Genomic DNA, 57671 nt, shown 5'->3' with positions numbered 1-57671 from the left:
TAAAGAGCGTGCCGCAATTTTTTCAGCTGCTTGCAAGGTTTGTTCAAGTAATTCTTCTTTGCTAAACACACGTGCAACTAAACCACTTTGCTCTGCTTCTACAGCGCCCATTTGACGAGCGGTAAAACACATTTCCATTGCTTTGGCCTTACCAATGGCATGGGTTAAGCGTTGTGTGCCACCAATACCTGGAATTACACCCAAGGTCACTTCAGGCAAACCAAACTTGGCGTTGTCAGCACAATAAATAAAATCACACATCAGCGCCAATTCACAGCCACCACCTAACGCATAGCCGCTCACCGCTGCAATTAGAGGTTTACGGCGCTGTGCGATACGGTCTGCAAGATGAAAAAAGTCATCAAAATAAATATCTGGAAATACTAAATCAGCCATTTCTTTAATGTCTGCACCTGCGGCAAAAGCTTTTTCAGAACCTGCCAATACGATGCAACCAATTTCGCGGTCTTTTTCGAGCTGATCTAATGCCTGATTAATTTCACTAATTAATTCGCTGTTTAAAGCATTGAGCGCTTGAGGGCGATTTAATGTAATCAGTCCAACCCCATTACGCTTTTCTAATAAAATACTTTGCCACTGCATTATTTATTCCTTGTTCTGATTTTATAGACTACGTGCAATCACTAACCGCTGGATATCACTTGTGCCTTCGTAAATTTGACAAATACGCGCATCACGATAAATGCGTTCAATTGGGAAATCTCTGAGATAGCCATAGCCACCAAACACTTGTAGCGCACTCGAGCACACACGCTCAGTCATTTCTGAAGCAAATAACTTAGCCATTGAAGCTTCGTTGAGACACGGTTGACCTGCTTCTTTTAAACGCGCAGCGTAGTGAACCAGTTGTCTCGCTGCTTCAATTTCAGTTGCCATGCTAGCAAGGCGAAAAGCGATGGTTTGATGCTCAAAAATTGGTTTTCCAAAAGTAATACGCTCTTTGGCATAACGAGTCGCTTCTTCGAGTGCCGCACGTGCTAGACCGACTGCTTGCGCCGCAATACCAATACGGCCACCTTCTAAATTGGCAAGAGCGATTTTTAAGCCTTCGCCCTCTTTGCCTAGCATGAGACTTTTGTGAATGCGTACATCGGTCAGTGCAATCTGGCAAGTATCTGAAGCATGCAGACCAAGTTTTTCTTCAACACGAATTACTTCATAACCCGGTGTCTCGCGTGGGACTAAAAATGCACTAATGCCCTTTTTGCCAGCGCTCGGATCGGTCACTGCAAACACAATAATGACCCCTGCATTATCACCCGAGGTAATAAACTGCTTGGCACCATTTAAAATGTAATCATCGCCATCTTTCACCGCTCGGGTTTTAAGAGCTGCCGCATCTGAGCCAGTATGTGGTTCGGTTAAAGCAAAAGCACCGATCATTTCACCTTGTGCCAAAGGTTTTAAAAAACGCTCTTTTTGCTCATCAGTACCAAATTTTAAAATAGGCACACAGCCAACCGAGTTGTGTACGCTCATAATGGTTGAGGTTGCGCCATCTGCTGCCGCAACTTCTTCGAGGGCTAGTACATAGGCTAAGTTACCCGTGTCAGAACCACCCCATTGCTCTGAAACAAGCATCCCCATAAAACCGAGTTGTCCCATTTGAGCTAAGGTATCTTTCGGGAATGTCCCGTCTCGATCCCAATCGCTGGCATTAGGCTTAATTTGTTCTTGGGCGAAACTTTTCGCCATATCACGAATGAGTAATTGTTCTTCGGTAAATTGCATTGTTATTTCCTTTACCCTGCTTTAGCTTGTTGTTTAGCAATTTCTTGATTACGCAATAAAAAGCGCTGAATTTTACCACTTGGAGTTTTAGGTAATTCACTCACAAATTCAACTAAACGTGGGTACGCATGTGCAGAAAGTCGTCTTTTAACAAATTGGCTGAGTTGTTCAGCAAGTGCATCTGAAGGTTGAGCATCTCCAGCTAAAATTACAAATGCCTTAACCACTTCGGTACGGTCGGGGTCAGGCACACCAATCACTGCGGCCTCAACTACTGCATCATGTTCAAGCAAAGCACTTTCTACATCGAATGGCCCAATCCGATAGCCCGATGTGGTGATCACATCATCACTGCGTCCAACAAAGCTCATGCTGCCATCAGCATGAAGCTCGGCAGTGTCGCCAGTTAAATAGTAATGACCAACAAAAGGTGATTTTCGACTTTCTTTATAGCCGCCGAACCACATCATTGGAGACTGGCTAATATCGACCGCTAAAATTCCTGGTGTGTCTGGCGGAAGCTCTTCACCTTGTTCATTGACAATGGCAACACGGTAGCCCGGACTTGGGAAACCTGCTGAACCAGCATGAATTTCATGTTTTAAACCATGATGATTACACACCACCATGCCCACTTCGGTTTGCCCATAGTGGTCATAAATCGGAGCATCAAGCACTTGTTTAAACCAGCGAATTACTTCTGGGTTGAGTGGCTCGCCTGCACTACTCACCACACGGAACTGACCTTTTAACGGCGCCATTTGTGCTGGGTCAGCTGCCATCATCATGCGGTAAGCTGTTGGCGCACCTGCCAAGTTGTTAATTTTATAATCTTTCACAATTTGGCATAGGCTATCTGTGCTGAAACCACCTTCATAGAACAAGGTAGCGTGACCCAAGAATAACGGCCCAGTAATCGCATAGTACAAACCATACGCCCAACCCGGATCGGCAATATTCCAAAACGAATCTTTTTCGGTTAAACCAATGGCATCTTGCATATATCGACCAAAGGCAATCAGTGCTTTTAAAGGCACTTCTAAGGGTTTAGCAGGACCTGTAGTGCCTGAAGTAAACATGAGCAAGAAAGGATCTTGGATGCTACGCATCACCAAATCACATTGGTCGGACTGCTGCTTCACCTCATTCCAGAAATTAAAATCACCTGCTTTAAGTGGAGTACCTTGTGCGTCGGCCACCGTCACAATTGCAGGGCAATTTTCAATTTCATCAAGCTTGCTACGGTTGCCCATGTCGGTCACTACTAGCTTACTTTGTGCAAGCTGAATACGGTGCTCAATCGCCTTTGGACCAAACGCAGTAAAGAGTGGTTGATAAACTGCACCAATTCGCCAAGCTGCAAAAATAGTCACGATCAATTCAGGTGTTCTTGGTAATAGCCCTGAAATACGGTCGCCTGCTTTTACACCTTGTGATTTTAAAAAGTTGGCAAACTGACTTGACCATTCTTTTAGTTCACGGAAGGTATATTGCTCTTTTCGTCCGTCTTTTCCTTGCCAATACAGTGCAATTTTGTCGCCATCTGCGTGTCGATCACAGCATTCATAACAAGCATTTAAGGCATCAAGTGAACCTGATAACATGTGTTTTGCAGTGCTTTCCAAATCGAAAGTCTGTGCAGCATTTTGATAATCCATCATATCTTTTCCCTCAGTCCGGATTTGTTGTTATTCACGACAGGGTTTAATGTGTTTAAAGCCATCCTTTGGCTTTACCGTTACGCCTCTTGTGGCAGGTATTGCTGAATAATGCTCGAAAAGTCGAGATTGGCATTCCCGCGCATGCACATTTGCTGATAGAGCTGCTGTACCATACCACCTAATACAACTGGCTGTTTGACTTGGCCCGCGGCCTCTACAGCGAGTCCTAAATCTTTCAGCATTAGCTGAGTCGCAAAGCCGTCTTGGTAACCTCGAGATGCTGGCGCATTTTCATTAATATGTGGCCATGGGTTACACACATCCGAGCTCCAGCAACGACCGCTTGAGGTGTTAATGACGCCTGCCAATGCTTGTGGGTCGATACCGAGTTTCACACCGAGTGCCATACCTTCAGCAACAGCAGCCATTGAAATACCTAAAATCAGGTTGTTACAGATTTTAGCAATTTGACCTGCACCGACATCACCACAGTGAACAATGTTTTTGCCCATGTGGCTAAGTACAGGTTTCACTTCGTTAAAGGTGTGCTCATCGGCACCTACCATGAAGGTTAGAGTTCCTGCTTGAGCTCCAATGGTTCCGCCAGAGACGGGCGCATCACAGATTTTAATATTTTTGCTCTCTGCAACAGCGGCAATGTCTTTAATAGTTTGTGGGTCAATGGTACTGCTATCAATGCATAAGCTACCTGCTTTTAGCACTTCCAATACACCATTTTCACCCAAGTAAACTTCTTTAACGTGCTTGGCTGCAGGCAGCATGCTAATAACCACATCAGCTTGTTTTGCTGCTGCCTGTGGGCTGTCACATACCACACCACCTGCCTCGGCAAAGTGCTGAATCGCGACTTCACTGAGGTCATATCCATAAACATTGAGTCCGGCTTTGAGTAGGTTATGGGCCATTCTGCCGCCCATATTGCCTAGACCGATAAAGGCGATATTCATCCGTGATCCCCTTAACGTAAACTAATGGTTGTATTTACACTGCCAACTTCATGGCTATCTTCAAACCAGCGACTGGTAATGGTTTTAGTTTGTGTATAGAACTGCACAGCTTGTTTGCCGTATGGTCCCAAATCACCAAGTTTTGAGCCTCTTGAACCGGTAAAACTAAAGAAAGGCACTGGCACAGGAATTGGAATGTTGATACCAACTTGACCTACATCAATTAAGTTTTGGAAAGTACGTGCAATCGCGCCACTTTGTGTGAATAGACCTACACCGTTACCAAATGGGTTGCCATTGATAAGAGCAATCGCTTCATCAAGGGTGTCTACACAAATAATGGAAAGTACAGGGCCAAAGACTTCTTCTTTATAAATACGCATGTCGGTATTTACGCCGCTAAAAATCGTTGCACCTACAAAGTTGCCCGATTCATAGCCTTGGACTTGAACATCACGGCCATCGAGTAGCAACTCTGCCCCTTGCTCAACACCGCTATTAATTAAATCAAGCACACGCGCTTTAGCACGTTTTGAAATGACTGGGCCAATGTCAGTATTTGGCTCATGGCCTGCGTTTACTTTTAAGGTTTTCGCTTTTTCAACTAACTCTTGAATCCACTGTTTACTTTCACCCACCATGACCGCAACCGACAATGCCATACAGCGTTGTCCCGCTGCACCAAATGCTGCACCGACCAAGGCATTTAAGGTTTGCTCTTTATTGGCATCTGGCATAACAGCCACATGGTTTTTTGCACCCATCATCGACTGCACACGTTTGCCATGTTGCCCTGCAAGGTTATAAACATGCGTTCCAACAGCAGTTGAACCCACAAATGAAATCGCTTTAATATCTTTATGGGTACACAAACGGTCAACCACTTCTTTACCGCCATGCACAACGTTCAGCACACCTGCCGGAATACCTGCTTGAATCGCAAGCTCAACCAGCATCATGGTTGATAACGGATCTTGTTCTGATGGTTTTAAAACAAATGTATTGCCACACACGATTGCCATTGGGAACATCCAAAGTGGAATCATGGCAGGGAAGTTAAACGGCGTAATACCCGCACAAACACCCAAAGGTTGTTGCAAGGTATAAGTGTCTACACCACGCGCAACACCTTCAACATATTCACCCATTTGCAAAGTGCCGATCGAACAAGCATGTTCAACCACTTCTAAACCACGTTGAATATCGCCTTCCGCGTCGGCCAAGGTTTTGCCTTGTTCAGCCGTTAGTACTTGTGCAATTTCTTTCATGTTGGCACGGATTAAGTCTTGTAACTTAAGCATGATGCGCATACGTGCCTGAATTGGGGTCTGACGCCAAGAAGCAAAAGCATCTTGTGCAGCCTGAATAGCAGCGTCAACTTCTTGAACCGTTGCAAATGGTACACGACCAATTACTTCCTGAGTTGCAGGGTTAATAATGTCTTGCCATTCCTGTGTGTCGGATTCGATAAAATTTCCGTTAATGAGTAGTTTAGCGGTTTCCAATTCGATTTTTTGGATTGTGTTCATAACCTCTCCGTAGGCCATATTTTTATTGTGTTCAATTATTAGAAAATACTTTTTGATCGTATTTTCTTTATTCCAGTTTCAATTGAGACTAACAAAGAAAACTTTGACCACCAACGGAAATTCATGCACGATTGTTGTGCAAATATGCACAAGGATTACAACAAAAATGAAAGTGGATTGGGATCATCTACATTTTTTTCTGGTTTTAGCGCGGACTAAAACCTTGACCAACGCTGCGCGGATTATTGGTGTCGAACACAGTACAGTGGCTAGACGGATTCAAGCCCTAGAACTTGCTTTGGGTACCACGCTGTTTAAGCGTGAAGCGACTGGTTATGAGTTGACACTTGAAGGGATGGCACTTGTTCCTCGAGTTGAGCAAATGGAACAAGCTTTCTTACAAATTGAGAAACCACATCAACCTTTGCAAGGTCGTGTGCGAATTGGCACACCTGAAGGTTTTGGCACTGCATTTTTAGCCCGTTTATTGGCTGAGTTCTCTATTCAATATCCACTGCTCACCATCGACCTGATTCCAGTACCGAAAATGATTAAGCTCTCCCACCGTGAAGCAGACATTGTGGTGTCGATTGATCGTCCAACATCTGGACCCTACATCATTACGCGGTTATCAGACTACTGCTTAAAAATTTATGGCAGCCAAAACTATCTGGCGCAGAACCCACCCATTCGTGGTTTAGAAGATTTAACCCAACACCGCTTTGTGAACTATATTGATGATCTGGTTTATAGCCCGGAGTTGTACTGTTTAGAACGATTACCCTTAAAGCTTAACGCGAACTTCCGTAGCAGCAGTATTTTAGCCCAACAAATTGCTGTGAGTGCTGGTGCAGGACTTGCGATTTTGCCCAAGTTTTTAGCAGATGATAAACCAGAACTTGGGGTCGTTTTAGAGCAGCAAGTTCGCTTTACTCATACCTTCTGGATGCTGACTTTTGTTGATTTACAACATGAACCACGCATTAAGTTAGTTTGGGACTATTTGCGTAAGCAAGCCGATAAATATCAGCATTTGTTAGTTGATTAAAGAGTGTAAATAAAAAAGCCAATCACGGATGATTGGCTTTTTTGAAATTAATAATAATTAATCAAAAGTTTCTTGGCCTAGTTTTTTCATGCGTGGTTTATAAAACACATGATAGCTAACGCCTAAAACAACTAGCCATAATGGACTAACATAGAGTGCTTTTAATGTATCTGGCTCTAGTGCCAAAATCACTAAAGTGAACAAGAAAAATGCAATGACCACATACGCCATTAACACGCCACCCGGCATTTTAAAGGTCGATTTAGCATGTAACTCTGGACTCAACTTACGGTAACGTAAATAGCATGCCATGATCAAAAGCCATACACTAATAAAGAGAATCACACAGAGTGAACTTGCCAAAGTAAATGCTTCCATGGTGTTTGGAACAAAGTACTGAAGCACTGCCCCACCCATAATGAAAATACATGAGAAGATTAAACCATTTGAAGGTACGGCACGTTTTGATAAACGCCCCAATGCACTTGGCGCCTGACCATCTTTCGATAAACCAAACAGCATACGACTGGTTGAAAACACACCGCTGTTCATTGAAGACATCACTGAAGAAAGTACGACCAAGTTCATAATGATGGCTGAAACAGGAATACCCGCATTTAAGAACAACTCAACAAACGGACTTTTGTCTGCACGAATATGATCCCAAGGTGTTACTGACATCACAATAAACAGTGCCAACACATAGAACAAAATAATACGTACAGGAATCGCGTTAATTGCCTTCGGTAGATTTTTCTCTGGATCTTTCGTTTCAGCGGCTGTTGTACCAATCAATTCAACGCCAATAAAAGCAAACACAGCAATCTGGAAACCTGCCAAAAATCCGCTTACGCCTTTTGGAAATATGCCGCCATGCGACCACACATTACTTACACTCACAACCTCACCATGCGGAGCTTGAAAATGAGTGAGGATCATGTAACCACCGACTCCAATCAAGCCAATAATGGCCAAAATCTTAATGAGTGCAAACCAGAATTCAACTTCACCAAACAACTTCACCGTAAGCAGGTTAAGCCCTAAAATGAATAGTACACAGCCTGCACTAATCATGGCCTGTTGCATTGGTGAGAAACTGGCGCCTTCGGGCAGCCAGAAACTTAAATAGTTAATGACCGCAGACAAATCAGCAATACCGACCAGTACCCAGCCTAACCAATAAGTCCAGCCCAAATAATAACCAGCCCATGGTCCGATCAAGTCATAAGCCATATCGACAAATGACTTGTAATGTAAGTTAGCGAGTAGTAATTCACCTAATGCACGCATCAGAAAAAAGAACATCCCACCAATTAACATGTAAATCACGAGAATTGAAGGACCAGCGAGGGAGATGGTTTTGCCCGAGCCCATAAATAAGCCGGTTCCAATTGCACCGCCAATTGCAATCATTTGTAGATGACGATTATTTAATTTCCGTTGTAAATGATCAGGGGAGCTTGCCTCATCTGGATGATGAACCATTGTCATATTAGAAGTCCTTTTTATATTTTGCTTAACTTAAAATCAGCAACCTATAGGGAGAAAAACGAACCGTATATCGTGGGTTGCTGAGTCTATACCTCAGGACAAGATGTTCAAGTATATTTTTTCCTTAATTGATAAATCGTTTGTCCTGTTTTTTTTAAGTCACATTATTTATGTACTGCCTTCACGGCAATTTTAATTAATCGATCTGGGTACTCCAGATTAGCCGAAGTTTAGCATGTGATAATGCTATATGTACTTTGCCAACAGCCTCCAATTTGCACTGATGATTTAAAAATAAACAATATTATTCCGATAAAAAATCCAATAAAAATAAAAAAAGCCAATCATGATTGATTGGCTTTTTAATAAAACTTAATGATCGTTGACGAGTTCACGTCCTAGTTTTTTCATGCGTGGTTTATACAACACATGATAGGTAACACCTAAGATAACTAACCATACTGGACTGACATAGAGTGCTTTTAATGTATCCGGCTCAAGTGCCAAGATGACTAAAGTGAAAAGCATAAATGCCAAAACGATATAACTCATCCAAATGCCACCCGGCATTTTGAAAGTAGATTTTTCATGTAATTCAGGACGTAATTTACGATAGCGTAAATAGCACACCATAATGAGACTCCACACACTAATGAATAGAATCACACAGAGTGAACTTGCCAAAGTAAATGCTTCCATGGTGTTTGGAACAAAGTACTGAAGGACTGCCCCGCCCATAATGAAAATACATGAGAAAATCAAACCATTTGAAGGTACGGCACGTTTTGATAAACGACCAAATGCACCCGGAGCCTGACCGTCTTTAGATAAACCAAACAGCATACGGCTAGTTGAAAACACACCGCTGTTCATTGAAGACATCACCGAAGATAGCACCACCAAGTTCATGATGATGGCTGAGACAGGAATACCCGCATTTAAGAACAACTCAACAAATGGACTTTTGTCTGCACGAATATGGTCCCAAGGTGTTACTGACATCACAATAAAAAGTGCCAACACATAGAACAAAATAATACGTACAGGAATCGCATTAATTGCTTTCGGTAAATTCTTCTCTGGATCTTTGGTTTCAGCAGCCGTTGTACCAACCAGTTCAACCCCAACAAAGGCAAATACGGCAATCTGGAATCCTGCCAAGAAGCCTTCTGTACCTTTCGGGAATAAACCGCCATGCGACCAAACATTACTAATGCTTGCAACAGCGCCTTGCGGAGCTTGGAAATGGCTGAAAATCATGTAGCCCCCCACTCCGATCAAGCCAATAATTGCCAAAATCTTAATGAGTGCAAACCAGAATTCAATTTCACCAAATAGGCGTACTGTCAGTAGGTTAAGACCCATCACAAACAACACACAGCCTGCGCTAATCATGGCCTGCTGTATTGGTGAGAAGCTTGTCCCATCTGGCAACCAGAAGCTCAAATAGTTAATGACCGCTGAAAGGTCCGCAATACCCACCAGCACCCAGCCTAACCAATAAGTCCAGCCCAAATAATAACCAGCCCAAGGACCGATCAGGTCATGAGCCATATCAACAAAAGATTTGTAATGCAGATTTGCAAGAAGCAACTCGCCCATTGCACGCATTAAGAAAAAGAACATTCCTCCAATAATCATATAGATTAAAAGAATTGAAGGACCTGCGAGGGAGATGGTTTTGCCCGAACCCATAAATAGGCCGGTTCCAATTGCACCGCCAATTGCAATCAGTTGTAAATGACGGTTAGACAGTTTTCGTTGCAGATGATCAGGAGAATTTTCCGTATCTGAATGACGAGCCGTTGTCATATTAAAATTCCTTTTTGAATTCCTTTGTTAAGATCAGCAACCTATGGCGAAAATCGAACCGTATGCCATAGGTCACTGAATCTGTTCACCAAAAATGACTGGATAAACCGTATCTATCTTCCTTCTGTTAGATACATCATCATTTTTGGAGTAAAAACGAATTACTTTTGTGCTGCCGTCACGGCAATTTCAATTAACCAATCTGGATTGACCAAATCGGCCTGAATTGTGGCACGCGATGGAGCAACACACCCTTTTAACCAGTCAACCCAAATTGCATTTACGGTTGAAAAGTCAGAAAGATTTTTCAAATAGAGCTGTGCAGAGAGCAAGCGAGATTTGTCGGTATTGGCTAATGCCAAAAGTTCATCAATCGTTGCAAGGATTTCACGAGTTTGGCCTGCCACGTCTTGCTCGGTATTTTTAGGTACCTGACCTGACAGATAAACCACTTTGTTAAAAACAGTCACGGCGCTCATGACTTCGTTAGTGTTAATCTTTTGTATATCTGAATTAGACATTCGGATTTCCTTATACCTGATTAATAAATTGAACACGGGCGGTGACAGCACACATCAGTTCATAGCCCACCGTACCGGATGAAACTGCGACATCATCAATAGGTAAAACGACCCCTGTACTTGATTGGCCCCAAAGCACCACTTCACTGCCGACTTTGGCACTTTCAATACCTGTTAAATCGACTGCCAACATATCCATGCTAACGCGGCCAATTGTACGAGTGAGGACAGAGTCCACTAAAACCGGAGTACCTGTTGGTGAAATACGCTGATAACCATCGGCATAGCCACAAGCGACAATCCCAATCGTTATGGGCTGCTCTGCGACAAAGTTTGAGCCATAACCTACGCTTTCATTCGGTTCTAAATGCTGAACTGAAATAATTTCACTGCGTAAGCTCATGGTCGGTTGTAAGCCCCAGTCCGCAATATTGTGCGTCGGGTAGTCTGGCGAGCTGCCATAGAGCATGATGCCGCTACGTGCATAATCTGATTTGAGCTGGTCTTGATAGCGCAGAATTGCTGCGCTATTACTTACCGACCTTTCACCCGGTAAATCTTTAATAATTTCTTCAAATGCAGTAATTTGATAATCGATACCTTGCTGGCCGAAACGATCACCATCTGCATCTGAAAAATGCATCATGTGCGTAATCTTGGACACATTTGCCAAGTTATTTAAACGTTCCCATGCCTGAACATAGCGTTGTGGTTTAAAACCAAGACGGTTCATACCACTGTTCATTTTTAGGCAAACATCAAATTGGGCCGCATAAGGATGCTTTTCTACCCACTCAATTTGCGCTTCACTATGAATAGTGAAACTGAGTTGATACTGAACACAATCAAATAAATCTTGTGGAGAGAAAATCCCTTCGAGCAACAAAATTGGACCTGTCCAACCTAGAGCACGAATTCGTTTTGCTTCATCAAGATCAAGTAAGGCAAAGCCATCTGCTGCTTTAAATGCTTCATAGACACGTTCAATTCCGTGTCCATAAGCATTGGCTTTTACAACGGCAAAGACCTTACTGTTTGGCATAGCCTTGCGTACCACCGCCAAGTTATTTTGTAAGGCTTGACGGTGGATCACTGCGGTAATAGGACGAGGCATGATTATTTTCCTAACGTCCGTTATGCAGCATGCGCGTGTGAATAACGCTGAATTGAAAGACCATCTGTACTGATTTCAGTCTTATGATTCAATACGATATCACTGATTAATTTTCCTGAACCACATGCCATGGTCCAACCTAAAGTACCGTGACCTGTATTCAAGAACAGATTTTTAAAGCGAGTCGCGCCAATAATTGGAGTACTGTCTGGTGTCATTGGACGTAGACCCGTCCAGAAAGACGCCTGTGCCATATCGCCGCCCGGGAACAAGTCCTGAGTCACCATTTGCAAGGTTGCACGGCGGTCTTCGTTCAGACCTAAATTGAAACCGCTTAGCTCTGCCATTCCACCTACACGAATACGTTGGTCGAAACGAGTAATCGCAATTTTGTAGGTTTCATCAAGCACTGTAGATTGCGGAGCAAAAGCAGGGTCAACAATTGGAATCGTCAACGAATAACCTTTCACAGGATATACAGGCAACTGTAGATCAAGTGGTTTCAAGAAATCACGTGAATAACTACCAAATGCTAAGACATAACGGTCAGCAGTTAAAACTTTACCATTGACCTGAACGCCCTTAATTTCATCGCCTTCTACAATCAATTTTTCTACGTTTTGGTTGAACTGGAAGTTAACACCCAATTCTTTGGCAATTTGAGCTAAAGCATTGGTAAATAAATAACAGTCACCTGTCTCGTCATTTGGTAAGTGTAAACCACCAACCAGTTTATCTTGCGCATTTGCCAAAGCTGGTTCTACACGACCAAGTTCATTGCCATTTAATAATTCGTAGCTTACGCCGCACTCTTGTAGCACGCTAATGTCGCGTTGAACCGCTTCCATTTGTGCTTCTTTACGAAATAGCTGCAAAGTACCTTTAGCACGGTTTTCGTAATTAATGCCTGTATCTTTTCTAAGTTCACGTAAGCAATCACGGCTGTATTCAGCCACACGCATCATACGTTCTTTGTTCACAGCATAACTTTGTGGATTACAGTTTTTTAGCATTTGCGCCATCCACTGTAACTGCCACATGCTGCCATCTAAATTAATCGCAAGCGGTGCGTGATGTTGGAACATCCACTTCACAGCTTTAAAAGGAATTCCTGGTGCTGCCCAAGGGGTCGAATACCCTGGCGAAATTTGACCTGCATTACCAAAGCTTGTTTCTTCAGCAGGGCCTGCCTGACGGTCAAGAACAGTGACCTCAGCTCCTTGTTGAGCTAGATAATAGGCACTTGCCACTCCGATAACGCCGCTACCTAATACAATTACGCGCATTTCCATTCCCTCACGCACACCAGTTTATTTAACTAGTATATTTCTGCTTCAATAGTTTATTTCACTGTTTTTCAGGGTATAATCTAGGTAAATTTATGTTTTTCTCGCGAGAATTTTAAAAAAAGAGGAAATATCTATGCGCCCCTTAGATCGTATAGATCGCATGATTCTGGACATTTTGCAGCGCGAAGGACGAATTGCGATTAGTGAATTGGCATCGAGAGTCAACCTCTCTACCACCCCCTGTTCAGAGCGTGTAAAACGCCTTGAGCGCGATGGCATTATCATGGGTTATTACGCCCGTCTAAACCCAGCTTACGTAGACCGTAATCTTCTCGTCTTTTTAGAAATTAAGTTATCTGCCAAATCAGGCGATGTATTTGATCAAGTCGCTAGAGACTTAGTTGAGATTCCTGAAGTACTTGAATGTCACCTTATTTCAGGTGAATTTGACTACCTTGTAAAAGCGCGTTTAAAAGAAATGAGCGCATACCGCCGCTTATTAGGAGATCTATTAAAGAAACTCCCCGCTTCGGCATCGTCACACAGCTATGTGGTCATGGAAGAAGTAAAAGAAACTCTATATCTAGATGTAAGCAAGTAAAGCGAGCATTATTGAACTCGCTTTACTCACATTTTGAACATTAGAAATATTTTAAAATCGAAATATGTTTGTTTTGATGTTTGAACTTCGAGAACCACTTAACCGCTGGATAGAGTGCAAAAGACAGCACAATTGTGATTAACCACAGCATCCACACATGGCTCACCGACAAATAATTTCCATAATTTGCTCCCCATAGACTGAGTGCAAACACATAGATCAGTTTCAGCACATATAAATGCAATAAATAGAAGAACATCGGCACCGAGCCAAATACCACCAATGGTTTTAAAAATGAGTATTGCTGGATACGATCAAAAGCAACGAGCACAAGTAAGCCAATTCCCACATTCAGCAAAATAAATAGTAAAGATGGTGGATACTTAGTGAGGTTAAAAAAGCTCATGAGACTCAGTTGTAATGACTCAAAATGTTGCCACGGCTGGTCGCCATAGATATTGATAAGGCGTAGTAAAACAAACAACCCAATACTTGCCAAACCGATACTGAGTAAAGCGCGTCTTCTTTGCTTTGCAGTATATTTTGAACTAAAGAACTGACCTAAAACGTAGCCTAATAAAATCACCCCTATCCAAGGTAAAATAGGATAGCTTGTACGAAGCTTGATACCCGCAAATTCAAGCCAGCCACGTTCATGTAAAACGAACCATATATTCTGTAGGATGCCTTGTGAGAAGTGCACAGAATCTAATAAGTTGTGTCCAAAAATAATGACCAACGCTATACCTGCAAGAATTGGCAACGGTAAACTCACACAGCAAGCCAACACCACCATGCTAATACCAATCGCCCAAATTACTTGTAAATAAATGACTTCGGGTGGAAAAGTCGCTGTCCAAGCAAAGTTCACAAGCGTAAGTTCTAGCACAATCAAAAATAAGCCACGTTTTAATAGAAAAGCACGCGTTTGCTGTAAATCTTGTTTTTTTGATTGAAATAAAAAAGTGGAAATTCCTGTTAAAAGTACAAAAACCGGAGCGCAAATATGTGCCAATAATCGACTGCCAAATACTGCTGGTTCTGTTACTGTTACGTCCATTGGATCGGTAACCTGTTTATGTAAATAGAAAGTTTCTCTTACATGGTCGAGCAACATAATGATGATCACCAAACCACGCAATGCATCAATCGACTGTAAACGTTCAATATTCTTTTCTAAAGACATAGCAGTAATCAATAAAATAATGTAACGTTATACTATTACATTATAGTTCTTTTGTCTTTCATGGCTGATTATTTATGCAACACAAATTAGGATTGTTGTCTTCGTTGGGTCTATCATTTATATCGACATTCACTTGGGCAGAAGAAACGTCAACGGTACTTGAGACCATACGCGTTCAGGCTGAAAGCACCCAAGAAGGTGTGAGTCAAAATAGCTCGGCGACTAAATTTTCTCACGATGTTTTAGACGTTCCTTTTAATCGTGCTTATGTTTCAAAACAAATGATAGAACAACAAGACGTTCAACGGATTGATGACGCATTAAGCTTGGTGAGCGGGGTTTTTCATCAAAACAGTTTTGGTGGCGGCTTTTGGGATAACTACTCTTTCCGTGGTTTTAGTACCGATCCCAATTTAGGTGCCTCTATGATCCGTAACGGTTTGAGTGTCAACCGAGGGATTAATGCTCCAAAAGATGTCGTAAATATTGAATCTTTAGAGTTTTTAAAAGGACCGATGGCTGCGCTATATGGTCGCGGCGAAACAGGTGGTTTGCTGAACCTCAACAGTAAAAAACCACAGTGGGAAAGCGAAAGTGAACTTAACCTGCGTGCCGATACCCAAGAACAATATCGAATTAGTCTGGAGCATACCGCGCCTATTAACGATGAACTGGCTTATCGTGTAGCAGTGGCTCACGAAGATAATCAAAGCTTCCGTGATCATGTCAGTAGTGAACGCTGGTTCTTTTCACCACAGCTCACATGGAAAATTTCAGACCAAACGCAACTCGACTTTGACAGTGAATTTACTGAGCACAAAGGAACCTTTGACCGTGGTGTAAGCACCGTCAATCATGAGTTTGTGATGGACCCGAAAACCTTTACAGGTGAACCTGACGACGGCGATTTGAAAATAAAAGATTACTTTTACCAATTACGTCTGAGTCACGAATTTAACCCTGACTGGAAGCTAAATAGTGCTGTCAGTTATAAAGACGCCAAAATGGTCGGCTTTGCAACCGAACCTCGTCGTATGCAAGCCGATGGACGTACTTTAGAGCGTCAACGTCGCTATCGTGACTATACGAGTGAAGATGTTCTGGCTCAGACAGAGTTACTTGGCAAGGTTGATACGTCGTGGGCTCGTCATGAAATTTTACTTTCAACCGAGCTTGGTCAACTCGACTATAAACAAAACCAGCTTCGTCGCAACCATAGCACAGGCTCACCAAACACAATTGATATTTACCAACCTGAATATGGTAAATATTTACCAAACTTAGCACCGTTTACCAACACCAAAGAACAGCAGCGTTACTTTGCACTTAATCTACAAGATCAGATCTTTTTCAATGATCAGTGGAGTGTGCTTTTCGGCAACCGTTTTGATCAGGTCGAACAAGATTTTAAGAATCACCTGACCCAGACTGAAAGCAACCAGACCCTTCATCAAAATAGTCCGCGTTTCGGAGTAAATTTTAAAGCTTCTGAGCAATGGGCGTTTTATACCAATTATGGCCGCTCATTTGCCATGAATAGTGGTATGAACCGAAATGGCCAGACTTTTGCTCCTGAAAAAGGCGAAAGCTACGAGGTCGGTACCAAATATAAAATGAATGACCAAAGTGTGCTTAGTCTCGCTTTGTTTAAAATGAAAAAACGAAATGTACTGACAACAGACCCAATCGACAGTAACTTTCAAACCGCAGCAGGTGAAGTGAACAGTAAAGGAATTGAGTTTGACTTAAATAGTCAGATCAATGACCGCTGGTTCGTCAATGCTAACTATAGTTATACCGATGCTCAAATTGAGAAAGACCAAGACTTGGCAAAAGGTGCACGTCTAAGCAATGTTCCAAAACATCAAGGTGCTGTAAGTACTAATTATGAATTTCTACAAGAAGGTCCGAGAAAAGCAGGTGTAGGAGCTAACCTCACCTATGTTGGCGAGCGCAGCGGACATAACCTTGATAATGGCTTTAATTTACCGAGTTATACATTGGTCAATTTAAATGGCTACTATGCCCCATCTGACCGTTTACGCTATCAGCTCAATGTGAACAACCTGTTTGATAAAACTTACTATGTTTCAAGCTATAGCGATTTGTGGGTTCAACCAGGTGAACCACTTAATGCTTCAATCTCGGCACAATGGAAGTTTTAATTCATCTATAAAGAAGAAAGCCCGAAAACTTTCGGGCTTTCTTATTAGAACATACCATTTTCATTGATGAGGGGGTCGGGCTGTACTTGACCGATATCCCAAAACTCAGCAATTTTGCCCTTTTCAAAACGACAAATATGAACCACAGCCAAGGTGGTTAAGCCGTTCATTTGCATTTCAAGTTTTGAATGCACAGCAACCAAATCGCCCTCTTCAATGACATGTTGAACATCAAAGACTTTGTTAGGAGTTTCAATTGCACTTTCACGCATACCTTCCTTCAAAGAAGTCGCATCACCTGCAAAATAAGGGTTGTGATGCTTGAAGTTCGGCGCAGTGTAATTGCTATAGGCTTCATCAACTTCACCAGCTGCGGCAAGCTCTAAAAACCGTACTGCAATTTGTTTTTGAGATAAGTTCATATTTATCTCCTACTCTTTATTTTAGACCTTACTGCAACAGGTCATCTTCGTCGTCGCCTTCCTCGAAGACATAGGCCATACAGCCCCATCCATCATATTCGCCTTGAAATTTTTCAGCGATACTGGCAAACCATTGCTCTAAATCAACAATATCTGAGTATTCAGGTTCCATGTTGACAAAGATGGTAATCACCCATTCATTTGGCTCAACAGAATCATCTTGGAAAAGTGAAACTTTTTGTTCTTGGTAAAGCAAATAGAGTGCACATTGCTCTGCATTTTTCTGATCTTGAAAAGCAATAGAAAATTCAATTTCATGCAGCTCGGTTAAATCATCCCCATCTTCAGCCATTTGCCAAAGTACATTGCCGTTATCGTCATCTGGAAATTGTTCGTAGTCACGAGTCATAAAGTGATCCTTGTTGTTGTCGCAGTATTAATATTATTCGACATCAAGAATACCCGACTTTTATTGCAATTTGGGTATATATTCCGTTCCCAATTGCACCAAATTGAATTTTTAATTGTATATAAATTTTAAAAAGGCACTTGCGATTCAATGACTACATCTTTGCCTTTTAATGGATGCTGAAAAGCCAAATATGCAGCATGTAAGGCCATGCGGTTTAAGTGAAAACGTTTAGGTTCAGGGTGATATAACTTGTCGCCCATAATAGGATGGCCAATATGCATCATGTGCACACGTAGCTGATGCGAACGTCCTGTTACTGGTTCAAGTAACACTCGACTTTGATCGATTTTTTCATCATAAACCAAGGGCTGAAACAAGGTTTTAGCATGTTTACCTAATTCAAAATGTACAATTTGTCTTGGGCGATTTTCCCAGTCGGTAATGAGCGGAACTTCTACACTACCCTCTTCTTCGACTTGGCCTTGCACCAAAGCAATATAATGTTTTTTGACTGTTCTGGCCTGAAACATTTTACTTACCGCAACTTCTGCATCACGATGCTTGGCAAACATAAGTAAGCCCGATGTGGCCATATCTAAACGATGAGTGACCTTAGCCAAAGGGAACTTTTCTAACACCCGCAAATAAGCACTGTCATGATGCTCAGGTAAACGGCCCATGACCGACAACAAGCCCGCAGGTTTATCAACCACAATTAAATCGTCATCTTCAAATAGAATTGAAAGCGGATCTTGTGGTGGAGCGTAAACAAAGTTGTCGTTTAAAGGCATGGTCGTAGAAACAGCAATGGAGCATGGCGGCAGATCATAAAGAAATTTCAGACCTACCGCAAAATAATCTATAACGCTCTACTCATGTTCCACGTGAAACTCAGAAAATCTTTATCGTTTTTTATTCATTTCTGCTAAAAGATCGAGCTGAATTTCTTGAATATGCGCAAGCCTTTCCCATTGATGCGATAAAAGATGGTCCATTTTTTCATGCAAATGGCGAATCTCAAGCTCGGCTTTTAAATTAATTTGATAATCATGTTGAGAACGTAAGCGATCTTTGGCTTCTTGACGGTTTTGACTCATCATAATAATAGGTGCCTGAATTGCAGCTAAGCATGACAGAACCAGATTCAGCAAAATAAAAGGATAAGGGTCGACTGGACGTACTACCATCACAACTGTATTTAAAATAATCCACGCGACCAGAAATAGCCCGAAACAAATTAAAAACGCCCAACTTCCCCCAAAAGTAGCTATTTTATCTGCTAGTTTTTCTCCAAGCGTCCATTTTTGATCAAAATCTGTTTCTGTATTTCGGCTAATCAGCTCATGCCGTTGCATGCTGCCAATCACTTCATTTTCTAAATTAGATAATTCGCCTTTCTCCGAGCGTAATAGCGACTGAACATATTTAATTCGATAGTCTGCCAGATCGGCTCGACAAATAAAGCTTGAGTAAGTCCAGTCTGGGTGATCTTTTAAAATTTCATCACTGATTACATTCCGAATGACTTCACCAGACACAAGATCTTTTAAGGGAAAACTTTTTCCACAAACGGCGCATTGGCGACAATGGTTTTTATTTTCCATATTATTGAGCTCGTTATTATGATAATAAGATTAGTATATAAACGATTTTTGCTGACCGCATCGTAAATAAAAATAGTACTCTAACCTAATATCTGTAAAGTCGCTGGCACTATTTTTCGATGGGCAGGAGTTACAGGTACCATGTACAATCGCCCAAGCAGATTTTTAATATGTACCACTGTGGTCACTGTAAACACTTGATTATCTTCATTTTTATAAATAGATAAAGTCACATTTAAATGCTTATCATCATCTCCAATGACTAACTCATTTTCGGTACGTTGTAGCAAAGTAAAAATTCCAATTCTGTCACCTGCAACATATTCATTTTCTTTTTTATTCAAATCAATCTGCTTAAAACTTCCTAAATCTTTAAGCCCAATCTTGGAAGTAATTTTATTACGCACATTCATGCTCCACTCTATGCACTGAGGAGTATGATGGAACAGCTTAATAAGCTGCTCAAATACATTCAGGTCGGGCTGACCCAACACAATATTCCACGAGTCGTGGAAGAAGGCATTGTTCAATTGGGATGAGATTTGGCTATCATGCGGCAAGGCAGAAAGATAAGGCTTATTCATGAATTATTTTCTTGTAAAGTATCGTTTTTATTATAGAGAATTTTTTAGGGTGTCAAGGGAAACCATCTATGGTTTACTTCAACAATTATAACTTTGTAAGTTAGAACCTTTTGCCTATAAACTTTTGATCTATAGCGTCCTAAGCCGAATCGAGACCTTTTGGGTGAGTACACACTAACGTTATACGTTTTGGTGCATGCTACTCTTTTCGATCCCTATCACACCCTTGAGATATAGTTTAGCCAGCACCCTGTGGGATTGTTTTTCTAAGAACAGCTAATTTTAAATATTTTTGGGAATTTTTACGCAATAATTTAAATTAAAAAGAATATATTTCCATTTCATAATAATTAGTTAATTTTAAATTCCACTTTATTTGTGTTTTTCGGTTTATTTTACCAAGTCATTAATTATTTTGAGTGACAGTACATCAAACTATAAAAAGTAAATCACCCTTCACTTTTTAACCATGAAGGGCAAAAATCTTTCATGAAGACATAAAACCATGTTTACGGGCATGGTAAACAGTAGATAACGCGATAAGGGCAAAAACCAGCATAAACCATGGAAAATAGGCTGCCCCAAAAATTTCAAGCAATCCACCACCAACCATTCCACCAAAAGCTATAGCAAGGTTAAATACCGTGACCAACATGGATTGGGCTACATCTGCTTCGTGACCCGCAGTATTTGCCAAGGCTGTTTGTAATAGTGTGGGAGCGCCACCAAAAGTTACTCCCCATAACATAACACCCGCCAGTACAACAAAACTTGAAGAACTATAAACACCTAAGAGCGCTGTTGCGATTGCAAAGATAAATAAACTTAAAAGCGTTATTTTTCTTAATGAACGATCGATAAACATGCCTGTAATGAGAATGCCTACAATTGAAGAAATACCGAATATAAAAAGGATAGTCTCAACTTTGTATGTCTGCCCTGTCGAGGCCAAAAATGGTGAAATATAAGTATAAAGAATGCTATGAGCCAATATCCAAAGGAAGACAACTGCTAAAATAGCTCCGATGCCCGGCATTAAAAGAACTTTTAAAATGGGCAATCTTTTTTGTGCTGACTGTCCTACAAAATCGGGAATACTAAAGCGAATCCAGACAAATAAAATTAATGCCAGTAAAGACATGATCCAAAATACGCCACGCCACTCAAACAACGTGCCCAACCACGCACCCAAAGGAACGCCAATTGATAAGGCAATGGGTTGCCCAACTCCAGCGATTGCTAAAGCTCGTCCTTGATACGATGCTGACACCATGCGTCTTACATAACCTGCTAAAAGCCCCCATATAACGCCCGCTGCCATGCCTGCAATAAAACGAGCTACCAAAGTCAAAATATAATGATTTGATAAGGCAGTAATCACATTGAATAAAAGCAATCCAGCAATCGCACTGAGTAACAATGGTCTTCGATTCCAACTACGAGTAAAGCTAATAATAGGTATTGCAGCCAATACTGAACCTAATGCGTAAACTGTAATAAGCTGACCTGCATAGGCCTCTGAAATGTTTAATCCCTGACTGATTTGTGGCAACAGCCCTGCTGGCATGGTTTCTGTCATGATGGTCAGAAAGCCGGCAACGGTAAAAGCCAACAGTTTCCAAATCGGTAATTGAGAAGAGAATTCATCAGTTAACTGATGAGCTGTTTCATCACACTTAATATTCATAAAGGTTTACTCTCAAATTCTTTTTCAACGTTCTTACCTTGCTCTGCATAGCTATAGCTCGTTTTATAAAGTTAGGATGGGAAGACATTTGTTCTCCGTATAAACTAAAAATCATTATTTTGGAATGATCATTCCAATTAAAATCAAATAAAAACCTTAACTATTCAGCTCAACAATAGTTAAGGTTTAAATGAGTTTTATAAAATGCTTAAAGCAACCTCAATGACGTCCATTAAAGATTGCTTTCTTTGTTCAAGCGGGCTGCCTTTCCCCAAAACACGTAATCCTTGGATAGTATTTACAAAGAAACTCGCCAACGCGCGCGGGTTTTGGGTAGAAGCAATTTCATCAGATTGTTGAGCTTTAATTAATAAATTCTCTAAAGCATGCTGTATTTTTTGCAGATTACTCACAACAAATTCGGCGATCTCTTCATCATGGCCTGCTAGCTCTAAACATGCATTTGCGACCAAGCAACCTTTGTGCTCTGGATCACTCAGCTCATCTTCAACAATATTGAGAAGTAATTGTCGAATGAGTGCTTTTGGAGAATCCAAACCAGACAATAACTTTACATTATTAAGAGTGGTTAAAAGTTCATAGCGACGTAATGCTTGTTGATAAAGTCCCTGTTTACTCTGAAACGTACTATAAAGACTGCTTCTGGATAAGCCAGTGCCATCTACTAAATCTTGAACAGAAGTAGCAGCATATCCACGACGCCAAAAAACATGCATGGCTGCATCAGCAATTTCATCAGTTTCAAATTCTTTTGTACGCATAAATAGATGCTAACAGGAACGATCATTCCAATTAATTTATGACAGACCGATAGAGAAGTCAAATTAAAAAATTATTTCATCAGCAAACATTTCTGTAATTCGAAAATCACTACTCTAGGCTTTTCATGAAGGTGAAATTTTTAATAAAAGCTATATTATCCAGACTATTTAAAACTGACTGACTTAATTAGTGTTTTTCATTTTTTTGTCTTGTTATTTCTGCATTATTTTTAGATTTAATGTTTTCACTTGAATACATTATAAAAACATATTATAAACTATTCCTAACCAAATGATTGGTTTTTTGGAACTTTATAATGAACAACAATATTATAATTTTTGGTTATGGAACAGGTATTTCCAAAGCCGTAGCACATAAGTTTGGTAAAGAAGGCTATAAAATCGGTTTAGTGGCACGTAATGCTGAAAAACTCGGAAAAGCCATTTTAGAACTTAAAACACAAGGTATTGAGGCTTACGCTTTTACATGTGATTTAGCAGTTCTTGAAAATATACCAAATCTTATTAAACGTATTAAAGATCAATGCGGAGAGATTAAAAATATTCATTGGAATGCTTTCCATGATATTGAAGGCAACATATTAGAAACTCCTCCACTAGAGCTTACCAAAAGCTTTCATATTCGCGTTTCAAGCTATATTGCTACGGTACAAGCTTGTCTACGTGATTTAGAAAAGAATAGCGGTAGTATTTTATCGACCAATGGAATTTTCGCATTCGATGCAGTCGGAATAGATTTGGTTGCCAAAGAATATTCACCTTTAGCAATTGCCGCTGCCGCTCAATATAAAACCACTAACTTGCTTGCTCATAGTCTAGCTGACTCAAATGTTTACGTAAGCCAAGTGATTGTGAATGGCTTCGTAGATGGAACAGCAGGCTCACAAGATAAGACCTACACAGTACATCCAGAAACCATTGCGGAGCAGTTCTGGTACTTACACCAGCATAAACAAGAAACTGTCTCTCTTTGTGGAGAAGCAATTCAAGCTGCTTAAATAATTTTCTTATGGCAGAAGAAGCGTAATTAATTACGCTTCTTACAGCTTATTGCACATAAGGCCAAATATCTGGGTCTATATAGCTCCCATCTATATGGTAGCCCTCTTTTTTCATATTATTTTCTTCAGTTTTACGGGCTTTCTTATTATTGGCAACTTCAGTTTCAAATGCTTGCTTTAACTGTTCTGAATTCATCTTGTCTGAACCAGAAATAGCATTTCGGCCTGCATATTTAAAATTCTCAAAGCTATATCTAACTATATATTGCTCCTTTTTATCATCCTGATAGGTCCGTTGAAGGCTAATACCTAACTCTACATCTCCATTATATAAATTAAATATAATCCCCCCCGAGGTTTTTAACAGAACATCCTGCCACTCTTTAAAACTTAAAACATAAGTAGGGTCAATAACCTCTCCCATTGTTTCACTCATATGCTTAAAATTATCTTGCTTATCAATTCGAGCACTAAAAGGTAAGAAATATTGCTTCCATTGTTTATCATTAATTTGACGTACTAATTTGGTATAAGCAGTATAAGCTTCTTGGCTAGTGGTATATTCATTTGGATGTAAACTTGCATCGATATCCATGATTTGAATACCGTCATTGCTTCGTCGAGCTACTTGTGTACCTAGAACACTGATCACATTTTCAATTTCTAAATTACTCTTTTCAGTAATCACACTTACTCGACCAAGTTTTGGTGGAGTCCAATCTAATGATAAGAAATTCATTCCCGCAGGTTGGCGATCAACTGGGGTATTACTATTTTTAGCAAAATCCTGAATGCCTTGTTCACCAAAATGAAGGGCTATTACATCTTGATTTTGGTTCATCGACTTATTTCCTTGGGTAGTATTATTTGCGGGCTTACAAGAAGTTAAAAAGATGCATGTAATAATGCAGATAAATAAAGAATAGTTTTTCATAATAAGTACCCAGCCTTGTCTAGCATCACACCTTCCCTTCATTACTACTTGAATGTATTTTAAAATCGGCTTTACTTTTTCCCCATGTAGAAATGGTTTTCAACTCTTGTTGTAAAAATGGCCGACCTTTTTCATCAAGCATTAAACGGTGATACTTCTTTGCTGCCGATCCAATCCATTTCATACGACTATCATAATTTTCGGCAATCGTACCATCGAGAGGAGCAAGGTAAACATCCTCTTTTAACTCTACTAATTGATCAGCTTTACTACCGTTATAATTACCGAACCAATTCTTTTTTACAGCGTCTACACTATAATCGCTTGATAGAACAAGCGTTGCATCAGGCATACCTATAAACCAACGTTGCATCCAAGCACCAAATTTAACTGATGTATTTTCCCAAACAACGACTTGTAGAATATTATGTTGTTCCTGAACAGCAATAAACATCAAATGATTAAATAAGTGTTTACTTGCTTTTTTATATTTATTTTGCTCAATTCTCTCTTTAGCAAAAATTTGTTCAATTGTAGGTAACAGAGCAAAGGCTTGATTAATCTCTGAAGTAACTTTTAAATTTTTAATACTAGGTAAACACGATGACCATGGCAAATTCATTAATGCAGGCTTAACAAATTTGAATGTACTAGTATCTCGCGTATCTTTACAACTCTTAAAAGACTCTGAAGATGCACTCCAAGCTAAATGCCAAGGAGCAATATCCATAAACAACCACAAATTGCCACGAGCAAAAAGATTTATAGCCTCTTGTACTCCGACATTATAGCCAAGCAGACTCCCCCAATGCTTGAATATAGTTGCAACGGTTTTTGAAGCAAAAGCTCCTAAGCCCATCCAATAATATCGTCCTAAAAGATTGTCATTTCCACCTAGCTCCATTTCTAAAAATATTTTGGCATATACGGAGGCAATTCTTCTTGCTCTTGCCTCATATCCTGGCTCAAGTTTATAGTTATTCGCTTTTTGTAAGTTAGATAATCTCTTGATCGCTTCTTGCTGATATATTTCCCAAAATGTCAAACAATCACAGTGAGCATCCTTACAACTATGTTCACTTATATTTGTTTTACTGTTCCAATCTAAACTGTTAGACATTTTTACTTCCTTGCGCTGGATCTACCCAAACTTCGGCTTCATCTACTGTTTCTAGATCCAACCATAACAAATCGAGCTTAAGCCCCTGTTCTTTAGGGCTATGTATTTCTTTGGTTTGTCCTTTCTTATCTGAATTAGCAAAAATTTCTTTACCTTCAGAAGATATCTTGTAATCAACAAATGAAAGTGGCTCACCTGAAGGCAAGAACATCTTGAACCTCTCATTATAGGTTTCATAAGCAGGTAAGCCTTGGAGGTTCATGCCTACTTCAGCTCCCCCCATAAACAAATGCTGCCCAGCCTTCACCTCAAACTTGCCACCCGTGGTCATAAAAATACCTGAACCAGTAATTTTGACTTGAGAGCCGCCTGCGGTGAGTACAATTTCTTTGGCTGCTGTCGCCTCAATTTTGTCTTCTGCTGAAATAATCTGAACAGCTTTACGGGCAATTAAATCTGCTCCGTCGCCTTGTGCTTGTATCTCGACTTTACCTTTGCCTGCATAGAGTCTTGCCCCTTCTTGCGCTGCAAAAAGGCTAATTTTATTTTGGGCATGTGCAATCAAGTTCTTTTGGGTAGACAGATTAACGCTGTCTCCAGCAGTTTGGTTTATCTGGCCATCTGCGCTTAAGTGAATGTCTTCGTTACTGCTTAGCGCGATGCTATTTGGGCTCGCCAACAACATAATTGCTTCTTTAAACGTTTTGGCTTTTGCGTTGTCTTGCTGCTCAAGTTTTTCAATAAACGACTTTAGGTTTTCTAAATTTTCTAAAGGGTCAGTTTGCTGGTTTTTGGCTACTTCACTGAGTGCCTTGGCATTGTTAAGGCCACCGTCGATTTGTTGTTTGGCCTCATTTGCATCAAGGTGTACACCTTGAGCTTGGTCCTGTTTATGGGTACTAACGAGTAAACCACTACCCGCTCTTACCGCGCCCCATTGGTCTGTTCTGAGTTCGAAACCTTCACCTCGGCCTTCGCTCTCTGCCTTATCTTTTGGATGACTTAAGTTACCCAAGTTGAGCTGGCTTGCTGCATGGCTACTTTGTAGTTGGGCACTGATTTGTCCTGTGGTGTCATCAAAACGGAGTTGGTTAAAGCCTTTACCATCGACTTCTTCGGAGCGGATACCGCTGAGTTTTTTGGTGTCAGGTAGTTGGCCTTTCTGGTCGAACTGCGTTGGGTGGCGTTCGGCTTCATGAATGCGTCCCACCACAAACGGACGGTCAATGTTGCCATCAAAAAAGTCAATCACCACGATCTCGCCGACACGTGGTAAGAAACGTGCGCCATAACCTGCGCCTGCCCACGGGGTGAGTACATCCACCCAAGCCGAGTCAGTGTCATTGTCATTACTGCCTGCCCCGCCGTCATGGCTATGGTCATCAGTTCGGGTAAACAGGAAACGGACTTTAATGCGTCCCCACTGGTCGACATGAATACTTTCACGTTCCAGTCCCACCACTCTAGCACGCTGCGGGTAAGCGGCTGGTCGGTGTTCTAGCGGGCTATACTCTGGGACAGTTTTAATGTTGCGTCGAACCACATTGAGCTCAGCAAAGTGGCGCTGCTCAGGATTCTGGCTATCGAGTTGAGCTGCTTTGAGCTTGTCTTTTGGCAACAGACGCTCAAGTTGCTGTTGTAATTCTTTTGGTAAATTATTCTGGTTATAGTAGTGTTTGCTTAAGATTAAAAATTCTTTGTCAGCGCTGTCATGTTGATCGAGTTCTGGATGGTCATTCAGCTCAAACCAGTAACCGACTTGTGCATCACGGACATTACCTGAAACCGTAAACTGTTTAGAACTCAAGTGATGGTAAGCATTGATGTGCTGGTTCAGCTGTTCAATCTGACTATTACCAGAAGCTGTTGCTTGATCTTCACCCTTTAAGTCTTGCATCCAAGCGGGGCTAACATGCCATGCATCTTCAAGGTTTAGACTGGCATTGTCATAGTGTTCGCTGTGTTTCTGCGTGCCTTGTACGCTACCGCTGCCTTCTTCTTGTTGTAGGGCATCAGCTTGCCAGCGTTGCACATGAACAGAAGTTGGTTGTAAGCGGCGCTCTGCCTTGACTTGGGTAATGGTATCGAACTGTTCTGTGGCGCTGCTGCGTTGGTAACGTAGGCTACGGCGCTCAAGGGCTTGATAATTTTGGTTATCATCAATTAAGCGGAGTACTTGTGGCTGAATAGAAGCATTCGGGTCAGCGACAAAAAGCTGAGATTCATCGACTAACCAGTTAATGCCTTCGCTACGCCATAAACGCGTTAAAAAGTCATAATCGCTTTCGTTTGACTGCATCACAAATGGACGCACATCGTAGTCTTTCGTTAACCCTGCCGTGTCGAGCGTTAAACTTGAGGCAAATAACGGGCTTTTCCCCTGCCATTCTTTAAACAGAATTTCGCTAATATCGCGTACGCTTTTATTCATAAACACGCGGCTATTACGGCGTTTATGCCAGAGTGCAGTTGGATCTTTTAAGGTTAAGTTATAAATGGTGAGTGAGCCGTCGCTTTGCCCTTGGCTCGCTTCGGTAATAATGCCCGTAGTTCTAAAAAACTGACCTGTGTCCGTGACCTGATCGACAGCCACCTGACAACCAATAAATTGTTTTAATGCAATATGCGCGTTTGTCGAGAGACACAGTAACTCAGCAACGCTGCCTTGGTTGAGCGTATGCTCGCCTTCAATGCGTTGTAAGAAGACTTGCTGATTTAAAGACTGATTTGAGAATTGGATATGAACGGCACGATTTTGTGAAACAAGGCCTAAACGCTCCAATATACTCGACACACTCATCTGCATTTTTATTATCAATCAAACTTATATTTAGGCCGCATTTTAATTAAAAAAAGACTAATCTGTCTATCTATACTCATTTTCAAAATGTAACTAGTCTAAATATGCTGTTTTACGTTAATTTGTTATTAAATGGATATTTAAAAAGTAAAATCGGATCATTTTAAAGTCCTATAATCCACTGAGATATAGTTAGATTTTTTCCTATATAATCAAATATATATCAAGAAAAATAAATCTCCAAATTAATAAAATTCAGGATGAGATATGAAAATAAAAAAGTCTGCTTTTTATATATTTACTGTGATTTTCTCACTTCATTCTTTAGCATTTGCGGAACCGAGTGTCGCCGATATTCAATATCGTGCAGAGCAAGGACAAGCTGTTGCTCAATATCATTTGGGAATGATGCTTTTAAGTGGCGAACAAGGCGTTGTTAAAAACTATGAGCAAGCGTTTAAATGGCTAACTGCGGCTGACCAAAATGGAAGTATGGGGGCAAAATATAGTTTAGGAATGATGTATTACACAGGTACGGGCGTCGAAAAAGATGCCAAACGCGCTTTTGACTATTTTACTAAGGCTGCGGCCAAGGGTCATGCTAAAGCACAATATAACTTAGGGGTGTTATACGACAGAGGTGAAGGAACTGCGCAAGATTATGGAAAGGCATTTGAGTGGTTCAGTCGTGCTGCCGAGCAAGGCTATCCACCCGCAGAATATAATTTAGCTCAGCTATATAAAAAAGGTCACGGCGTCACCCAAAGTGATGAGCAAGCGCTGAAGTGGTACACCAAAGCGGCTGAGCACAATGAGAGCGATGCCCAGTACAACTTGGCCCAAATGTATTTAAATGGTGAAGGCACGCCAAAAAACCTACCATTGGCAAAGAAATGGTTCCAACAAGCTGCCAATACAGGAGATTTAGATGCGAAAGAAATGCTTAAAACTTTAGAATAAAGGTAGTTACTCATAATATTTTTATTTATAAGATGATGAATTACTACTAATAATAAAACCGCATGCACAATTATTTTATTATTTATTTTTTCTAATTAAATATAAAAATTAATTCTATTATTTTAAAGCTACATTTAGTTTTATTATTAAATCAAAAATATTTTAAATATTAAATTGACGTAATTAAAATCACCGATTATTATCTCGTTGCTGGCCACATTGCCAGACGGTTTTGACAGACCGTAAGCTCATAGCGGATTATAGTTCTACTATAGTTCGTTAGACCCTTGCGTCCCCTTTCTTTGCGGTAGGACGGGAGGGGGACGCCCTGTGCGTGCTGGTTCTATGAGCTCCAGTCTGTCAACCCCCTTTCGTTCTACCACCATAATCAATTGACGGTGATTCTTGGTGGTAGGACTCCATTTTCAAGGAGTTGACCATGACATTTTTTAAACTCATTCCCTCGCTTATTTAACTATTTTATTTATTTAAAATTTAGGTTTTCTATTGCCTGATTTTTTAAAATCATAAATTATTTTTATTTTAAAAATTTAATTATTTTTATTTTCCTGTATTTATGGGAGGGTTAATTATTATCTAAAAATTTATTTAAACCTTAAAACTAATTATATTTTATTCTACTCATAGATATAAATCATTATGAGAATAATATGACAATTTATAAACCTATTATGGCTTTAAGTTTCGTTCTAGGTAGCTATGGTTTTTCAGTTTGCAAAGTCCTGTTCTCCCACAGGACTTTGCTCCTACTTTTTTCAGCGTCATGCAGCGGTGTGACAAAAGTAGTCTGGGTTAAGCGTTTGGCTTAGCTCGTTATCTCTGTGCCGCAATAGTTTATTACTTTAAATCAGCGCAAAAGATTAAAGCCTGTTGTGGCACAGAGGCCTAAAGAAGAATATTTTTAAGAAATTTGAACTCTTATAGTTTAGATATTTCTATACTCAACTCATTTTTAACGATAAGATCATGTTTAATAAGTAGTATTTTTTAACATTAATATCATAGAGCTAATAAAAATGAGTTTTTATACAGAACTACAAGTTCGTTATACAGATTTTGATACGATTGATTTATCTACTGAAAAGCAAAAAATTCTAGAAATATTAACTGAGGATTCAATCCACGAAGATGTTTATGGTGCTTTAGTAGATGCCTTTTCTGATGGTCAGGCATCCCTTAATGTCGATCCCGTTTATTGCTTACAACTCATAGAAAAAATTACCCCTCTATTTCCAAATGCAAATTTTGAATGTCGAGGGTTAGGAGAAGAATATTTCTATACGTGGATTCTTTGTGTTGAAAATGGGCAGATCATTTTTAGCAGCAAGCCTTGGGAAACTGAAAATCCTTTTATATAAAGATAACCATACTTTTGTTTTGTACGTTTTAGCCTACAAACTTTTAGGGATTTTGCGGATTGGCTGCACCCCGCTTTTTTCCTATCATGAGTTCATACAGGAACAGGATGTTCCGGAACACAAAACAACAATAATAGGTTCATGCATCAGGACGTGAGATACGACAGGAGTCATATCTAGCAACCAAATACGAAAAAGCTCGACAGGATGTCGGGCTTTTTTTATATCTGCATATTGAGACAAAATTTATAGTTCGAAAATTTCAGGCAGACTATCTGCAAGAATATTAGGGATATTGTTTGGATAAACAATCTCATCTGTTTGGCTTAACTCACCAAATGTCCACCAACGGCTTTTACTAATCACAAGCTTTTCATGTTCTGACCAGTTTGACGTATTCACTTCTGCATTTTTAATAAAAACAATAAAGAGTCTTTCTTCAGAAATCACAACTTCCGCGCTCGGCAACATCATTTCAAAATTGCGTGTTGCAACATGAGTACCTACATTTTGTCGTACTACACCTAACTCTTCATAAAGCTCTCGGCAAGCTGCTTGCTCGAAGGTTTCCCCATCTTCAAGCCCGCCACCTACAGTTGCCCAATGTGATTGTCCAGCCAAAGCATCATTTGTATGAGGAAACTGAAATAACAAAATTTGATGATTTTCATTAAGAACTAATAGTCTTGAAGATTTTCTAATACGCATTTGATTTTTTTCTTAAAGTAACAAGGTGGCTATTATTCATATTCACTTTGAAAAGTTAAATTATTTCTGAATGTACGCTTTAACCTACAAACTTTTAGGGATTTTGCGGATTGGCGACTTCCCGCTTTTTTCCTATGATGAGTTCATACAGGAACAGGATGTTCCAGAACATAAAACTACAATAATAGGTTCATGCATCAGGACGTGAGATACGACAGGAGTCATATCTAGTACCCAAATACGAAAAAGCCCAACAGGATGTTGGGCTTTTTTTATTGCTATTTAAAAATGATGGTGAAGCTAAGCTATAGCGGACTATGTGCCTGTTCTTGCTTCTTCTTCTGTATCCAACGTATTGCCAAAATAACAGCAATAACCACCACAATCGCAACCAGCGCAGGAACTAACAAAGCTGAAACCGAAAGTAAGATTGCTCCAATCCACTCCCCTGTAGCAACAACAAAATTCCCTAAGCCACCTGTGGTTGCAGTTGAAACACCGCGCGCAGCGACTGTACTCATTTGCACCATACCTGCCGTACCACCGCCCACAATAATCGCTGCTGCCCAACCTGCGAACTGTGACATTTCACCACTACTCACAGCCATGGTGGTTAACGTACCAGCAATCATGGCCGCAGGAGTCGCGACTGTGTCTAAAGCATTATCGACCCATGGAATATAATAAGCTGCAACTTCACAGACGGTTGCCACGGCTAAAGCCAAGCAAACCGATGGCATAGCCAACCACTCAAAACCTTTTGATGGCTCAAACCATCCCATCATTGTTGCAATGCTCATCACCAACAATGGCACAAACACGCGAAAACCGCAGGCAGCGCTCAGCCCCACGCCAATACATAAACCTAATATAGTTTCCATAACAGTTTCCTTTTTATGCCCATCACGGGTCTTGTTATGTAAGTCTTATTTTTAAATTAACAAAAAGCCCCATCGGGTGACAGGGCTTTTTGTTAAATGCGAACGCAAATATTATTTTATTCTTAACGTTTAAACTCAGTGCAATAGCATTTAGTGCATGGTGGTAAACGATCTGTATTAATTTCTAAAAACACTCTCTGGCCACATTGAGCGCAGAAATAGAAGCCTGTTCCGGGTTTTTCGCCAGCTGTTACCATGATTGCATTCCTATAATCGTATAGATATTAAACAGGAATATAACCCAGTTAGAATGATTGTCAATTGTCCATTTCGCCCGATGATGATGGCATAAATGCAAAAAATGTTATTTGTACGATTTATCTTACAAACTTTTAGGGATTTTGCGGATTGGCGACTTCCCGCTTTTTTCCTATGATGAGTTCATACAGGAACAGGATGTTCCAGAACACAAAACAACAATAATAGGTTCATACACCAGGAGCGTGAGATACGACAGGAGTCATATCTAGCAACCAAATACGAAAAAGCCCGACAGGATGTCGGGCTTTTTTTATACAACAAACTACTTTAAAGAAAAAATATTCGAATCAAATATACCGAAATAATCATGAGAATAACGGCTGTTAAACCAGTCAGCAAATTGAGTAGTATTTTAGCGACATTTGATAAATTTGATTTATAAATCTTAATATTTATACTATAAGCACTTGCACCAAGAACTCCGCCAATAGCACCACCAACCAACATAAGTAGGAGTGGCCAAGCACTTAATATATGCGCTTTAACTGGTACCTTCTTCTCAGATTGATTATCTAATTTATTTATTGTTTCCAATTTTCCATCCTTTTTATATGGACATTTTTAATAAAAACCTATTTTAAATACAACTCTTTAGCAGACCATCAATTTTCTTTACATAACGCACGTAACCCCACCGTCAAAATAGTTTATTTTATAATAAATTTCAATTAGATATAGACTAAATATCAAACCACTTAGTCTTCTAAAAAATCTTCCTCAATCTCACTTTGTACGCTTTAACCTACAAGCTTTTAGGGATTTTGCGGATTGGCGACTTCCTGCTTTTTTCCTATCATGAGTTCATACAGGAACAGGATGTTCCGGAACACAAAACAACAATAATAGGTTCATGCACTAGGAGCGTGAGATACGACAGGAGTCATATCTAGCAACCAAATACGAAAAAGCCCGACAGGATGTCGGGCTTTTTTTATATTCTTATTTTTCTGCTAAGTAGCTTCTTACACGTGCATCATTGAGTAAAGTCATTACCCCTTCTGCAATACATCCATTTAAATCTTGTACTAACACACCACTCGTATGAGGAACCGTAAATGGAATAGTTTGTCCATTTCCTAAAGTCACTTCGAATTTAATTTTACTGCGCCAGAAAAGCAGGTTCGTGTAGGTACTACGTAATGAATTTACTTTAATCGCAATCGATTTCGATCCATTACCATCAACAGGTTGACCATTTTTCAATAGTTCCTTTTGAGTCTGTTGTACCATCGTTTCTGTAATTGCCTTGATGCTAGAGTCCAGTTTTGTGCCCATATAAGAATATACAATCACTCGTTCATCTGAAGTTTGGGCATTGGTCACATCTGCCTTACCAATGACTTTCACAGGTTGAATTAAACCTGCACGTAAAGGGTACTCTGTACTTACATAAGGCATCGTTCCACAAGCAGTTAATATAAGAGAGCAAATTGAAATAATTAATAAGTTACGCATTGATATTTTCCAAGAAATCTATTGTGATTTATATTTAAGTGTAAGAGCCGCGTATCTTAATGTAAGTTAAAGAGAATTTGATGACAAAAACAAAATAATTTTAAAAAACATAATATATCCATTCGTTTCTTATAATTTATTAGCGATGCGTAAATAAATAAAAACCCCACTCTAAAGCGGGGTTTTTAAAACCGTATCAATTATTTTTAACTCAATATTAAGCCACTTGGCCTTCTAAAAAGTCTTGCGCAAAACGCTGTAATACACCGCCCGCTTCATATACAGAAACTTCTTCTTCTGTATCTAAACGACAAGTCACAGGCACTTCAAGAATCTCTTCTTTACCATCCGCTGTAGCACGTTCAATCACTAAAGTTAAAGTCGAACGCGGCGCGATATTACCAATCACGCTATAAAGCTCTGTACCATCTAGTTTTAAAGTCTTGCGGTTTACACCCGGTTTAAACTCAAGCGGTAACACGCCCATACCCACCAAGTTGGTACGATGAATACGTTCAAAACCTTCTGCCACAATCGCTTCAACACCTGCAAGGCGTACACCTTTCGCAGCCCAGTCACGGCTTGAACCCTGACCGTAGTCAGCACCCGCGATAATGATTAACGGCTGTTTACGGTTCATGTAGGTTTCAATCGCTTCCCACATACGCATGACTTCGCCTTCTGGCTCTACACGCGCTTTTGAACCTTGCTTGATCGTACCGTCTGAGCGTACCACCATTTCGTTATAGAGTTTCGGGTTAGCAAATGTTGCACGTTGTGCCGTCAAATGGTCACCACGGTGCGTTGCGTATGAGTTGAAGTCTTCTTCTGGTACGCCCATTTTGTGAAGATATTCACCCGCAGCCGAGTCCATCAAAATCGCATTTGAAGGCGACAAGTGGTCAGTGGTGATATTGTCACCCAAAATTGCAAGAGGACGCATGTTCGCTAAAGTACGTGGTGCAGCCAACGCCCCTTCCCAATATGGTGGACGACGGATGTAAGTACTTTGTGGACGCCAGTCATAAAGCGGACTTTCGGCCTCTACGGTTACGCCTAAGTCAAACATTGGAATGTAGACTTTACGGAACTGTTCAGGCTTCACAGCTTCTTTAACTAACGCATCAATTTCAGCGTCAGATGGCCAAATGTCTTTCAGGTAAATCGGGTTACCTTCTTTGTCATGACCTAACGCATCTTTTTCGATGTCAAAACGGATCGTACCTGCAATTGCATACGCCACAACAAGCGGTGGAGATGCCAAGAACGCTTGTTTTGCATATGGATGGATACGACCATCGAAGTTACGGTTACCAGAGAGTACAGCTGTTGCGTACAAGTCACGGTCAATAATTTCTTGTTGAATGACTGGATCTAACGCGCCTGACATACCATTACAGGTCGTACAAGCGTAAGCCACAATACCAAAACCAAGTTGTTCTAAGTCTTTTAGAACACCCGCTTCTTCAAGGTAAAGTGCAGCCGCTTTTGAACCCGGTGCAAATGATGATTTCACCCAAGGTTTACGAACCAAACCTAACTCATTTGCCTTACGTGCCAACAAACCTGCCGCCACAGTGTTACGTGGATTAGAAGTGTTAGTACACGAAGTAATTGCAGCAATAATGATTGCGCCATCTGGCATTAAGCCGTCAGAACGGTTTTCAACAACACCCGCAATGCCTTTTTCTTTTAAGTCCGCAGTTGAAACACGTGCATGTGGGTTTGATGGGCCAGCAATATTACGGGTTACTTTTGATAGGTCAAAACGAAGTACGCGTGGGTACTCTGCTTTGGTCATGTCAGAAGCCCAAAGACCGATTTCTTTTGCGTACTGTTCAACCAACGCCACTTGAGCATCTTCACGGCCTGTTAGGCGTAAGTAGTCGATTGTGTTTTGGTCGATGTAGAACATCGCAGCCGTAGCGCCATATTCTGGTGTCATGTTCGAAATGGTTGCACGGTCGCCTACAGACATGCTGTCAGCACCTTCACCAAAGAACTCAAGATAAGCACCAACCACGCGCTCTTTACGCAAGAACTCAGTTAGAGCTAGTACGATATCTGTTGCAGTAATACCTGCCTGACGCTGACCTACAAACTCAACGCCAATAATGTCTGGCAGACGCATCCAAGATGCACGGCCTAACATTACGTTTTCAGCTTCTAAACCACCCACACCCACAGAGATTACGCCCAAAGCGTCTGTATGTGGTGTATGTGAGTCTGTACCGACACATGTGTCTGGGAATGCTACGCCATCACGCGCCTGAATCACCGGAGACATTTTCTCTAGGTTAATCTGGTGCATAATGCCGTTCCCAGCAGGGATCACATCGACATTTTTAAATGCTGTTTTGGTCCACTCAATAAAGTGGAAACGGTCTTCGTTACGGCGGTCTTCAACAGCACGGTTTTTTGCAAAAGCGTCTGGGTCAGCACCACCGTATTCCACTGCTAAAGAGTGGTCGACAATCAGCTGTGTTGGTACAACTGGGTTGACTTTAGATGGGTCGCCGCCTTTGTCAGCAATCGCATCACGCAAACCAGCAAGGTCAACCAATGCAGTTTGACCCAAAATGTCATGACACACCACGCGCGCAGGGTACCAAGGAAAGTCCAAGTCCTGACGGCTTTCAATCAACTGCGTTAAATAAGCAGTTAAGTTCTCGGCATCGGCACGGCGTACCAATTGCTCTGCGAGTACTTTTGAGGTGTAAGGCAGTTTTTCGTATGCGCCTGGCTGAATATCTTCAACGGCTTGACGCACGTCGTAATATTCAAGCTGGGTACCTGCCAGCGGTTTACGGTATTTTGTATTCATTAACCACGCTCCGCCAATGGTTTAAATTCGAGGTTTTCAGGGCCTGTGTAGTTCGCGCTTGGACGAATGATTTTGCCGTCTTGACGTTGTTCAATCACGTGTGCTGACCAGCCTGCTGTACGTGCAATCACGAACAATGGTGTGAACATTGCAGTTGGAACACCCATTAAGTGGTAGCTCACCGCACTGAACCAGTCGAGGTTCGGGAACATGTTTTTCACTTCTTTCATCACTGCTTCTAAACGCTCAGCGATAAGGTACATTTTGGTGTTCTCTTGTGCTTGTGCCAAGTCGTGCGCCACTTTCTTGATCACTTCGTTACGTGGGTCAGAAACTGTATAGACAGGGTGACCAAAACCGATCACGACTTCTTTATTTTCAACACGGCTACGGATGTCTGCTTCAGCTTCGTCTGCGTTGTCGTAACGTTGTTGAATCACGAATGCAACTTCGTTTGCACCACCGTGTTTAGGTCCACGAAGTGCACCAATACCGCCTGTAATTGCCGAGTACATGTCTGAACCTGTACCTGCAACTACACGTGAAGTAAATGTAGATGCGTTGAACTCATGCTCAGCGTACAAAATCAGAGAGGTATGCATTGCTTGAATCCATTCTTCAGATGGCTTTTCGCCATGAAGTAAATGTAAGAAATGCGCTGCAATTGAGTCGTCATCTGTTTCAACTTCAATGCGACGGCCGTTGTTGCTGAAGTGGTACCAATAAAGCAACATTGAACCTAGGCTTGCCATTAATTTATCAGCAATATCTTTTGCGCCCGCTTCGTTGTGGTCCTCATGTTCTGGAGTTAAGCAACCAAGAACTGAAACACCTGTACGCATCACATCCATTGGGTGTGCAGACGGTGGTAATTGCTCAAGTGCTGTTTTAAGTGCTGCTGGTAAGCCACGAAGTGCTTTTAATTTTGCTTTATATGCTTTGAGTTCAGCTTTGTTCGGTAGTTTGCCATGTACGAGCAAGTGAGCAACTTCTTCAAACTGGCTACCTGCTGCAAGGTCAAGAATGTCATAGCCACGATAGTGCAAGTCGTTACCGCTACGTCCTACGGTACATAGTGCTGTGTTGCCTGCAACTTGTCCGCTAAGTGCAACTGATTTTTTTGGTTTGAAGCCTGTTGTTGTTTCATTTGAGCTCATAGAATCATCCTTTATATCAACCAGAATTTGTTGTTTGTTCAATTTTTACTTGGGTAAAAACGCGACAGCGTCTTGCCGAGTTTTCATCCATTTTTTGGATTAACCTGCCGTTCGCCTTACTTTTCACGGATGAAAAGTAAGCAAAAATCCTTGTTGGTCTGACGATATATCCCTATATCGCAGTCCAACGTAGCGGCATCCATGCCGCCCTCACGATAGCCAAGACCATCGTTTCCCCCCTTCTTTCTAAAGAGGGTTGGTTTATTTCTTTTTAGCAAAAGCGTTGTCTAAGTAGTCTTCAAACGCATAGTAGTTAATGCGTTCATATAACTCTTTACGCGTTTGCATAATATCAACCACGTTCTTTTGCGTACCTTCTTTACGCAAGGTTTCATATACAGTTTCGGCTGCTTTGTTCATGGCACGGAAAGCAGAAAGCGGATAAAGCGCAAGGCTTACATCAGCAGATGCTAACTCTTCAGTGGTAAACAGTGGTGTAGAACCAAACTCTGTGATGTTTGCCAAAATTGGTGCACCTGTCTTCTGAGCAAATTGCTTGTACATATCAAGCTCGGTAATTGCTTCAGGGAATAACATGTCTGCACCCGCTTCAATGTAGGCACCCGCACGGTCAATTGCAGCTTGTAAGCCATCTACGGCCAATGCATCGGTACGCGCCATAATCACGAAGCTGTCATCACCACGTGCATCGACCGCAGCTTTAATACGGTCAACCATTTCTTCTTGAGTCACAATGGCTTTGTTTGGACGGTGACCACAACGTTTTGCGCCCACTTGGTCTTCAATGTGCATTGCCGCCGCACCAAACTTGATAAGTGCCTTTGTAGTACGGGCAATGTTAAATGCAGAAGCACCAAAACCTGTGTCCGCATCGACCAATAATGGAAGATCACATACATCGGTAATACGGCGTACGTCTGTCAACACATCATCAAGGTTACTAATTCCCAAATCAGGTAAGCCTAAAGAACCAGCGGCTACACCACCACCTGATAAGTAAATCGCTTTATAACCTGCACGTTTTGCCAAAAGTGCATGATTGGCGTTAATGGTTCCAACCACTTGTAATGGCTTTTCTTGGGCTACTGCATCGCGAAATAGCTGACCTGCGGATTGTTTAGCCATTGTTATGTTCTCCTTGTGCTTGTAGCAGTGTTTGCTCAATAATTTTGTAAGAAGCATTGATATGTCGATGCATCAGCAGCTCGGCAAGTTCACCATCACCTTCTGCAATTGCATCTAAAATACGGATATGTTCGTCCCAAGCTTTGCTCGGACGATCGGGTGTGTTTGAAAATTGAATTCGGTACATACGAATGAGGTGATAAAGCTCATCACATAGCATTTTTTCTAGGGTTTTATTGCCACTACTTTTGATAATGCAGTAGTGAAAATCGTCCTGCCCTTCTTGCAAGTAATATCCTTTACCTGCTTTAAAGTTTTCATCTTCGGCATGCATACGCAAAACATCACGTAGTGCCAAGATTTGCTTTTTATCAATATGCTGTGCAGCAAGTTTGCAAGCCAAACCCTCTAAAGACGCACGAATTTGGTAAAGCTCTTTAAACTGTTGCAGTGAAAGTGAAACCACGCGCGCACCCACATGTGCGGTACGCTCAACCAAACGTTGACCTTCAAGGCGATGAATTGCTTCACGCAATGGCCCACGGCTAATGCCATAAGTGCGCGCCAGCTCAGGTTCAGAAATTTTGCTACCCGCCGGAATTTGGCCCAAAACAATCGCCGTCTGTATTTGTTTAAATACATTCTCAGTCAGTGTTCTTCCCTGACTTTGTAATGGCTCTGGTGCGAAGGTCAAATCTTGCATATTGTCGACAATTTTTAATCAATTATGAGTTTTATAGCGGTATGAATGAAAAAAATCAAGGTGATTGTTGACACTTTACAGAACGCATCAGGTCAATTTTTATCGTTAGACCTGTTCTCTCACCTTATATTTACAGCATTACACCACTTGCTAATTAGTATTTATAAAACAGATATTTAATATTATTTTACCTATAGATTTATGGCACTTTTTTAGCTGCTTTTCGACCGCTAATCTTTTGTTTCAAACTTTAGTCTACAACCAATGTATTACAGCAAGATTGTAGACAATCTGCTTGAATGAAAGTATGAGTTATAAATTACTATCTATTTACCGTAATTTCTTTTAAATCTTTTTATCATTTTCATCCAGAAAATATCGATATTAGTGAAATTATCAGGTGCTTCACGGTAGCTTTATTGATACATTATTGAACATCGACATAGTTGTGGCGTATTTTTCGAGACAGAAAAAACCGAGCACTATGCATATTGTTGAATGAAAGGACTTTTTTGATGTTTCAACATATCCCCCCATACGCAGGCGACCCAATTCTCTCTTTAATGGAACAGTTCAACGCTGATACTCGTTCTGGAAAAGTGAACTTGAGTATTGGTCTTTATTATAACGAAGACAGTATTGTTCCTCAGTTAGAGACCATTATTGAAGCGCAAAAGCGTATCGAGCCTAAAAACGGTAAAACCAAACTTTATTTGCCAATGGAAGGCTTCAAACCTTACCGTGAAGCAATTCAAGCACTTTTATTTGGTGCAAACAGCCCAGCAGTTAAAGCTGGCCGTGCTGTAACCATCCAAACACTTGGTGGTTCAGGTGCATTGAAAGTTGGTGCGGATTTCTTAAAAACTTATTTCCCAAATTCAGACGTTTGGGTAAGCCAACCAACTTGGGACAACCACGTTGCGATTTTCAATGGCGCTGGTATCAAAACTCATTTCTACCCATATTTCGATAACGAAACACGTGGTGTAGATTTTGACGGTATGCTTTCTACACTTAAAACTTTGCCTGAGCAAAGCATTGTGTTATTGCACCCATGCTGCCACAACCCAACTGGCGCTGACTTAAACCCAGCGCAATGGGATCAAGTGATTGCAGTATTAAAAGACCGTAACCTTATTCCATTCCTAGACATCGCTTACCAAGGTTTTGGTGACGGTATGGAAGAAGATGCGTATGCAATTCGTGCTTTAGACCAAGCAGGTCTAAACTTCATTGTGAGCAACTCGTTCTCTAAAATCTTTTCTTTATATGGCGAGCGCGTTGGCGGCTTAACTTTCGTATGTGACGATGCAGAAGCTGCTCAGTGCACATTCGGTCAGTTAAAAGCGACTGTACGCCGTATTTACTCTAGCCCTCCTACTACAGGCGCTTGGTTAGTTGATGAAGTGTTAAATGACGCTGAACTTAACCAACAATGGCAAGGTGAAGTGAAAGAGATGCGTGAGCGTATTATTAAAATGCGTAGCATCTTAAAAGACGAACTCACTAAAGCTCTACCAGACCGTGACTTTAGCTACCTTGTAAACCAAAAAGGTATGTTCAGCTACACAGGACTAACTGCTGAGCAAGTTGATATCTTGCGTGAAGAATATGCAATCTACTTAGTACGTAGTGGCCGTATTTGTGTTGCTGGTTTAAACATGAACAATGTTTACACTGTTGCTAAAGCAGTTGCAGAAGTGCTTGCTAAATCAACAGAAGCTGCATAAGACATTTATTAAAAAAGGCGCTTCGGCGCCTTTTTTTGTTTCTCGAGATTAAGATTTAGCTTTGCCCCAATATTTCAGTTTTGAGGTGTGTCCAATACCCACATTAAAGCTATTGGTTGGGTCGAGTTTTTGATAGAAGTTCGCTAAGGCAGGTTTGGCAATGTAAAGATGCCCAACATTATGCTCTGCTGGATATTCAGCACGGCGCGTGTCTAGCAACTTCCACATTTGATGTTCCATTTCTAATGGGTCATGGCCCTTTTTAAGAATATAGTCCTGATGGAAAACATGACAAAAGAAATGCCCATAATAGAGTTTATGGAGAATTTTGTTTTCCATCTCGGCTGGCAGTTGCTCTACCCACTCGCGGTCATTACGACGTAACGCAATATCAAGCGCCACAATATCTTCAACTTCACTACGGTGCGTATCGCGGTAACGAATTGCCGCCCCTGCAATCGCAAAACGGTGTAAGAATGCCTTTCGTCCTTCTTCTTCGCTACATACGAAATAGCTACCTGACTGGTGCACCGCAAAATATTCTTTTAAAAACTGCTCTGTCTGTGCTTTCGAATTATTTTCGACACGTAGCACTAAATGGTGCTCATAACGATCTCGATACTCGGTCATACGCTTAGGTAAATGACTCGGTAAAAAGAACGTAATCGCCTGTAAAATATGATCCGTTAAGCCTTTAATTTTAAATCTTTCTAAGAAGCCATCGACTTTGTCTTTCATCGCAAAAGCTTTTGGAACATTGGCTGTACCGAACTTTTCAATAAATAAGAACGTGTCTTTCCCGTACTTTTCACCGATCAAGTAAGCATCTCGGTGAATATATTCACCCGCAATCGGCAGGCTTGGCAGTGAGGTCAGTAAATAACGACGAATCGCGGTTAAATCATCGGCATCATTAGTACCAATATAAAAGACATTACTTTCTACTTTTTCATAAGTATCAAGGCGTACAGCAAACACACAGACTTTACCTGCCGAACCTGATGCTTCAAACAGACGTGATGGGTCTGCATTATAACGGGCAGGCGTATCTTCATCGACTTGAGTCACATCGTGCGCATAGCGATGATCCGACGCCTGCTTTTCGCCATCATCTAAAATATCTATGGCTTGATATTTCTGTTTCTCTAAACGAGTCAAAATTTCTTCAGGAGTCGAGCCTAAATTCACCCCTAAATGATTCACCAGTTCTAATTGACCGGCAGCATTCACCTGAGCATATAACGCCAGTTCAGTGTATGCAGGACCACGGCGTACCAATGCACCACCAGAGTTATTACATACACCGCCAAGTACCGATGCACCAATACAGGATGAACCAATTACTGAATGCGGCTCACGGTCATAGCCTTTTAAAATTTGTTCTAAATTATCTAAAGTCGCGCCGGGTAAACAAATCACTTGCTTACCGTCATGAATGACTTGAATGCCCTTTAAACGACGCGTACTCATGACTAAAACAGGACGGTCATAATCATCGCCATATGGCGTTGAACCACCAGTGAGTCCCGTATTTGCCGCCTGCATAATAACAATACAATCTGCCTCAATTGCAGCCTGCAAAACTTGCCATTGTTCTAGCAGTGTTCCTGGCACCACCACAGCAAGTACTTTCCCCTCACCAAAACGACGACCTTGACGATACTGACGCGTGCTTTGATCATCGATCAAAACATGCGAACGCCCTACAATGTTTTGTAAACGTTCGATCACTGCTTGAGGAGAAAATGTTTGCATGATGGTTTCCTTTTGGTCATCCATACCACATAGTTTTTTTAAATTTAGAGCAACACGACGGAGTCTTACAGGTAAAACTTCGATGTAAACAGCTCATTCTGTTACTTTGATTTTGCCCTGAGTGGCGGCTAAAGCCACGTAAGACCAAAGGCACTGTCACTTACAGAACCTGTTTGCTGTATCCATTTTTCAATTTACATTGCAAAAACAAATCCTTGCTCATACCACGCAGGCTGTAAGTGACGCTTAGCACCAGCAGCTAATTTCTTAACTCAATTGGCTACGCGTTGGCGGCAGGGATGCCGCCGTTTCGATGCGGTAGCAAGGACGTACCATCATCGAAACAAAGGTTTTTGGTTACTTTTTTAAAAAAGTAACTTCAATTAGCTACTTCCATTGAACTTTTTCCGATAAGACGCCGTCGTGCCAATATCATCAAAGTTAATACGAAAATTTTAGAGCTTCATTGCCTGTACTAAACAATCCGCATTAATATCCGAAATCGACTTAGCACCCGTAAGCGTCATCGCAACTCGCATTTCTTTATCAATTAAATCAAGCAAGTTCGACACACCTTGCCCACCTGCTGCTGCCAAGGCATAAACAAATGCACGGCCAAGTAAAACCGTATCAGCGCCGAGTGCCAACATACGCACGACATCTAAACCATTACGAATGCCTGAGTCAGCCAAAATCGCTAAATCACCTTTAACAGCATCAGCAATTGCAGGCAATGCACGAGCAGACGACATCACGCCATCTAACTGACGACCACCGTGATTCGACACCACAATGCCATCTGCACCAAAACGCACGGCATCTTTAGCATCTTCAGGGTCTAAAATACCCTTAATCACCATTGGGCCATCCCAAAACTCACGAATCCACTCCAGGTCTTTCCATGAAATCGATGGGTCAAAGTTCGAGCCTAACCAGCCAATATAATCTTCAAGACCAGTTGGTTTACCTAAATATTTAGAGATATTGCCCAAGTCGTGCGGACGGCCCATTAAGCCGACATTCCACGACCAATGTGGATGAAACATAGACTGCATATAACGACGCATCGCAGCATTTGGCCCACTCATACCCGAGTGTGCATCACGATAACGTGCACCCGGTACAGGCATATCTACGGTAAATACCAGTGTTGAACAACCTGCTGCTTTTGCACGTTCCAAAGCATTACGCATAAAACCACGGTCGCGTAATACATAAAGCTGGAACCACATCGGGCGATTAATTGCAGGTGCAACTTCTTCAATCGGACATACAGAAACCGTTGAAAGCGTAAATGGAATGCCCTTTTTGTCGGCCGCCATCGCTGCCTGCACTTCACCACGACGCGCATACATGCCTGTTAAACCCACTGGTGCCAACGCAACTGGCATCGACAGCGTTTCATTAAACAATTTTGTCTCTAAACTTAACGCTGACATGTCATTCAGCACACGTTGACGCAATGCAATTTCTGACAAATCTTGTACGTTACGCTTTAAGGTATGTTCCGAATACGCTCCACCATCAATGTAGTGAAATAAAAATGGAGGTAAGCGACGTTGTGCCGCAGCACGATAATCATTGCCAGAAGAAATAATCATTTTGAATCAACTCTATTTAAACGGTTTGCGCGTTTCTGGCGAGCTTCATCTTCATCCAGAGAACGCACATGATTAATCACAAATTCAATATGACCGCAGACAGCTTGGCGTGCGGCCTCGGGATCTTTACGATCAATAGCATCCATCACCTGAAAATGCTGCTCGCTCAGCAAGTCACCATTGACTGGATCGTTATAAACTTTTTTACGCCCCAACAAGACGTTGTATTGCAACAAATCGAAGAGACTACGCATCATTTGAATCAGCACCACATTGTGAGATGCTTCAGCAATCGCTAAGTGAAATTCAGCATCTGCAACCGCAGCCTGTGCTGAGTCACCCGCATTTTGGTGGCGACTAATTTCATTAAAATAATGACGGATTTTGGCGCGATCTTCAGGCGTTGAGCGCAATGCGGCATACCACGCAGTGCCACCTTCAAGTAATAACCGCGCCTCTTGCACATCAAAACGGTACAGCGGATCTTCTTCAATCAGGTTACTAATTGGATTTACAATCAGTTGCTGTGGCCACTGTTCAGGTAACTGCTGAATATAAGTCCCATCTCCACGGCGGCTACTGAGTACACCTTGACTATTGAGCTGTTGAATCGCTTCACGCAAAGAGGGACGAGAAACTCCTAAGCTTGTTGCAAGCTGGCGTTCGGCAGGCAAACGGTCACCTTTTTTCATGTGACGCTCTTCAATTAATGCCTGCAATTTCATGACCACTTGATCGGAGATTCTCATCGCGTTTCCTTCACTGGAGTTATGGAATCATCCACGGAACCAGATAAGCCTGAACCGTAATAATGATGCCAACAAAGACAGTGAATATGATGCTATGTTTTACCGTGAAACGGAACAAGTCAGATTCTTTTCCAACTAAGCCTACTGCTGCACAAGCAATCGCAATCGACTGTGGAGAAATCATCTTACCTGTCACACCACCACTGGTATTCGCTGCTACAAGTAATACTTCTGGAATACCAATTTGCTGAGCTGTGGTCGCCTGTAGTGCCGAAAACAAAGCATTTGAAGAGGTGTCTGAACCTGTAAGGAACACACCAAGCCAACCCAAAAATGGCGAGAAGAAAGTAAACGCATGACCCGTATGTGATAGAGCCAAAGCCAAAGTTGCAGATAACCCTGAATAGTTCGCAATAAAAGCAAACGCCAACACCATACCAATTGAGTAAATCGGTGTTTTTAACTCATTTACTGTTTCACCAAAAGTCGTTACTGCCTCACTCGCTTTCATTTTCAAGAAAATAGCGGTGATGATTGCAGCAATAAAAATTGCTGTCCCCGTTGCAGAGAACCAATCGAACTTATAAATCGCTTCGTATGGTTTTATCTCTGACACAATCGGTGGCATTTTTTCGACCAATTTATGTAAATACGGAACTTCAATTTTAAAAATTAAATGTTCCAGTGCACCGTCTTTTGCAAATAGTGCTTTAAATGGCTTAACACTCCAGATTGTAACCATGACAGTTAAGATCGCAAATGGAGACCATGCCTTAGCAATTTTTCCAATGCTATAACGCTGAATCGTTGTTGGTTGCTGAGTCAAAGTTTGCCCAGCTTCAGGCTCAAAACGGAAAATATGTTTTGGTTTCCAGAAACGGAACAACACAGTCAAGCTCACCAATGACGCAATTGCAGCGGTAATGTCTGGTAATTCAGGACCAATAAAGTTAGATGTAAGATATTGGGCAATCGCAAAAGAACCACCACCAACCAATACAGCAGGCCAAGTTTCTTTAACACCACGCCAGCCGTCCATAATCGCCATAATCCAGAACAGTACAATCAGCGTTAAAAATGGCAACTGACGCCCAACCATCTGGCTGATTTCCATGGTATCTACACCAGAAACCTGCCCTGCTACAATAATTGGAATACCCATTGCACCGAATGCCACTGGCGCCGTATTTACAATCAGGCACAGACCCGCTGCGTAAAGTGGCTTAAAGCCTAAACCAACAAGGAGTGCAGCGGTAATTGCCACTGGAGCACCAAAGCCTGCTGCTCCTTCTAAGAAAGTACCAAAGGCAAAACCAACCAATAACATTTGCAGACGTTGGTCTTCGGTAATCGACAAAATACTTGAGCGAATAATCTCAAACTGGCCTGTTTTTACCGAAATTTTGTATAAAAAAACTGCCCCAATAATGATCCATGAAATTGGCCATAGACCGTAGAAGAAACCGTAAATGATTGACGCAAAGGCCATTTGACCCGGCATTTGATAGAAAAAGAGAGCAATCAATAATGCAATAATGACTGTGCCTGTACCCGCGATACTGCCTTTTAAACGAAAAACAGCCAATGCTAAAAAGAAGAAAATAATCGGGATTAATGCAACCGCGCTGGACAGCCAAATATTATTTAAAGGGTCATAAAGTTGTTGCCACATATTGAGCATTGTCATCTCCTTGAAATGCCGGGGCGAATTTTTGTACCTTAAATTCTTAAACATTTAACACAATTGGTATGACCAATTAAAATTTAAGTGCAAATGTTATTTCTTAAACCGCAGATTGCATCATAAACACAGTTATTTATAAGATCAATCATTAAATAACCATAATAATTGGTAAGACCAATAGTACTGAATAAAATCAAGCTATTTCGAACTTCCAGTTTTATTTATTAGACTAAAGTCGTAAAAAGTATTCTTATAAATTTAAATCTGAGCTACAGAAATGAAGTGTAAAAATTGAATATAAAAACTATAAACATAACCATTTATTAAGAAATGTATAATAATGCTTAAAACTCAAATCATTTGTATTGAACTGAATAATGACTACTTTAACGTGTTTTAAAGCCTATGATATCCGAGGCAAACTCGGCACCGAATTGAATGAAGAAATTGCCTATAAAATTGGCCGCGCTTACGGACAAATCTATAAACCAAAGACTGTAGTAGTCGGTTGTGATATTCGTCTAAGCAGTGAATCTTTAAAACAAGCGACCATCCGTGGTTTAAATGATGCGGGCGTGAATGTTCTTGATTTGGGCATGACGGGTACTGAAGAAGTTTACTTCGCTGCTTTCCACTTAGATGTACAAGGTGGTATCGAAGTTACTGCTAGCCATAATCCAATGGACTATAACGGCATGAAATTAGTTCGAGAAAATGCTCGTCCAATTAGTGCAGATACCGGTTTAAAAGAGATTCAGGCTTTAGCAGAAACCAATAACTTTGAAGAAGTTAGCCAAAAAGGTACAACTCAAACCTATAACATTTTGCCCGAGTTCGTTGATCACTTAATTACCTACATTGAACCTGCAAAAATCCGCCCACTTAAGTTAGTGGTAAACGCGGGTAATGGTGCAGCTGGCCATGTGATTGATGCGATTGAAGAAAAATTTAAAGTGCTTAACGTACCAATTGAATTTATTAAAATTCACCATGAAGCAGATGGTACTTTCCCAAACGGAATTCCTAACCCAATTTTAATTGAAAACCGTGACAGTACTCGAAATGCTGTAATTGAGCATAAAGCAGATATGGGAATTGCATGGGACGGCGACTTTGACCGCTGTTTCTTATTTGACGAAAAGGGACAGTTCATTGAAGGTTACTATATTGTTGGTTTATTGGCTCAAGCTTTCTTGATTAAACAGTCAGGCGAGAAAATTGTTCATGACCCACGTTTAGTCTGGAACACATTTGATATCGTGGATGAATATAAAGGTATTGCTGTCCAGTCAAAATCTGGTCATGCATTTATTAAAGATGTCATGCGCGAACACAATGCCGTATATGGCGGCGAAATGAGTGCACATCACTATTTCCGTGACTTTGCTTACTGCGACAGCGGCATGATTCCATGGTTACTCACCGTTGCCCTACTCTCTGAAACAAGACAATCACTTTCAACACTGGTTGAAAATATGATTACCAAGTTTCCTTGTAGCGGTGAAATCAATTTTAAAGTGGCTGACACACAAATCACTATTCAAAAGATTTTTGATTTCTATGCCGATCAAAATCCACAAATTGACCGTACTGATGGTGTAAGTCTAGACTTTGGTGCATGGCGTTTTAATGTCCGTGCTTCAAATACTGAACCGTTATTACGTCTCAACATTGAAAGCCGTGCAGATCGCCAAGCCCAGCCAATGCAACATTATGTAGATGAATTGACTGGGTTGATTCAGAACTAATTAAAAATAAAAAAAGGAGCAATAAGCTCCTTTTTTATTAGTATTTAATTATATCCATTAGGATTCTGCTTCTGCCAGTTCCAACTATCCTTGAGCATATCTTCTAAGCCATATTGAGGCTGCCAACCTAACTCAGCAACCGCACGGCTATTGTCTGCAAAAGAAGTCGCAACATCACCAGCTCGACGTGCTACAAACTCAAATGCTACAGGTATGCCATTAACTTGTTCAAAGGTGTCTTTAACTTGCAAAACAGATGAACCATTACCTGTACCAATATTCCATGCTCGACAACCTTTCGTCTGTAAACGGTTATTCAAAGCACACAAATGTGCATTCGCTAAGTCAACCACATGAATATAGTCACGCACACCAGTGCCATCTACCGTGTCATAGTCATTACCATAAATAGATAATTTCTCACGACGGCCAACAGCAACTTGAGTCACATATGGCATTAAATTATTTGGAATACCTTGTGGATCTTCACCAATACGGCCACTCTTATGTGCACCTACTGGATTAAAATAACGAAGTAATGCGATTGACCACTCTGGATTAGATACCGACAACTTTTGTAATAATTGCTCAACAATCAACTTAGTGTAACCATAGTTATTACTCGGTATACCTGTTGGCATGTCTTCATTTAATGGCGATATATTGCCTTCATCATATACTGTTGCAGAAGAGCTAAATACAAGTGTGTAAACACCCGCTTTTTCCATTGAATTAACCAGTTGAATACTACCCGCAATATTATTATCAAAATAAATCAGCGGTTTTTCTTGGCTTTCACCTACTGCTTTTAAACCTGCGAAATGAATAACAGCGTCAATTGAATGATTTTCGAAAACACGATCAAGTTCATCCGCATTACGGATATCACCCTGCACAAAAGTTAAACTTTTTTGGGCGATATCTTGAACTCTATTTAAAGATTCTTCTGAACTATTCGAAAGATTATCAAAAACGATAACTTCATGACCAGCCTGTAAAAGCTCAACACATGTATGTGAACCTATATAACCTGCGCCACCAGTGACTAGAATTTTAGCCATCTACTTTTCCTAACAATATTTTAATTAATCCACGCGTTGAAGCATCAAGTGTTGAAAGGTCATTTTGAACACCGTTTAAAATCGGAAGTAGTTGATCAGCAATCTGCTTACCTTTCTCAACTCCCCACTGATCAAATGGATTAATATTCCAGATCACAGACTGCACAAAGACTTTATGCTCGTATAAAGCAATCAACATCCCTAAACTATAGGGGTTTAATTCTTTCAATAATAATGTAGAACTTGGTTGATTACCTTCATATTGCTTATAAATTGGTAAATTCTCTAATTCAGCTGGGTCTAGAGCTTCATTACCAAAAGCTAATAATCTTGATTGCGCCAAACAATTTGAAAGTGCCAGATGATGTTGTTCAACCAGAGCTTCAGCATTTTCAACATAGGTAAAATGATCTGCGTTATAACGTTGAATTGGCGCAATAAAATCACAGCTTACTGCTTGAGAACCTTGATGTAACAATTGATAGAAGGCATGCTGGGCATTTGGTCCAACCTCCCCCCATATAATAGGGCAAGTATCAAGCTCAACTTTTAAGCCATTGCGCTGTACCGACTTCCCATTAGATTCCATTTCTAACTGTTGCAGATAAGCTGCAAAATACTTTAATCGCCCATCATAGGGTAATACAGCATGGGTCTGAATATTTAAAAAGTTATTATTCCAGATTCCTAACAATGCCATCAAAACCGGAATGTTTTGATCAAAACTCGTATTTTGAAAATGTTCATCGACTGCATGAGCCCCTGCTAAAAGTTGCTGGAAGCCTTCCACACCAATCGTCAAAGCAATAGGTAAACCGATACAAGACCATAGAGAATAACGCCCACCTACCCAGTCCCACAGTAGTAACTGGTTTTCAGGCGAGATTCCCCATTCAGACATTTTTTCAGATTTTGTAGATACACCAATAAAGTGACTTTTTAATACACGAGCATGTGTTCCTAAGGCCTTTTCAAGCCACTGACGAACTGTTTGTGCATTTGATAAAGTATCAATCGTACCAAAAGACTTAGATGAAATAATAAACAAAGTTGTTTCAGGACGAAGTTGATGGAGCAACTCAGATAACTGACTACCATCCATAGTCGACACAAAGTGAATATTTAAAGGCTTAGCTGTTTTTACCTTAAAATCAGATAAAGCATGCGTGACCATTTGTGGTCCTAAATCAGAACCACCCACCCCAATATTAACAACGTCTTGAATCACCTCACCAGTTGAACCCCGATATTGCCCTGCATGGATTTTTTCCACTAAGGTATACATGCGTTGTAACTGGCTATGAACTTGTTCTGTTAAATCTGGAAATTTTGAATAATCAGCTGGTAAACGCAATGCCCAGTGCATTGCTTCACGTTGCTCAGTACAATTAATTTTATTCTTTGAAAAAAGGCGATGAATCCATTCGGTTAAATTTTTAGTATTTGCAAGAGCTACTAATTGTCCCAAAATATCTTTGGTTAAGCGGTGCTTACTATAATCAAAAAATAATTGATCAAATTTTACAGAATAATTTTGAAAACGATCTGGCTCTAAAGCAAATAACTCTTTTATATGTAATTTTGAGTTTTTTTCACCTAGAGTTTGAAGATGAGTTAAAGGTGAGGCTAATTCCTTTGGAAATTGCTCAATTGATTTACTCATAAGCGACCTACTCCTTCATAAGCAAAACCTTTCGCCTTTACATACGCAGGATCATAAATATTACGTCCATCTAAAATTAAAGGATGCTTCATTAACTGTTGTAGTTGCTTAAAGTCAGGACTCCAATATTGCTTCCATGCCGTGACTAAACATAGCGCATGAGCATCTCGCACCGCCTCATATTGGTCCGTACATAAAATTAAATCTTCACGATGTCCATAAGTTGCAGCTATTTCATCTAAAGCTTGAGGATCATGCAGACGTACTATTACACCCTGTGCCCATAATGCGGCTAATAAAATATGAATCGGTGAATTATGTATATTCGAAGTATTCTCTTTAAAGGAAGCACCCCAAATCGCAACTGTTTTGCCATTTAGACTACAGTGATAATAATTCCATAACTTACGAAATAAAATTTCTTTCTGCTGCTCATTAATCGCCCATACCTGTTCCAAAAGGCGGCTTTTTGTTCCAGTTTCAGACACAGTACTTGAAAGTGTTAAAATATCATGCGAAAAGTTCTCACCGCCAAATCCTACACCTGGCGATAAATAGGCAGCACCAATACGTGTGTCAGCAGCGATACCATGCTTTACATTCGCAATATCAATACCTAACTTTTCAGCCACCATAGCCAAGTCATTCATATAACTAATGCGGGTAGCCAACATGCCTGAAATACTAAGTTTGGTGAACTCAGCATCTAAAATCGGCATAAATAAATATTGATAACTAAATTGAAAAAAAGGACGCAATAACTCCTGCATAGTTTCACTTGCGTCTCTAGATTCCACACCAACAATGACATGTTTTACATTCAATACACTGTTGATAGCATTACCTTCCTGAATCACATCAGGAAAATAAACCCACTCATCTTTTGGTAAATGCTGTTTTAATTTCTCTGTACCATGCAAACCAAAAGTAGAGCCATTAATCATTAATCGCGGATGAACAATAGGTCGTTCGCTCAACTTCTCAACTGTTTTTAATGCAAGTTCAATTTGTGTTGGACTAAAGCAAAATAAATAAACTTCAATATCTAAAGGAATCTCTGAAAAAGGGCTCTCTTTTAAAAAACCCGCTTTTCGCTGCTTATTTAAATAATTATTTACATCTTGATCTTGATACGAGAGTACAGAAATATTTTCTTCACAAGTGACACTGGTACACCAGTAAATTTGATTACCATATTCAGCTAATAACGCTGCCATCACACCGGCATGTAACGTTGTTCCAAATACTGCGATTTTCATTGCACACCTGATTTTTTCGTATTTTATAGAATTCTCTTCCCTTTACAGGAAGAGAATATACTGCCCAGCTGCTATATTCAGCAGTTTTTACAAATACTTAAGCAGAACTACAAAACTTTATAATTTAAGTTCTTGAATCAGCTGTTTAAATTCTAATCCTAACTTAGGGTGTGCAACACCATAGTGTAGTACAGCTTTCAAATAACCGAGCTTACTTCCACAGTCAAAAGTTTGGCCTTGCATCCGATAGGCTTCAACGGTATCTGTTTCTTGAAGCATCGCAATTGCATCAGTTAACTGAATTTCATTGCCCGCGCCTTTCGGAGTATTTTCTAAAAGCTGCATAATCTTAGCAGGTAAAATATAACGTCCTACGACAGATAAATTAGAAGGTGCAGAACCTATAGCAGGTTTTTCGATAATTCCCTGCATAGCAATACTTTCACCCTCATTCGGGCTCTGCTTTACATCAACAATTCCATACTGATCTACAAGATGGTCTGGTACTGCTTCAACCATGATTTGAGCAGCTTGACTTGACTCATAGCGTGAAATCATACGTGATAGATCATTCTGTCCTGAATTATCTTGCACCAAGACATCTGGCAACAACACAGCAAAGTCATCTTGCCCAACAATACTTTTTGCACATAAAACAGCATGCCCTAAACCCAAAGGTTGGGGTTGTCTTACACTTACCACACTTACATGAGATGGAATAATCTGCGTAATTTCTTCAAGTAAATCGAACTTTTTCTTTTGCTCTAGAGTCGTTTCTAGTTCAAAGTTTCGATCAAAATAATTTTCAATTGATGCCTTAGATGAATGGGTTACCAAAATAATTTGCTCAATTCCAGCCTCTACAGCTTCACGCACTACATATTCAATTGCAGGACGATCAACCACTGTAACCATTTCTTTGGGAATTGACTTACTTGCTGGTAAAAAACGTGTACCTAATCCAGCTACCGGTAAAACTGCCTTTTTAATCACACATTCACTCTCTAATTAACCATAATATCTTTACTACGTTTATAACCATCAACATAGTGTTCGAGTTGACAAAGAGCCCAATCAATATCTTTTTGAATAGCAGTCATATTATTAACTCGATCAAAAACTTCTTGAATTTCAGTGAGTGGATAGAACTTTTCAAATGATCGAAGAATTCTACTGTGCTCGGTATATTCAGTATTTTCTTGATCAATTAATAATTCTTCGTAAAGTTTTTCTCCTGGGCGTAATCCACTATAGTGAATTTCGATATCGCCTTGAATTGAGTCTTGTTCACGAACAGTTAAACCACTTAAAGAAATCATTTGTCGAGCTAAATCCTGAATACGAACAGGTTCACCCATATCAAGTAAAAACACATCACCACCTCTACCTAGAGCACCAGCTTGAATAACTAACTGAGATGCTTCAGGAATGGTCATGAAGTAGCGTGTTACATCTGGATGAGTCACAGTAATCGGACCACCTTTGGCAATTTGTTGTTTAAATAAAGGCACTACTGAGCCAGAAGATCCTAATACATTACCAAAACGTACAATACTAATTTGAGTTTGTTTTTGAGCTTCAGCCATGGCTTGACAGTAAAGCTCTGCCATACGTTTTGAAGCACCCATGACATTAGTTGGACGTACTGCTTTATCAGTCGAGATGAGAACGAACGTCTCAACCCCCTTTTTCACAGCTGCATTTAAACTATTCGCTGTCCCAATAGCATTGTTTTTTAATCCTGCAATTGGATTACATTCTACTAAAGGTACATGCTTATAGGCAGCAGCATGATAAACAGTTTGTACACTGTATTGCTCAATAATACGCTCTAATTTTTGTTGATCTTGAACTGTACCTAAAATAGGTACGATTTCACATTGTGCTGTTAAGCGTAATTCTTTTTCTATACTATAAAGAGCAAATTCTGTAATTTCATAAATGATCAGCATTTTTGGCTGATTCTTAACAATTTGACGGCATAATTCTGAACCAATAGAACCGCCCGCTCCGGTTACCATGACGACCTTATTTCGAATATTTTTTGCTAGTAAATGCTCTACAGGGGGTACAGGATCACGTCCCAGCAAGTCAATAATGTCTACTTCACGAATATCTGCGACTTTAAGCTCACCATCAACAAGTTGAGTAAGGCCAGGAAGTTCAGTAATTTTAAGGCGGGCTGAGTCTAGTTGCTGGATAATTTCACTCTTACGTACGCGGCCCGCTGAGGGTAATGCCAGTAAAATTTCATCTATTCTAAACTTTTCAAAACGTTGTAAAGCTTTCTCTAAAGATAGTACTTTTAAACCGCCAACCATATGATCTTGTAAAGATGGATTATCATCAATAAAGAAAACAGGTAAATGATCACCTGAACGATAAAGGACTGCTGCAATTTGCTGCCCCGCATCACCTGCCCCATAAATTACTACACGTTTACGCTCTTCACTCGTTTGCAATGTAGCTTTCACAATAAAACGAATAAATGCACGACCACACCAAACCCAGCTGAACATCAAAAAACCAAACATTAAAGGGATTGAAGTAGGAATAAATGCTGGAGAAAAAATATTCATGCCATATAGAACTATTACCATCAATGCAACAGCAATGGCTAACTGAGCAATAAAAGCTTCATTAAAAGTTCGGACAATAAATCGATAAACTCCAGTTATCATTAGGCTTAAAATAGCAACAATTGTGACAATTGCTACGCCGTAATTGATACCTGGAATAACTTCTGCACCGAGGTCGAATAAACGAAGGGCATAACAAAACCACAAAATAACAGGAACAGCAAAAAGGTCTATAAGAACCAAAAAACATTGTTTCGCAAGTCTTGGTGCTGATGCGAATTGATAGATAATCTTTTTCACAATACTCTTCTAATCGTTCTAGTAACCGTGCGATATTTATACTCATTTCTTGTATAACTAGAAACAAGTTTTACGCATTCGTTACATAATGTATATCAAACCATTATTACTAAATCTGTAGCACTTTACTCCCTATAAAGTCTTATCAACCGTCGGGATTATAAAGTTATACACGTTTACATCTTTTGTTCTCTAAACAAGAAATATCATCACATCAAGTGAGAAATCACACTACCAGCAGGTAAAAATGATAAGGAGTCTATCTTCTTATCTCCGACGACTTTAACACCTACACTAAGATGTGCAAATTCACCAATATGAGTATCATGATCAATTGATGAAGCCATATTTATAATTGCTCCATCACCTATTCTCACATCAAATCCCACTACACAACCAGCCATAATGGTTACTCCATCACCTATTACCACGTTAGAACTTACAATGGCTGATGGATGAACAACTGTAGCAATAGGTACTGATAACTTTTCTAATAGTTGGAACCATTTTTGTCTGAGCTGATTATTTCCTACAGCAGGAATTGCTGCAGAAATATCGGATAGTATATCTTGAATTTTATCTATATTCGTAACAATTGGAAAACCCGCTATATCTGTTCTTTGAGGCCAACTATCATCTGCAAATACTATTTTTTTCCATTTGCCCGATAAGAGAGCAGCCTCTGCAACAGATTTACCATGCCCACCTGCACCTAAAATTAATAAGACATTCTTTTTAAGCATTTTCAGTTTTTCCGGCACCAAAGAATACAGCAATTAAAATTAGAGGGAGGTAAGCTATAAACAATAATAACTCTGGCATCAATACTTTTTGCGATGCGAGATAGGCTATTGGCAGAAGCCAGAATATATTAATTAACAACACACCAATCGTCACTGTAGTATGGCTATTATATTTACGTGAAGCGTATTGATAAGCATGAGATCTGTGCGCATCATACATTTTATGCCCATTAATCACACGACGGATTAATGTAAAAGTGGCATCTACAATAAATACGCCTAGACATATGATCCATGCACAAAATAAAGCCGGATCTGTTTTTAAGGAAATTAAAGCCAAAATACCTAAAATTAATCCAAGGAACCCACTGCCAGCATCTCCCATAAAAATACGAGCTTTAGGAAAATTCCATAAAACAAAGCCAAATACGCTTGCCGCGAAAATAAATAATAATTCACTAGATAACTGCGTATCCAATAATAAATAAATAAAAGCTAAGCTTAATAAAGTAGTAATTGCTTCAACACTAGCAATTCCATTAATCCCATCCATGAAATTATATAAATTGAGTAGCCATACAAGGAAAAGTATCGCAATAATATTTGCAAACCACCCTAAATGTAAGCTGCCATTAAATAGAGTAACGTCAGAAAAACCGCCTAGGAACGAAACCACGCCTATTGCAATAAGAAAGTGAATAGCTAAACGAAGCATCGAATTGATATGACCATGATCATCAAGAAACCCTAGAACCGCCACA

Annotated in this window: 48 protein-coding genes and 2 pseudogenes (2 of these 50 cut by a window edge); 9 read left to right on the top strand and 41 right to left on the bottom strand. The window is 40.5% G+C overall.

What is annotated here, in order from left to right; genetic code table 11:
* The 5 genes from ACS604_RS15620 to ACS604_RS15600 form a co-directional block, all read right to left on the bottom strand.
* Positions 1–603 carry the 5' portion of an enoyl-CoA hydratase gene (locus tag ACS604_RS15620; protein WP_107882159.1) on the bottom strand. It extends 171 nt beyond the left edge of the window, so the window shows 603 of its 774 coding nt (coding positions 1–603); it begins with the start codon at positions 601–603; the stop codon falls past the left edge of the window.
* A gap of 21 nt (positions 604–624) precedes the next feature.
* A complete protein-coding gene (locus ACS604_RS15615) occupies positions 625–1752 on the bottom strand; it encodes an acyl-CoA dehydrogenase family protein (protein WP_004795362.1) in 1128 nt (375 codons plus the stop codon).
* Positions 1753–1763: 11 nt separating this feature from the next.
* A complete protein-coding gene (locus ACS604_RS15610) occupies positions 1764–3413 on the bottom strand; it encodes an AMP-binding protein (protein WP_353155425.1) in 1650 nt (549 codons plus the stop codon).
* 77 nt (positions 3414–3490) lie between these two features.
* The gene (gene mmsB / locus ACS604_RS15605) at positions 3491–4381 is read right to left on the bottom strand and encodes a 3-hydroxyisobutyrate dehydrogenase (RefSeq protein WP_174758307.1); all 891 of its coding nucleotides are present in this window, start codon (positions 4379–4381) and stop codon (positions 3491–3493) included.
* Between the two features lie 11 nt (positions 4382–4392).
* Complete coding sequence (locus ACS604_RS15600) at positions 4393–5910, bottom strand: CoA-acylating methylmalonate-semialdehyde dehydrogenase (protein WP_004795367.1); 1518 nt, start codon at positions 5908–5910, stop codon at positions 4393–4395.
* A 166-nt stretch (positions 5911–6076) separates the two neighbouring features.
* On the opposite strand from ACS604_RS15600, the gene ACS604_RS15595 reads away from it, so the two are divergent.
* The gene (locus ACS604_RS15595; protein WP_004795369.1) at positions 6077–6958 is read left to right on the top strand and encodes a LysR family transcriptional regulator; all 882 of its coding nucleotides are present in this window, start codon (positions 6077–6079) and stop codon (positions 6956–6958) included.
* Between the two features lie 57 nt (positions 6959–7015).
* Here ACS604_RS15595 and ACS604_RS15590 read toward each other — a convergent pair whose 3' ends face one another.
* The 5 genes from ACS604_RS15590 to ACS604_RS15570 form a co-directional block, all read right to left on the bottom strand.
* The gene (locus ACS604_RS15590; protein ID WP_474772223.1) at positions 7016–8443 is read right to left on the bottom strand and encodes an amino acid permease; all 1428 of its coding nucleotides are present in this window, start codon (positions 8441–8443) and stop codon (positions 7016–7018) included.
* Between the two features lie 378 nt (positions 8444–8821).
* Positions 8822–10261: an amino acid permease gene (locus ACS604_RS15585; RefSeq protein ID WP_151964475.1), complete on the bottom strand. Its 1440-nt coding sequence runs from the start codon at positions 10259–10261 to the stop codon at positions 8822–8824.
* 161 nt (positions 10262–10422) lie between these two features.
* Positions 10423–10782 (bottom strand): RidA family protein, encoded by a 360-nt coding sequence (locus ACS604_RS15580; protein WP_000071347.1) that lies wholly within the window; start codon positions 10780–10782, stop codon positions 10423–10425.
* A gap of 10 nt (positions 10783–10792) precedes the next feature.
* On the bottom strand, positions 10793–11896 hold the full coding sequence (gene alr / locus ACS604_RS15575) for an alanine racemase (RefSeq protein WP_474772195.1): 1104 nt from the start codon (positions 11894–11896) through the stop codon (positions 10793–10795).
* Positions 11897–11916: 20 nt separating this feature from the next.
* A complete protein-coding gene (locus ACS604_RS15570) occupies positions 11917–13182 on the bottom strand; it encodes a D-amino acid dehydrogenase (protein ID WP_060466344.1) in 1266 nt (421 codons plus the stop codon).
* A 136-nt stretch (positions 13183–13318) separates the two neighbouring features.
* On the opposite strand from ACS604_RS15570, the gene ACS604_RS15565 reads away from it, so the two are divergent.
* On the top strand, positions 13319–13786 hold the full coding sequence (locus ACS604_RS15565; protein ID WP_001247568.1) for an Lrp/AsnC ligand binding domain-containing protein: 468 nt from the start codon (positions 13319–13321) through the stop codon (positions 13784–13786).
* 40 nt (positions 13787–13826) lie between these two features.
* Here ACS604_RS15565 and ACS604_RS15560 read toward each other — a convergent pair whose 3' ends face one another.
* On the bottom strand, positions 13827–14972 hold the full coding sequence (locus ACS604_RS15560) for an acetyltransferase domain-containing protein (protein ID WP_474772188.1): 1146 nt from the start codon (positions 14970–14972) through the stop codon (positions 13827–13829).
* 74 nt (positions 14973–15046) lie between these two features.
* Between ACS604_RS15560 and ACS604_RS15555 the strand changes: the two genes are divergently transcribed.
* A complete protein-coding gene (locus ACS604_RS15555; protein WP_474772187.1) occupies positions 15047–17137 on the top strand; it encodes a TonB-dependent receptor in 2091 nt (696 codons plus the stop codon).
* Positions 17138–17181: 44 nt separating this feature from the next.
* Here the strand turns inward: ACS604_RS15555 and ACS604_RS15550 are convergent, their stop codons facing one another.
* From ACS604_RS15550 to ACS604_RS15520, 7 genes are all read right to left on the bottom strand, one after another.
* A complete protein-coding gene (locus ACS604_RS15550) occupies positions 17182–17559 on the bottom strand; it encodes a nuclear transport factor 2 family protein (protein WP_057067789.1) in 378 nt (125 codons plus the stop codon).
* 28 nt (positions 17560–17587) lie between these two features.
* The gene (locus tag ACS604_RS15545; protein WP_004795383.1) at positions 17588–17968 is read right to left on the bottom strand and encodes a ribonuclease E inhibitor RraB; all 381 of its coding nucleotides are present in this window, start codon (positions 17966–17968) and stop codon (positions 17588–17590) included.
* A 128-nt stretch (positions 17969–18096) separates the two neighbouring features.
* Positions 18097–18762 (bottom strand): RluA family pseudouridine synthase, encoded by a 666-nt coding sequence (locus ACS604_RS15540; protein WP_474772186.1) that lies wholly within the window; start codon positions 18760–18762, stop codon positions 18097–18099.
* 111 nt (positions 18763–18873) lie between these two features.
* A complete protein-coding gene (locus ACS604_RS15535) occupies positions 18874–19575 on the bottom strand; it encodes a DUF1003 domain-containing protein (RefSeq protein ID WP_004795386.1) in 702 nt (233 codons plus the stop codon).
* 80 nt (positions 19576–19655) lie between these two features.
* Positions 19656–20159, bottom strand: a complete 504-nt coding sequence (locus ACS604_RS15530) for a DUF2867 domain-containing protein (protein WP_474772185.1) — start codon at positions 20157–20159, stop codon at positions 19656–19658.
* Positions 20160–20646: 487 nt separating this feature from the next.
* Positions 20647–21846 (bottom strand): MFS transporter, encoded by a 1200-nt coding sequence (locus tag ACS604_RS15525; protein ID WP_474772184.1) that lies wholly within the window; start codon positions 21844–21846, stop codon positions 20647–20649.
* Between the two features lie 197 nt (positions 21847–22043).
* Positions 22044–22628, bottom strand: coding sequence for a TetR/AcrR family transcriptional regulator (locus ACS604_RS15520; RefSeq protein ID WP_474772182.1), 585 nt, complete (start codon positions 22626–22628; stop codon positions 22044–22046).
* Positions 22629–22945: 317 nt separating this feature from the next.
* Here ACS604_RS15520 and ACS604_RS15515 point away from each other — a divergent pair, with 317 nt between their 5' ends.
* Positions 22946–23647, top strand: a complete 702-nt coding sequence (locus tag ACS604_RS15515) for an SDR family NAD(P)-dependent oxidoreductase (RefSeq protein WP_474772181.1) — start codon at positions 22946–22948, stop codon at positions 23645–23647.
* Positions 23648–23696: 49 nt separating this feature from the next.
* Here ACS604_RS15515 and ACS604_RS15510 read toward each other — a convergent pair whose 3' ends face one another.
* Genes ACS604_RS15510 through ACS604_RS15500 form a run of 3 tightly spaced genes read right to left on the bottom strand, consistent with a single transcriptional unit; the run spans position 23697 to position 28510 of the window.
* Positions 23697–24584, bottom strand: coding sequence for a hypothetical protein (locus tag ACS604_RS15510; protein ID WP_474772179.1), 888 nt, complete (start codon positions 24582–24584; stop codon positions 23697–23699).
* A 25-nt stretch (positions 24585–24609) separates the two neighbouring features.
* Positions 24610–25704, bottom strand: coding sequence for a DUF2515 family protein (locus ACS604_RS15505; RefSeq protein WP_474772178.1), 1095 nt, complete (start codon positions 25702–25704; stop codon positions 24610–24612).
* Entirely contained in the window at positions 25697–28510 is a 2814-nt protein-coding gene (locus tag ACS604_RS15500; RefSeq protein WP_474772176.1) for a type VI secretion system Vgr family protein, read from the bottom strand. The genes ACS604_RS15505 and ACS604_RS15500 overlap by 8 nt, the downstream gene beginning before the upstream one ends.
* A gap of 261 nt (positions 28511–28771) precedes the next feature.
* Here ACS604_RS15500 and ACS604_RS15495 point away from each other — a divergent pair, with 261 nt between their 5' ends.
* The 3 genes and pseudogenes from ACS604_RS15495 to ACS604_RS15485 all read left to right on the top strand — a co-directional run bounded on the left by ACS604_RS15495 (position 28772) and on the right by ACS604_RS15485 (position 30843).
* On the top strand, positions 28772–29464 hold the full coding sequence (locus ACS604_RS15495) for a tetratricopeptide repeat protein (RefSeq protein ID WP_474772174.1): 693 nt from the start codon (positions 28772–28774) through the stop codon (positions 29462–29464).
* 730 nt (positions 29465–30194) lie between these two features.
* Positions 30195–30281: pseudogene (locus tag ACS604_RS15490) on the top strand (hypothetical protein); the annotation flags it as partial.
* Positions 30282–30501: 220 nt separating this feature from the next.
* Positions 30502–30843 carry a hypothetical protein gene (locus ACS604_RS15485; protein WP_312822088.1) on the top strand — a complete coding sequence of 114 codons (342 nt, stop codon included), beginning with the start codon at positions 30502–30504 and terminating at the stop codon, positions 30841–30843.
* A 246-nt stretch (positions 30844–31089) separates the two neighbouring features.
* Here the strand turns inward: ACS604_RS15485 and ACS604_RS15480 are convergent.
* The 9 genes and pseudogenes from ACS604_RS15480 to ACS604_RS15440 all read right to left on the bottom strand — a co-directional run bounded on the left by ACS604_RS15480 (position 31090) and on the right by ACS604_RS15440 (position 40038).
* Positions 31090–31591 (bottom strand): annotated as a pseudogene (locus tag ACS604_RS15480) (NUDIX hydrolase).
* 265 nt (positions 31592–31856) lie between these two features.
* A complete protein-coding gene (locus ACS604_RS15475) occupies positions 31857–32432 on the bottom strand; it encodes a DUF4126 domain-containing protein (RefSeq protein ID WP_151964454.1) in 576 nt (191 codons plus the stop codon).
* A gap of 122 nt (positions 32433–32554) precedes the next feature.
* On the bottom strand, positions 32555–32689 hold the full coding sequence (locus tag ACS604_RS15470; protein WP_004640417.1) for a zinc ribbon-containing protein: 135 nt from the start codon (positions 32687–32689) through the stop codon (positions 32555–32557).
* A gap of 331 nt (positions 32690–33020) precedes the next feature.
* A complete protein-coding gene (locus tag ACS604_RS15465; protein WP_474772173.1) occupies positions 33021–33287 on the bottom strand; it encodes a hypothetical protein in 267 nt (88 codons plus the stop codon).
* Between the two features lie 405 nt (positions 33288–33692).
* Positions 33693–34208 carry a hypothetical protein gene (locus tag ACS604_RS15460; RefSeq protein ID WP_347926877.1) on the bottom strand — a complete coding sequence of 172 codons (516 nt, stop codon included), beginning with the start codon at positions 34206–34208 and terminating at the stop codon, positions 33693–33695.
* 217 nt (positions 34209–34425) lie between these two features.
* Positions 34426–37032, bottom strand: coding sequence for a Fe/S-dependent 2-methylisocitrate dehydratase AcnD (gene acnD, locus ACS604_RS15455; protein WP_474772172.1), 2607 nt, complete (start codon positions 37030–37032; stop codon positions 34426–34428).
* Positions 37032–38189: a bifunctional 2-methylcitrate synthase/citrate synthase gene (gene prpC / locus ACS604_RS15450; RefSeq protein WP_474772171.1), complete on the bottom strand. Its 1158-nt coding sequence runs from the start codon at positions 38187–38189 to the stop codon at positions 37032–37034. The genes acnD and prpC overlap by 1 nt, the downstream gene beginning before the upstream one ends.
* A gap of 261 nt (positions 38190–38450) precedes the next feature.
* Positions 38451–39335: a methylisocitrate lyase gene (gene prpB, locus ACS604_RS15445; RefSeq protein ID WP_004706036.1), complete on the bottom strand. Its 885-nt coding sequence runs from the start codon at positions 39333–39335 to the stop codon at positions 38451–38453.
* Positions 39328–40038: a GntR family transcriptional regulator gene (locus ACS604_RS15440; protein WP_001153627.1), complete on the bottom strand. Its 711-nt coding sequence runs from the start codon at positions 40036–40038 to the stop codon at positions 39328–39330. Before ACS604_RS15440 ends, prpB begins: the two co-directional genes overlap by 8 nt.
* 515 nt (positions 40039–40553) lie before the next feature.
* Between ACS604_RS15440 and ACS604_RS15435 the strand changes: the two genes are divergently transcribed.
* Positions 40554–41768 carry an amino acid aminotransferase gene (locus ACS604_RS15435; protein ID WP_013199242.1) on the top strand — a complete coding sequence of 405 codons (1215 nt, stop codon included), beginning with the start codon at positions 40554–40556 and terminating at the stop codon, positions 41766–41768.
* 48 nt (positions 41769–41816) lie between these two features.
* Here ACS604_RS15435 and dld read toward each other — a convergent pair whose 3' ends face one another.
* From dld to lldP, 4 genes are all read right to left on the bottom strand, one after another.
* Positions 41817–43523, bottom strand: a complete 1707-nt coding sequence (dld, locus tag ACS604_RS15430; protein ID WP_474772170.1) for a D-lactate dehydrogenase — start codon at positions 43521–43523, stop codon at positions 41817–41819.
* Between the two features lie 455 nt (positions 43524–43978).
* A complete protein-coding gene (lldD, locus tag ACS604_RS15425; RefSeq protein ID WP_092710004.1) occupies positions 43979–45124 on the bottom strand; it encodes an FMN-dependent L-lactate dehydrogenase LldD in 1146 nt (381 codons plus the stop codon).
* Positions 45121–45873 (bottom strand): transcriptional regulator LldR, encoded by a 753-nt coding sequence (gene lldR / locus ACS604_RS15420; RefSeq protein WP_005309013.1) that lies wholly within the window; start codon positions 45871–45873, stop codon positions 45121–45123. Before lldR ends, lldD begins: the two co-directional genes overlap by 4 nt.
* Positions 45874–45892: 19 nt before the next feature.
* Positions 45893–47560 (bottom strand): L-lactate permease, encoded by a 1668-nt coding sequence (gene lldP, locus ACS604_RS15415; protein ID WP_474772169.1) that lies wholly within the window; start codon positions 47558–47560, stop codon positions 45893–45895.
* 374 nt (positions 47561–47934) lie between these two features.
* Between lldP and ACS604_RS15410 the strand changes: the two genes are divergently transcribed.
* Positions 47935–49305, top strand: coding sequence for a phosphohexomutase domain-containing protein (locus ACS604_RS15410; protein WP_474772167.1), 1371 nt, complete (start codon positions 47935–47937; stop codon positions 49303–49305).
* Between the two features lie 44 nt (positions 49306–49349).
* Here ACS604_RS15410 and galE read toward each other — a convergent pair whose 3' ends face one another.
* The 7 genes from galE to ACS604_RS15375 all read right to left on the bottom strand — a co-directional run.
* Positions 49350–50366: a UDP-glucose 4-epimerase GalE gene (galE, locus tag ACS604_RS15405; protein WP_474772165.1), complete on the bottom strand. Its 1017-nt coding sequence runs from the start codon at positions 50364–50366 to the stop codon at positions 49350–49352.
* Entirely contained in the window at positions 50359–52029 is a 1671-nt protein-coding gene (gene pgi, locus ACS604_RS15400) for a glucose-6-phosphate isomerase (RefSeq protein ID WP_474772164.1), read from the bottom strand. Before pgi ends, galE begins: the two co-directional genes overlap by 8 nt.
* Positions 52026–53288, bottom strand: coding sequence for a nucleotide sugar dehydrogenase (locus tag ACS604_RS15395; protein WP_004795442.1), 1263 nt, complete (start codon positions 53286–53288; stop codon positions 52026–52028). The genes pgi and ACS604_RS15395 overlap by 4 nt, the downstream gene beginning before the upstream one ends.
* A 117-nt stretch (positions 53289–53405) precedes the next feature.
* Positions 53406–54281: a UTP--glucose-1-phosphate uridylyltransferase GalU gene (gene galU / locus ACS604_RS15390; RefSeq protein WP_151964444.1), complete on the bottom strand. Its 876-nt coding sequence runs from the start codon at positions 54279–54281 to the stop codon at positions 53406–53408.
* Positions 54282–54292: 11 nt separating this feature from the next.
* A complete protein-coding gene (locus tag ACS604_RS15385; protein WP_474772163.1) occupies positions 54293–56167 on the bottom strand; it encodes a polysaccharide biosynthesis protein in 1875 nt (624 codons plus the stop codon).
* 209 nt (positions 56168–56376) lie between these two features.
* The gene (locus ACS604_RS15380; protein ID WP_474772162.1) at positions 56377–56910 is read right to left on the bottom strand and encodes a PglD-related sugar-binding protein; all 534 of its coding nucleotides are present in this window, start codon (positions 56908–56910) and stop codon (positions 56377–56379) included.
* On the bottom strand, positions 56903–57671 hold the 3' portion of the coding sequence (locus tag ACS604_RS15375) for an MraY family glycosyltransferase (protein WP_474772160.1). It continues 248 nt past the right edge of the window; only the last 769 of its 1017 coding nucleotides appear in the window; the start codon falls outside the window, past its right edge; the stop codon is at positions 56903–56905. The genes ACS604_RS15380 and ACS604_RS15375 overlap by 8 nt, the downstream gene beginning before the upstream one ends.

It is taken from the genome of Acinetobacter sp. Li1LvA2, from assembly GCF_056156705.1.
The sequence above is the reverse complement of the archived record's forward strand: the minus strand, read 5'-3'. Positions and strand labels throughout refer to the sequence as shown.

Bases quoted from the DNA above. Each gene is read 5' to 3' on its own strand.
- ACS604_RS15615 (WP_004795362.1), bottom strand. From the start codon at position 1,752: ATGCAATTTACCGAAGAACAATTACTCATTCGTGATATGGCGAAAAGT.
- ACS604_RS15610 (WP_353155425.1), bottom strand. From the start codon at position 3,413: ATGATGGATTATCAAAATGCTGCACAGACTTTCGATTTGGAAAGCACT.
- mmsB (WP_174758307.1), bottom strand. From the start codon at position 4,381: ATGAATATCGCCTTTATCGGTCTAGGCAATATGGGCGGCAGAATGGCC.
- ACS604_RS15600 (WP_004795367.1), bottom strand. From the start codon at position 5,910: ATGAACACAATCCAAAAAATCGAATTGGAAACCGCTAAACTACTCATT.
- ACS604_RS15595 (WP_004795369.1), top strand. From the start codon at position 6,077: ATGAAAGTGGATTGGGATCATCTACATTTTTTTCTGGTTTTAGCGCGG.
- ACS604_RS15590 (WP_474772223.1), bottom strand. From the start codon at position 8,443: ATGGTTCATCATCCAGATGAGGCAAGCTCCCCTGATCATTTACAACGG.
- ACS604_RS15585 (WP_151964475.1), bottom strand. From the start codon at position 10,261: ATGACAACGGCTCGTCATTCAGATACGGAAAATTCTCCTGATCATCTG.
- ACS604_RS15580 (WP_000071347.1), bottom strand. From the start codon at position 10,782: ATGTCTAATTCAGATATACAAAAGATTAACACTAACGAAGTCATGAGC.
- alr (WP_474772195.1), bottom strand. From the start codon at position 11,896: ATGCCTCGTCCTATTACCGCAGTGATCCACCGTCAAGCCTTACAAAAT.
- ACS604_RS15570 (WP_060466344.1), bottom strand. From the start codon at position 13,182: ATGCGCGTAATTGTATTAGGTAGCGGCGTTATCGGAGTGGCAAGTGCC.
- ACS604_RS15565 (WP_001247568.1), top strand. From the start codon at position 13,319: ATGCGCCCCTTAGATCGTATAGATCGCATGATTCTGGACATTTTGCAG.
- ACS604_RS15560 (WP_474772188.1), bottom strand. From the start codon at position 14,972: ATGTCTTTAGAAAAGAATATTGAACGTTTACAGTCGATTGATGCATTG.
- ACS604_RS15555 (WP_474772187.1), top strand. From the start codon at position 15,047: ATGCAACACAAATTAGGATTGTTGTCTTCGTTGGGTCTATCATTTATA.
- ACS604_RS15550 (WP_057067789.1), bottom strand. From the start codon at position 17,559: ATGAACTTATCTCAAAAACAAATTGCAGTACGGTTTTTAGAGCTTGCC.
- ACS604_RS15545 (WP_004795383.1), bottom strand. From the start codon at position 17,968: ATGACTCGTGACTACGAACAATTTCCAGATGACGATAACGGCAATGTA.
- ACS604_RS15540 (WP_474772186.1), bottom strand. From the start codon at position 18,762: ATGCCTTTAAACGACAACTTTGTTTACGCTCCACCACAAGATCCGCTT.
- ACS604_RS15535 (WP_004795386.1), bottom strand. From the start codon at position 19,575: ATGGAAAATAAAAACCATTGTCGCCAATGCGCCGTTTGTGGAAAAAGT.
- ACS604_RS15530 (WP_474772185.1), bottom strand. From the start codon at position 20,159: ATGAATAAGCCTTATCTTTCTGCCTTGCCGCATGATAGCCAAATCTCA.
- ACS604_RS15525 (WP_474772184.1), bottom strand. From the start codon at position 21,846: ATGAATATTAAGTGTGATGAAACAGCTCATCAGTTAACTGATGAATTC.
- ACS604_RS15520 (WP_474772182.1), bottom strand. From the start codon at position 22,628: ATGCGTACAAAAGAATTTGAAACTGATGAAATTGCTGATGCAGCCATG.
- ACS604_RS15515 (WP_474772181.1), top strand. From the start codon at position 22,946: ATGAACAACAATATTATAATTTTTGGTTATGGAACAGGTATTTCCAAA.
- ACS604_RS15510 (WP_474772179.1), bottom strand. From the start codon at position 24,584: ATGAAAAACTATTCTTTATTTATCTGCATTATTACATGCATCTTTTTA.
- ACS604_RS15505 (WP_474772178.1), bottom strand. From the start codon at position 25,704: ATGTCTAACAGTTTAGATTGGAACAGTAAAACAAATATAAGTGAACAT.
- ACS604_RS15500 (WP_474772176.1), bottom strand. From the start codon at position 28,510: ATGCAGATGAGTGTGTCGAGTATATTGGAGCGTTTAGGCCTTGTTTCA.
- ACS604_RS15495 (WP_474772174.1), top strand. From the start codon at position 28,772: ATGAAAATAAAAAAGTCTGCTTTTTATATATTTACTGTGATTTTCTCA.
- ACS604_RS15485 (WP_312822088.1), top strand. From the start codon at position 30,502: ATGAGTTTTTATACAGAACTACAAGTTCGTTATACAGATTTTGATACG.
- ACS604_RS15475 (WP_151964454.1), bottom strand. From the start codon at position 32,432: ATGGAAACTATATTAGGTTTATGTATTGGCGTGGGGCTGAGCGCTGCC.
- ACS604_RS15470 (WP_004640417.1), bottom strand. From the start codon at position 32,689: ATGGTAACAGCTGGCGAAAAACCCGGAACAGGCTTCTATTTCTGCGCT.
- ACS604_RS15460 (WP_347926877.1), bottom strand. From the start codon at position 34,208: ATGCGTAACTTATTAATTATTTCAATTTGCTCTCTTATATTAACTGCT.
- acnD (WP_474772172.1), bottom strand. From the start codon at position 37,032: ATGAATACAAAATACCGTAAACCGCTGGCAGGTACCCAGCTTGAATAT.
- prpC (WP_474772171.1), bottom strand. From the start codon at position 38,189: ATGAGCTCAAATGAAACAACAACAGGCTTCAAACCAAAAAAATCAGTT.
- prpB (WP_004706036.1), bottom strand. From the start codon at position 39,335: ATGGCTAAACAATCCGCAGGTCAGCTATTTCGCGATGCAGTAGCCCAA.
- ACS604_RS15440 (WP_001153627.1), bottom strand. From the start codon at position 40,038: ATGCAAGATTTGACCTTCGCACCAGAGCCATTACAAAGTCAGGGAAGA.
- ACS604_RS15435 (WP_013199242.1), top strand. From the start codon at position 40,554: ATGTTTCAACATATCCCCCCATACGCAGGCGACCCAATTCTCTCTTTA.
- dld (WP_474772170.1), bottom strand. From the start codon at position 43,523: ATGCAAACATTTTCTCCTCAAGCAGTGATCGAACGTTTACAAAACATT.
- lldD (WP_092710004.1), bottom strand. From the start codon at position 45,124: ATGATTATTTCTTCTGGCAATGATTATCGTGCTGCGGCACAACGTCGC.
- lldR (WP_005309013.1), bottom strand. From the start codon at position 45,873: ATGAGAATCTCCGATCAAGTGGTCATGAAATTGCAGGCATTAATTGAA.
- lldP (WP_474772169.1), bottom strand. From the start codon at position 47,560: ATGACAATGCTCAATATGTGGCAACAACTTTATGACCCTTTAAATAAT.
- ACS604_RS15410 (WP_474772167.1), top strand. From the start codon at position 47,935: ATGACTACTTTAACGTGTTTTAAAGCCTATGATATCCGAGGCAAACTC.
- galE (WP_474772165.1), bottom strand. From the start codon at position 50,366: ATGGCTAAAATTCTAGTCACTGGTGGCGCAGGTTATATAGGTTCACAT.
- pgi (WP_474772164.1), bottom strand. From the start codon at position 52,029: ATGAGTAAATCAATTGAGCAATTTCCAAAGGAATTAGCCTCACCTTTA.
- ACS604_RS15395 (WP_004795442.1), bottom strand. From the start codon at position 53,288: ATGAAAATCGCAGTATTTGGAACAACGTTACATGCCGGTGTGATGGCA.
- ACS604_RS15380 (WP_474772162.1), bottom strand. From the start codon at position 56,910: ATGCTTAAAAAGAATGTCTTATTAATTTTAGGTGCAGGTGGGCATGGT.